The sequence below is a fragment of the Pseudomonas sp. NPDC090203 genome (genome assembly GCF_044746765.1).
Classification (GTDB): Bacteria; Pseudomonadota; Gammaproteobacteria; order Pseudomonadales; family Pseudomonadaceae; genus Aquipseudomonas; species Aquipseudomonas putida_AD.
Window position 1 is genome coordinate 71,099 of sequence record NZ_JBIVCV010000019.1, and the last position, 47,862, is coordinate 118,960.

General features: G+C 61.4%; 44 protein-coding genes, 2 tRNA genes and 1 pseudogene (1 of these 47 running past the window's edge). 30 read left to right on the plus strand and 17 right to left on the minus strand.

Annotated elements, in window-relative coordinates; translation table 11 throughout:
• From ispE to ychF, 6 genes are all read left to right on the plus strand, one after another.
• A protein-coding gene (gene ispE, locus ACIPO9_RS25660) for a 4-(cytidine 5'-diphospho)-2-C-methyl-D-erythritol kinase (RefSeq protein ID WP_274132726.1) crosses the window boundary here: on the plus strand, positions 1-195 show its end. 672 nt of this gene lie to the left of the window's left edge; 195 of the gene's 867 nt are visible here — the last part of the coding sequence; its start codon lies beyond the left edge, outside the window; it ends in the stop codon at positions 193-195.
• 36 nt (positions 196-231) lie between these two features.
• Positions 232-306 (plus strand) — tRNA-Gln (locus ACIPO9_RS25665).
• Positions 307-353: 47 nt separating this feature from the next.
• Positions 354-1,295, plus strand: coding sequence for a ribose-phosphate pyrophosphokinase (locus ACIPO9_RS25670; protein ID WP_037018241.1), 942 nt, complete (start codon positions 354-356; stop codon positions 1,293-1,295).
• 140 nt (positions 1,296-1,435) lie between these two features.
• Positions 1,436-2,035 carry a 50S ribosomal protein L25/general stress protein Ctc gene (locus tag ACIPO9_RS25675; protein WP_274132728.1) on the plus strand — a complete coding sequence of 200 codons (600 nt, stop codon included), beginning with the start codon at positions 1,436-1,438 and terminating at the stop codon, positions 2,033-2,035.
• Positions 2,036-2,110: 75 nt separating this feature from the next.
• Positions 2,111-2,695, plus strand: a complete 585-nt coding sequence (gene pth / locus ACIPO9_RS25680) for an aminoacyl-tRNA hydrolase (protein ID WP_274132729.1) — start codon at positions 2,111-2,113, stop codon at positions 2,693-2,695.
• 21 nt (positions 2,696-2,716) lie between these two features.
• A complete protein-coding gene (ychF, locus tag ACIPO9_RS25685) occupies positions 2,717-3,817 on the plus strand; it encodes a redox-regulated ATPase YchF (RefSeq protein ID WP_274132731.1) in 1,101 nt (366 codons plus the stop codon).
• Positions 3,818-4,184: 367 nt separating this feature from the next.
• Here ychF and ACIPO9_RS25690 read toward each other — a convergent pair whose 3' ends face one another.
• Both ACIPO9_RS25690 and ACIPO9_RS25695 read right to left on the minus strand, forming a co-directional pair.
• Complete coding sequence (locus tag ACIPO9_RS25690) at positions 4,185-4,760, minus strand: hypothetical protein (RefSeq protein ID WP_274132733.1); 576 nt, start codon at positions 4,758-4,760, stop codon at positions 4,185-4,187.
• 251 nt (positions 4,761-5,011) lie between these two features.
• A complete protein-coding gene (locus ACIPO9_RS25695; protein WP_274132735.1) occupies positions 5,012-5,887 on the minus strand; it encodes a glycine betaine ABC transporter substrate-binding protein in 876 nt (291 codons plus the stop codon).
• A 321-nt stretch (positions 5,888-6,208) separates the two neighbouring features.
• Between ACIPO9_RS25695 and ACIPO9_RS25700 the strand changes: the two genes are divergently transcribed.
• On the plus strand, positions 6,209-8,245 hold the full coding sequence (locus ACIPO9_RS25700; protein WP_400784178.1) for an FAD-dependent oxidoreductase: 2,037 nt from the start codon (positions 6,209-6,211) through the stop codon (positions 8,243-8,245).
• Positions 8,246-9,008: 763 nt separating this feature from the next.
• On the opposite strand, the gene ACIPO9_RS25705 is transcribed toward ACIPO9_RS25700, so the two are convergent.
• Together ACIPO9_RS25705 and ACIPO9_RS25710 are read right to left on the minus strand one after the other, a co-directional pair.
• Entirely contained in the window at positions 9,009-9,788 is a 780-nt protein-coding gene (locus ACIPO9_RS25705) for a pyrroline-5-carboxylate reductase family protein (protein ID WP_400784179.1), read from the minus strand.
• Positions 9,781-10,467, minus strand: a complete 687-nt coding sequence (locus ACIPO9_RS25710; RefSeq protein ID WP_400784181.1) for a TetR/AcrR family transcriptional regulator — start codon at positions 10,465-10,467, stop codon at positions 9,781-9,783. The genes ACIPO9_RS25705 and ACIPO9_RS25710 overlap by 8 nt, the downstream gene beginning before the upstream one ends.
• A 117-nt stretch (positions 10,468-10,584) precedes the next feature.
• Here ACIPO9_RS25710 and ACIPO9_RS25715 point away from each other — a divergent pair, with 117 nt between their 5' ends.
• From ACIPO9_RS25715 to ACIPO9_RS25725, 3 genes are all read left to right on the plus strand, one after another.
• The gene (locus ACIPO9_RS25715) at positions 10,585-11,520 is read left to right on the plus strand and encodes a LysR substrate-binding domain-containing protein (RefSeq protein ID WP_400784182.1); all 936 of its coding nucleotides are present in this window, start codon (positions 10,585-10,587) and stop codon (positions 11,518-11,520) included.
• 101 nt (positions 11,521-11,621) lie between these two features.
• Positions 11,622-12,878 (plus strand): SRPBCC family protein, encoded by a 1,257-nt coding sequence (locus tag ACIPO9_RS25720; protein ID WP_400784183.1) that lies wholly within the window; start codon positions 11,622-11,624, stop codon positions 12,876-12,878.
• Positions 12,879-12,888: 10 nt separating this feature from the next.
• Positions 12,889-14,007, plus strand: a complete 1,119-nt coding sequence (locus ACIPO9_RS25725; protein ID WP_400784185.1) for an FAD-binding oxidoreductase — start codon at positions 12,889-12,891, stop codon at positions 14,005-14,007.
• Positions 14,008-14,016: 9 nt separating this feature from the next.
• Here the strand turns inward: ACIPO9_RS25725 and ACIPO9_RS25730 are convergent, their stop codons facing one another.
• The gene (locus tag ACIPO9_RS25730) at positions 14,017-16,125 is read right to left on the minus strand and encodes a TonB-dependent siderophore receptor (RefSeq protein WP_400784187.1); all 2,109 of its coding nucleotides are present in this window, start codon (positions 16,123-16,125) and stop codon (positions 14,017-14,019) included.
• 276 nt (positions 16,126-16,401) lie between these two features.
• Between ACIPO9_RS25730 and ycaC the strand changes: the two genes are divergently transcribed.
• Positions 16,402-17,028, plus strand: coding sequence for an isochorismate family cysteine hydrolase YcaC (ycaC, locus tag ACIPO9_RS25735; RefSeq protein ID WP_274132746.1), 627 nt, complete (start codon positions 16,402-16,404; stop codon positions 17,026-17,028).
• Positions 17,029-17,760: 732 nt separating this feature from the next.
• The gene (locus ACIPO9_RS25740) at positions 17,761-18,030 is read left to right on the plus strand and encodes a hypothetical protein (RefSeq protein ID WP_400784188.1); all 270 of its coding nucleotides are present in this window, start codon (positions 17,761-17,763) and stop codon (positions 18,028-18,030) included.
• Positions 18,031-18,041: 11 nt separating this feature from the next.
• Here the strand turns inward: ACIPO9_RS25740 and ACIPO9_RS25745 are convergent, their stop codons facing one another.
• Positions 18,042-18,803 (minus strand): hypothetical protein, encoded by a 762-nt coding sequence (locus ACIPO9_RS25745; RefSeq protein ID WP_274132748.1) that lies wholly within the window; start codon positions 18,801-18,803, stop codon positions 18,042-18,044.
• A 104-nt stretch (positions 18,804-18,907) separates the two neighbouring features.
• Positions 18,908-19,609 carry a glutathione S-transferase family protein gene (locus ACIPO9_RS25750; RefSeq protein WP_274132750.1) on the minus strand — a complete coding sequence of 234 codons (702 nt, stop codon included), beginning with the start codon at positions 19,607-19,609 and terminating at the stop codon, positions 18,908-18,910.
• Between the two features lie 149 nt (positions 19,610-19,758).
• Here ACIPO9_RS25750 and ACIPO9_RS25755 point away from each other — a divergent pair, with 149 nt between their 5' ends.
• On the plus strand, positions 19,759-20,391 hold the full coding sequence (locus ACIPO9_RS25755) for a TetR/AcrR family transcriptional regulator (RefSeq protein WP_400784189.1): 633 nt from the start codon (positions 19,759-19,761) through the stop codon (positions 20,389-20,391).
• Positions 20,388-21,098 carry a glutathione binding-like protein gene (locus tag ACIPO9_RS25760; RefSeq protein WP_400784191.1) on the plus strand — a complete coding sequence of 237 codons (711 nt, stop codon included), beginning with the start codon at positions 20,388-20,390 and terminating at the stop codon, positions 21,096-21,098. Before ACIPO9_RS25755 ends, ACIPO9_RS25760 begins: the two co-directional genes overlap by 4 nt.
• A gap of 57 nt (positions 21,099-21,155) precedes the next feature.
• On the opposite strand, the gene ACIPO9_RS25765 is transcribed toward ACIPO9_RS25760, so the two are convergent.
• Both ACIPO9_RS25765 and ACIPO9_RS25770 read right to left on the minus strand, forming a co-directional pair.
• Complete coding sequence (locus tag ACIPO9_RS25765; RefSeq protein WP_400784192.1) at positions 21,156-21,812, minus strand: class I SAM-dependent methyltransferase; 657 nt, start codon at positions 21,810-21,812, stop codon at positions 21,156-21,158.
• 267 nt (positions 21,813-22,079) lie between these two features.
• Positions 22,080-24,137 (minus strand): methyl-accepting chemotaxis protein, encoded by a 2,058-nt coding sequence (locus tag ACIPO9_RS25770; protein ID WP_400784193.1) that lies wholly within the window; start codon positions 24,135-24,137, stop codon positions 22,080-22,082.
• Between the two features lie 400 nt (positions 24,138-24,537).
• On the opposite strand from ACIPO9_RS25770, the gene ACIPO9_RS25775 reads away from it, so the two are divergent.
• The 3 genes from ACIPO9_RS25775 to ACIPO9_RS25785 all read left to right on the plus strand — a co-directional run bounded on the left by ACIPO9_RS25775 (position 24,538) and on the right by ACIPO9_RS25785 (position 25,875).
• A tRNA-Met gene (locus ACIPO9_RS25775) sits at positions 24,538-24,614 on the plus strand.
• Between the two features lie 140 nt (positions 24,615-24,754).
• Positions 24,755-25,099, plus strand: a complete 345-nt coding sequence (locus ACIPO9_RS25780) for a bacteriocin (protein WP_274132758.1) — start codon at positions 24,755-24,757, stop codon at positions 25,097-25,099.
• A gap of 71 nt (positions 25,100-25,170) precedes the next feature.
• A complete protein-coding gene (locus ACIPO9_RS25785) occupies positions 25,171-25,875 on the plus strand; it encodes a hypothetical protein (protein ID WP_274132759.1) in 705 nt (234 codons plus the stop codon).
• 41 nt (positions 25,876-25,916) lie between these two features.
• Here ACIPO9_RS25785 and ACIPO9_RS25790 read toward each other — a convergent pair whose 3' ends face one another.
• Complete coding sequence (locus ACIPO9_RS25790) at positions 25,917-26,165, minus strand: type II toxin-antitoxin system Phd/YefM family antitoxin (protein ID WP_274132797.1); 249 nt, start codon at positions 26,163-26,165, stop codon at positions 25,917-25,919.
• Positions 26,166-26,349: 184 nt separating this feature from the next.
• Between ACIPO9_RS25790 and ACIPO9_RS25795 the strand changes: the two genes are divergently transcribed.
• A complete protein-coding gene (locus ACIPO9_RS25795; RefSeq protein ID WP_400784195.1) occupies positions 26,350-27,930 on the plus strand; it encodes an aldehyde dehydrogenase (NADP(+)) in 1,581 nt (526 codons plus the stop codon).
• A 135-nt stretch (positions 27,931-28,065) separates the two neighbouring features.
• Here the strand turns inward: ACIPO9_RS25795 and ACIPO9_RS25800 are convergent, their stop codons facing one another.
• Complete coding sequence (locus ACIPO9_RS25800) at positions 28,066-28,674, minus strand: flavin reductase family protein (protein WP_400784196.1); 609 nt, start codon at positions 28,672-28,674, stop codon at positions 28,066-28,068.
• A 320-nt stretch (positions 28,675-28,994) separates the two neighbouring features.
• On the opposite strand from ACIPO9_RS25800, the gene aztA reads away from it, so the two are divergent.
• The 3 genes from aztA to ACIPO9_RS25815 are packed head-to-tail and all read left to right on the plus strand — an operon-like array spanning position 28,995 to position 31,527.
• Positions 28,995-29,723, plus strand: coding sequence for a zinc ABC transporter ATP-binding protein AztA (gene aztA / locus ACIPO9_RS25805; protein ID WP_400784197.1), 729 nt, complete (start codon positions 28,995-28,997; stop codon positions 29,721-29,723).
• Positions 29,724-29,743: 20 nt separating this feature from the next.
• On the plus strand, positions 29,744-30,613 hold the full coding sequence (locus tag ACIPO9_RS25810) for a metal ABC transporter permease (protein ID WP_400784198.1): 870 nt from the start codon (positions 29,744-29,746) through the stop codon (positions 30,611-30,613).
• A 26-nt stretch (positions 30,614-30,639) separates the two neighbouring features.
• Positions 30,640-31,527: a metal ABC transporter substrate-binding protein gene (locus ACIPO9_RS25815; protein WP_400605107.1), complete on the plus strand. Its 888-nt coding sequence runs from the start codon at positions 30,640-30,642 to the stop codon at positions 31,525-31,527.
• 118 nt (positions 31,528-31,645) lie between these two features.
• On the opposite strand, the gene mdeB is transcribed toward ACIPO9_RS25815, so the two are convergent.
• Complete coding sequence (mdeB, locus tag ACIPO9_RS25820) at positions 31,646-34,339, minus strand: alpha-ketoglutarate dehydrogenase (RefSeq protein ID WP_400784199.1); 2,694 nt, start codon at positions 34,337-34,339, stop codon at positions 31,646-31,648.
• Positions 34,340-34,461: 122 nt separating this feature from the next.
• Here mdeB and ACIPO9_RS25825 point away from each other — a divergent pair, with 122 nt between their 5' ends.
• Positions 34,462-34,926 carry an Lrp/AsnC family transcriptional regulator gene (locus tag ACIPO9_RS25825; RefSeq protein ID WP_274132772.1) on the plus strand — a complete coding sequence of 155 codons (465 nt, stop codon included), beginning with the start codon at positions 34,462-34,464 and terminating at the stop codon, positions 34,924-34,926.
• An 86-nt stretch (positions 34,927-35,012) separates the two neighbouring features.
• The gene (locus ACIPO9_RS25830; RefSeq protein WP_400784201.1) at positions 35,013-35,663 is read left to right on the plus strand and encodes an HD domain-containing protein; all 651 of its coding nucleotides are present in this window, start codon (positions 35,013-35,015) and stop codon (positions 35,661-35,663) included.
• Between the two features lie 30 nt (positions 35,664-35,693).
• Here ACIPO9_RS25830 and ACIPO9_RS25835 read toward each other — a convergent pair whose 3' ends face one another.
• Together ACIPO9_RS25835 and ACIPO9_RS25840 are read right to left on the minus strand one after the other, a co-directional pair.
• Entirely contained in the window at positions 35,694-35,975 is a 282-nt protein-coding gene (locus tag ACIPO9_RS25835) for a BrnA antitoxin family protein (RefSeq protein ID WP_400784202.1), read from the minus strand.
• Positions 35,935-36,207 carry a BrnT family toxin gene (locus ACIPO9_RS25840; protein ID WP_400784203.1) on the minus strand — a complete coding sequence of 91 codons (273 nt, stop codon included), beginning with the start codon at positions 36,205-36,207 and terminating at the stop codon, positions 35,935-35,937. The genes ACIPO9_RS25835 and ACIPO9_RS25840 overlap by 41 nt, the downstream gene beginning before the upstream one ends.
• A gap of 240 nt (positions 36,208-36,447) precedes the next feature.
• On the opposite strand from ACIPO9_RS25840, the pseudogene ACIPO9_RS25845 reads away from it, so the two are divergent.
• The 3 genes and pseudogenes from ACIPO9_RS25845 to ACIPO9_RS25855 form a co-directional block, all read left to right on the plus strand.
• Positions 36,448-37,263: pseudogene (locus ACIPO9_RS25845) on the plus strand (MCP four helix bundle domain-containing protein); the annotation flags it as partial.
• 108 nt (positions 37,264-37,371) lie between these two features.
• The gene (locus ACIPO9_RS25850) at positions 37,372-38,121 is read left to right on the plus strand and encodes a methyl-accepting chemotaxis protein (RefSeq protein WP_400605220.1); all 750 of its coding nucleotides are present in this window, start codon (positions 37,372-37,374) and stop codon (positions 38,119-38,121) included.
• 195 nt (positions 38,122-38,316) lie between these two features.
• Entirely contained in the window at positions 38,317-39,486 is a 1,170-nt protein-coding gene (locus ACIPO9_RS25855; RefSeq protein WP_400784204.1) for a hypothetical protein, read from the plus strand.
• An 81-nt stretch (positions 39,487-39,567) separates the two neighbouring features.
• Here the strand turns inward: ACIPO9_RS25855 and can are convergent, their stop codons facing one another.
• Complete coding sequence (gene can / locus ACIPO9_RS25860; RefSeq protein ID WP_400784206.1) at positions 39,568-40,209, minus strand: carbonate dehydratase; 642 nt, start codon at positions 40,207-40,209, stop codon at positions 39,568-39,570.
• Between the two features lie 149 nt (positions 40,210-40,358).
• On the opposite strand from can, the gene ACIPO9_RS25865 reads away from it, so the two are divergent.
• Positions 40,359-40,772 carry a serine kinase/phosphatase gene (locus tag ACIPO9_RS25865; protein WP_400605122.1) on the plus strand — a complete coding sequence of 138 codons (414 nt, stop codon included), beginning with the start codon at positions 40,359-40,361 and terminating at the stop codon, positions 40,770-40,772.
• 176 nt (positions 40,773-40,948) lie between these two features.
• On the opposite strand, the gene rimI is transcribed toward ACIPO9_RS25865, so the two are convergent.
• Positions 40,949-41,401 carry a ribosomal protein S18-alanine N-acetyltransferase gene (gene rimI, locus ACIPO9_RS25870; protein ID WP_274132781.1) on the minus strand — a complete coding sequence of 151 codons (453 nt, stop codon included), beginning with the start codon at positions 41,399-41,401 and terminating at the stop codon, positions 40,949-40,951.
• Complete coding sequence (locus ACIPO9_RS25875; RefSeq protein ID WP_274132782.1) at positions 41,394-42,203, minus strand: energy transducer TonB; 810 nt, start codon at positions 42,201-42,203, stop codon at positions 41,394-41,396. The genes rimI and ACIPO9_RS25875 overlap by 8 nt, the downstream gene beginning before the upstream one ends.
• A 144-nt stretch (positions 42,204-42,347) precedes the next feature.
• Between ACIPO9_RS25875 and mksB the strand changes: the two genes are divergently transcribed.
• The 3 genes from mksB to mksF are packed head-to-tail and all read left to right on the plus strand — an operon-like array spanning position 42,348 to position 47,153.
• Positions 42,348-43,625 carry an Mks condensin complex protein MksB gene (mksB, locus tag ACIPO9_RS25880; protein ID WP_274132783.1) on the plus strand — a complete coding sequence of 426 codons (1,278 nt, stop codon included), beginning with the start codon at positions 42,348-42,350 and terminating at the stop codon, positions 43,623-43,625.
• Complete coding sequence (gene mksE / locus ACIPO9_RS25885; protein WP_400784208.1) at positions 43,615-44,322, plus strand: Mks condensin complex protein MksE; 708 nt, start codon at positions 43,615-43,617, stop codon at positions 44,320-44,322. The genes mksB and mksE overlap by 11 nt, the downstream gene beginning before the upstream one ends.
• On the plus strand, positions 44,319-47,153 hold the full coding sequence (mksF, locus tag ACIPO9_RS25890; RefSeq protein ID WP_400784209.1) for an Mks condensin complex protein MksF: 2,835 nt from the start codon (positions 44,319-44,321) through the stop codon (positions 47,151-47,153). The genes mksE and mksF overlap by 4 nt, the downstream gene beginning before the upstream one ends.
• Positions 47,154-47,862 lie beyond the last annotated feature (709 nt).

The following is a 47,862-nucleotide window of genomic DNA, read 5'->3' on the forward strand; positions in this document are numbered from 1 at the left end:
CGTAACGCTTTGAATTTGTTAGGTAAATTTACCGAAGCAAAATTAACCGGAACTGGAAGTTGTGTGTTTGGGGCCTTCCCAAACAAAGCTGAAGCTGATAAAGTCTCGGCCCTTCTTACAGAGACCCTTACAGGGTTTGTAGCAAAGGGAAGCAACGTTTCGATGTTGCATCGCAAGTTACAGACACTGCTCTAAGAGAACCGAATGCCAGGCATTCGTTGCAACAGATACAGGGGCGTCGCCAAGCGGTAAGGCAGCAGGTTTTGATCCTGCCATGCGTTGGTTCGAATCCAGCCGCCCCTGCCATTTTCCTATAGTCATCCAGGCATACCCTAAGCCTCCAGGTACTGCGCGTGTCCAAGATGATGGTCTTTACGGGGAACGCCAACCCCGATCTGGCTCGGCGTGTCGTACGTCAGCTGCATATCCCTCTCGGTGACATCTCTGTCGGAAAATTCTCCGACGGCGAGATTACCGCTGAGATCAATGAAAACGTTCGCGGTAAAGACGTCTTCATTATTCAGCCGACCTGCGCTCCGACCAACGATAACCTGATGGAACTCGTCGTGATGGCTGATGCCTTCCGTCGTTCCTCGGCTACTCGTATCACTGCTGTTATTCCTTACTTTGGTTATGCCCGCCAGGATCGCCGTCCGCGTTCCGCTCGCGTGGCTATCAGCGCTAAAGTGGTTGCGGACATGCTCACCGTCGTCGGTATCGACCGTGTGCTGACCGTTGACCTGCACGCTGACCAGATTCAAGGCTTCTTCGATATTCCGGTAGATAACATCTACGGCTCCCCGGTTCTGGTGGATGACATCGAAGACCAACGCTTCGAAAACCTGATGATCGTGTCCCCGGATATCGGCGGCGTCGTGCGTGCACGTGCTGTTGCCAAATCCCTGGGCGTGGATCTCGGGATCATCGACAAGCGCCGTGAGAAGGCCAATCACTCCGAAGTGATGCACATCATCGGTGACGTCGAAGGCCGTACCTGTATTCTCGTCGACGACATGGTCGACACCGCCGGCACCCTGTGCCACGCGGCCAAGGCCCTGAAAGAACACGGCGCAGCCAAGGTTTTTGCCTACTGCACCCACCCTGTTCTGTCGGGTCGCGCGATCGAGAACATCGAAAATTCCGTGCTGGACGAACTGGTGGTGACCAACACCATCCCGTTGTCCGCTGCAGCACAAGCCTGTGACCGTATCCGCCAGCTGGATATCGCACCGGTAGTCGCTGAAGCGATGCGTCGCATCAGCAACGAAGAATCGATCAGCGCGATGTTCCGCTAAGGGCCCTGCCCTTTCGAATCATCCGTTGACGAAAAGCGCCCCGCCCCGACACTCATTGTCGGGGCGGGGCTTTTTTGCCCATACCGAGTCTGGCGCTGGTCGCAAACGCCAACCGGTAATGGCTATTTTGGAGATACAAAATGACTGATTTCACTCTGAACGCCCAAGCGCGTACTGACCTGGGGAAAGGTGCGAGCCGCCGCCTGCGTCACGCCGCCAGCATCCCTGCCGTAGTTTACGGTGGTGACAAAGCCGCTGAATCCCTGACCATCGTGGCCAAGGAAATCGCCAAACTGTTCGAAAACGAAGCGGCCTACAGCCACGTTATCGAACTGAACGTTGACGGCAAAAAGCAAAACGTCATCGTCAAGGCCATGCAGCGCCACCCAGCCAAGCAGTTCATCATGCACGCTGACTTCATCCGTGTTGTCGCTGGCCAGAAACTGACTGCCAAGGTTCCGGTTCACTTCATCAACGAAGAAGCCCCGGTCAAGAAAGGCGGCGAAATCTCGCACGTAGAAAACGACATCGAAGTTTCCTGCGAAGCCAAAGACCTGCCTGAGTTCATCGAAGTCGACCTGGCCAACGCTGAAATCGGCACCATCATCCACCTGTCGGACCTCAAAGCTCCGAAAGGCGTTGAATTCGTGGCCCTGGCGCACGGTGACGACAAGGCAGTTGCCAACGTTCACGCTCCACGCGTTGCTCCTGAAGAAGCTGAAGAAGGCGCTGCCGAGTAATCTTTACTCGCACGCCGGTTGACCGGGTGACGGTATTCGCTATCGTCACTCGCAACCCAAGGAAGAGCCCCTGACGTGACCGCCATCAAACTGATCGTCGGCCTGGGAAACCCCGGCCCCGAATACGAACAGACCCGGCATAACGCAGGGGCTCTTTTCGTTGAACGCATTGCCAGCGCACAGCGTGTCAATCTGACCGTTGATCGCAAGTATTTCGGTCTTGTGGCTAAATTCAGCCATCAGGGCCAGGACGTTCGTCTGCTGATTCCCACCACCTACATGAACCGCAGCGGCCAGGCCGTGGCGGCACTTGCCGGTTTCTTCCGCATCAAGCCTGAAGAAATCCTGGTGGCACACGACGAACTCGACCTGCCTCCGGGCGTTGCCAAGCTCAAGCTGGGCGGCGGCCATGGCGGGCACAACGGGTTGCGCGACATCATTGCGCAACTGGGTAATCAGAACAATTTCCACCGCCTGCGGCTTGGCATCGGCCACCCGGGCGTCGCCAGCATGGTTTCTAATTTCGTCCTGGGTCGTGCGCCACGCGCCGAACAGGAAAAACTCGATGCCAGCATCGACTTTGCCCTCGGCGTGCTGCCGGATGTATTCGCCGGCGACTTCGCCAAGGCGATGCGCGTCCTGCACAGCCAGAAGGCCTGACATCACTCGAGGGGAAACATCATGGGATTCAACTGCGGCATCGTCGGCCTGCCCAACGTCGGCAAGTCCACCCTGTTCAACGCCCTGACCAAATCCGGTATCGCGGCAGAGAACTTTCCCTTCTGCACCATCGAGCCGAACAGCGGCATCGTGGCCATGCCCGACTCCCGCCTTCAGGCGCTGGCGGACATCGTCAACCCCAAGCGCATCCTGCCGACCACGATGGAGTTCGTCGACATCGCAGGCCTGGTAGCCGGTGCGTCCAAAGGTGAAGGCCTGGGCAACAAGTTCCTGGCCAACATCCGCGAAACCGATGCCATCGCCCACGTGGTTCGCTGCTTCGAAGACGAGAACGTGATTCACGTCTCCAACAGCGTCGACCCGAAACGCGACATCGAGATCATCGATCTGGAACTGATCTTCGCCGACCTCGACAGCTGCGAAAAACAGCTGCAGAAAGTTGCCCGTAACGCCAAGGGCGGCGACAAGGACGCAGTGGTCCAGAAAGGCCTGCTGGAAAAACTCATCGCCCACTTCACCGAAGGCAAGCCTGCGCGCAGCCTGATGAAGAACATGGGTGTCGATGAGAAAGCCGTCATCAAGGGCTTCCACCTGCTGACCACCAAGCCGGTCATGTACATCGCCAACGTCGCCGAAGACGGCTTCGAGAACAACCCGCACCTGGACGTGGTCCGCGCCATCGCCGAAGAAGAAGGCGCAATGCTGGTGCCGGTCTGCAACAAGATCGAAGCAGAAATCGCCGAACTCGAAGACGGTGAAGAGAAAGACATGTTCCTCGAAGCCCTGGGCCTCGAAGAGCCAGGCCTGAACCGCGTGATCCGTGCCGGTTACGAGATGCTGCACCTGCAGACCTACTTCACCGCAGGCGTCGAAGAAGTCCGCGCCTGGACCGTCCGCGTCGGCGCCACCGCGCCACAGGCCGCTGGCGTGATCCACACCGACTTCGAAAAAGGCTTCATCCGCGCCGAATGCGTCGCCTACAACGACTTCATCCAGTACAAGGGCGAAGCCGGTGCCAAGGAAGCAGGCAAATGGCGCCTGGAAGGCAAGGACTACATCGTCAAGGACGGTGACGTGCTGCACTTCCGTTTCAACGTCTGACGTACTTCGTGGGATTCCACGGTGCGTGAAAGATCTCCCCCGTTATCGCCAAGCGATACGGGGGTTTTGCGTTTTAGAGCCTCTGATATCGGGTGACAGAAAGTCAGCATAAAGATGCTGTTACGACCAATGGGATCGGCAGCTTTGAGAGATGAACATAAAAAAACCTTGATCCCATTCCACTGATAGTGGAAGATATTTTTGCGCATATGCGTAAACCAAAGGGTGGTTACAGGGATCTTCGGATCGCACCCCGTTACTGGGACACCAGTTCGCCGAGCGCGACGTGAGAACGACCTGCCCCGTTGATGCATGCATCAACGGCTGAGAATCCCTCCTTGAGAGGGATTCGCCGTTTCTGGGCCAGTCATTTCCTCTTGGGATAGCGATTCCGAACCTCTTTGGGGAATTGGCCGTTCGGTTTCTTAAGAGCGTCGACTGCGATCTTGAAGATGCTGAAACCTTTTCTTCTGATCGGTACCCCAGGCGAACCTTCACCTGACCTCGCAAAAAATGCGCTGGTGACATGGATCCGCAAAACCCGGTTTTCTCGAAAAACAGCCATGCAGATCTTGAATGGTTCTACCTCACCGCTCGCGTTATTCATGACATCCATGGTGAAAAAGCTTTCGCCCTGGGTCAGGTAGACAGTCGCGCCGGCCAATTTTTCGAGCGCGCTGCGCAGTTGTCGGGAGGTTTCATAGCGCTCAATGCAAACCAGGCGGCTCTCACGCCCATCAGCGTATTTCAGTGGAATGTTCTGTTCCGTGTCATCTTTGGTGAAGCAATGCAGCCCGTAAGTGACGACGAAGCGGATCGGATCCTTCCCCGCTTCTTTGCGTAGCAGGACTTCGTGACAGTCCAAGTGACCAAGATCATACGACGTTCCAGCATGTTCAAACGACTCCCAATGCTGGATAGCGTCAACGTGAAATTTCGCCAAGCTCAGTCCTCGAGCGCATTGTAATCATCTGATTTTACAAGGCTCTGGTGGGTCGTCGGCTGACGCAAATGTAACTGGGCGGTTGGTGCATGATCTTCTCACCGCAGACCTGAAGATGACGCAGATATTGCCTGACAGGCTGTTGGCCAAGTCCCCAAAGGTATTGATAAGGCGAGAAACAAGATTCCGGCGCTGCAAAAAAGCCCCGATATCGCGAGATGTCGGGGCTTCTTCGTTACCGCAGATAATCGTTATTGCGCGCTGGCAAACATCGCCTGGTAACGCGCCTTGTTGGCGGCGTAGTAATCGGCCACGACCTTGTCTGCGCTGCTTTCACGCGCGGCCAGCATCAGCTTTTCCAGATCTTCCTTTGGAATCTTGAAGTTGGCGAAGAAGTGAGCGACGTCGGCGTGTTCGGCGGAGAAGCCTTTGCGGGCGATGGCGTGGATCTGCTCGGTGCCGCCCAGTGCGCCTTTAGGGTCAGCCAGGTAACGCAGCGGATATTTGGAGAACATCCAGTGCGGGCTCCAGGCGTTGACCAGCGACCACTTGCCGCGTTTGAGGTTGCGGTCCAGTTCGCTGAGCATGCCCGCTTCGCTTGAGGCGACCATCTTGTAGCCATTGAGCTTGTAGTCGTCGATCGCCTTGAGGGTGACCTTGTACTGGCCGTTGCCCACCTCGGAAGTGAGGATCTGTCCGCTGAACTTCTCGCGGATGCCGGGCTTGTTCAGGTCCTCGATACTGGCGACTTCGCTTTCCGGCACGATGTCCGGCACCGCCATGCCGATGCGGCCTTCATACAACACGCCCAGATCTTCCAGACGATCCTTGTATTTGTCGTAGAACGGCTTGTGGGTGTAGGGCAGCCAGACCATCGGAATCAGGTCGATGCTGCCGTTGGCCAGTGCCTGAAACTGGATACCGATGTCGGCTTGCACCAGTTTGACGGGCTGCTGCAGATGATCCTGCAGAGCGGCCGAGGCCAGTTTCACTGCGATTTCGGTGTCCGACCAGTTGACCCAGCCAATCTTCACAGGCTCGGCCGCCTGGGAAAACATCGACACTGTCGCCAGGGCCATGCCGGCAAGCCAGCGGCTTGTCTTGGTCTTGAACGCGCAATTATTCATCTAGGGCTTCTCCTTTGGTTCTTCTATGTGTGGTGGAGCTGGCAGTGAAAAAGGCAGGCATTCGGCCTATCAAAGCAAAATGCCACACCGCGTTCAAACGACTAAAACGCTGCGTCGAATGAATCCAGGTAATGAGTGAGCTACGTATCGGTCTCCTCGTCTTCAGGACGCTGTATCGCCTGTTCTGAACGGATCTTAGCCATGGTTTTCGGGCCGGGCAAGCAAAATGTACACCTGTGTTTTAGAGATTGACACCTGTGAACATTCGATCCTAATGTTATGCCAGACCGAGCCTGATGTTCCTCCAAGAGAGCACCGATAATGTCCACCGATCCGCTTCTGCAGCCCTACCAGATCAAGCACCTGACCCTGCGCAATCGCATCATCACCACCTCCCACGAACCGGCGTATCCGGTGGACGGCATGCCCAAGGACCTTTATCGCGCCTACCACGTGGAGCGCGCCAAGGCCGGTGTGGCGCTGACCATGACCGCAGGTTCGGCCGCGGTGTCGCGGGACAGTCCGCCGGTGTTCAACAACGTGCTGGCGTACAAGGATGAGGTGGTGAAGTGGATGAAGGACCTGACCGACGAGTGCCACGAACACGGCGCGGCGGTGATGATCCAGTTGACCCACCTGGGCCGTCGCACGCGCTGGGACAAGGCCGACTGGTTGCCGGTCGTTTCGCCTTCGCACCGTCGCGAAGCCTCGCACCGCTCGTTCCCGAAGAAGCTGGAAGACTGGGACATCGACCGCATCATCAAGGACTATGTCGATGCCGCGGAACGCATGAAGGCCGCAGGCCTGGATGGCCTGGAGCTGCAGGCGTACGGGCATCTGATGGATCAGTTCTGGTCGCCGTTGACCAACGATCTGGACGGCCCGTACGGCGGCTCGCTGGAAAACCGCATGCGCTTCACCTTCGATATCCTGAGCGGCATTCGCAAGCGTTGCGGTGAGGACTTTTTGCTGGGCGTCCGCTACACCGGCGATGAGGACCTGGCGGGCGGCTTCAACGCTGAAGAAGGCATAAAGATTTCCCACATGCTCAAGGACAGCGGCCTGGTCGATTTCCTCAACGTGGTGCGCGGGCACATCGACACCGACGCAGGCCTGACCGACGTGATTCCGATTCAGGGCATGCGTAACGCGGCGCACCTGGATTTCGCCGGCGAAATTCGTGCATCCACCGGCTTCCCCACTTTCCATGCAGCGAAGATTCCGGACGTGGCCACCGCGCGCCACGCCATCGCCTCGGGCAAGGTCGACATGATCGGCATGACCCGCGCGCACATGACCGATCCGCACATCGTGCGCAAGATCATCGAGAAACGCGAAGAAGACATCCGCCCCTGTGTCGGCGCCAACTACTGCCTGGACCGCATCTATCAGGGCGGCGCGGCGTATTGCATCCACAACCCGTCCACCGGGCGTGAAACCACCATGCCCCATGAGATCCCCAAGGCGGCGAAACCGCGCAAGGTGGTGGTGATCGGCACAGGGCCCGCCGGGCTTGAGGCGGCGCGGGTCGCGGGTGAACGCGGGCATCAGGTGACGGTATTCGAAGCGGCGGATCAGCCGGGCGGGCAGATTCGCCTGACGGCGCTGTCGGAACGTCGTCGGGAGATGATCAGCATCATCGACTGGCGCATGACCCAGTGCGAACGCCTGGGGGTCAAATTCAATTTCAATACATGGGCCGAGGCCGACACCGTGCTGGCCGAAGAGCCGGACGTGGTGATCGTCGCCACCGGCGGCCTGCCTGACACAGAAGTGCTGAGCAGCGGCAACGAGCTGGTGGTGTCGGCCTGGGACGTGATTTCCGGCGACGTGAAGCCCGGCAAGAACGTGCTGATTTTCGATGATGCGGGCGACCATGCCGCGCTTCAGGCTGCGGAATTGATCGCCAAAAGCGGCGCGACGCTTGAAGTCATCACCCCGGACCGTTCGTTCTCGCCGGAAGTGATGGCGATGAACCTCGTGCCGTACATGCGGGCGCTGCAGGACCTGGACGTGACCTTCACCGTGACCTACCGGGTTGATCGGGTTGAGCGCCAGGACGGCAAACTGGTTGCGCATCTGGGCAGTGATTATGGGCCGGTGAACAAACATCGGGTCGTTGATCAGGTGATCGTCAACCACGGCACCCTTCCGCTGGACGATCTGTATTTCGACCTGCGCCCTCACTCGCTCAACGATGGGGCCGTGGAGCAGCACGACCTGATCGCCGGCAACGCGCAAAACATCGTGACCAACCCCGATGGGCGCTTCCAGCTCTTCCGGCTCGGCGACGCCGTCGCGGCACGCAACACCCACGCCGCGATCTACGACGCACTGCGGTTGGTGAAGGATCTCTGAAAACGTCACCCGCCCTGCCGACGCTGCCCCGTAGCAGCACGGCTTGCCGGCGTTGCACCCGTAGCAGTCCGGCTTGCCGGCGTTCTGGTGCGCAGCGCCAGTAAAATCAACGCTGCGGTGGTGGCAGGCAAACCGCGTGCTCAGGGTTTACTGCCGCCTCGCGCCAGCCCGCCGGCAAGCCGCGCTGCTACGCCCTTCGGGCAGAAGCGTGACCGTGTGCTCCCACAGAGATTGCCCATACAACCGCACCCCGTAGCAGTCCGGCTTGCCAGTCTTGCACCCGTAGCAGCACGGCTTGCCGGCTTGCCGGCGTTCTGGTGCGCAGCGCCAGTAAAATCAGGCGCCGCGGTGGTGTCAGGCAAACCGCGTGCTCAGGGTTTACTGCCGCTTCGCGCCAGCCCGCCGGCAAGCCGTGCTGCTACGCCCTTCGGGCAGAAGCGTGACCGTGTACACCCCAGAACCCTGTGGGAGCGGGCTCGCCCGCGAAGGCGTCGGGCCTGATGCCTCGGTGGTGGCTGCCCCACCGCATTCGCGGGCAAGCACGCTCCCACAAAGGATTGCCCATACAACCGTGCCCCGTAGCAGCACGGCTTGCCGGCGGGCTGGTGCGCAGCGCCAGTAAAATCAGGCACCGCAGTGGTGTCAGGCAAACCGCGTACTCAGGGTTTACTGCCGCTTCGCGCCAGCCCGCCGGCAAGCCGTGCTGCTACGCCCTTCGGGCAGAAGCATGACCGTGTACACCCCAGAACTCTGTGGGAAGGGGCTACATTCCTTTTCGGGCGACCGTGGCGCCGGCCTGGATCGCGCTGCCTATCAGGCCATCGAAGCCGCCATCGGTGAGCGCCTGCAACCCGGCTGCGGTAACCCCGCGATACGCCATCAGGGCTTCGATCAACTGCTCAGCGGAACGCTCGGCCAGCAACGGTGCGCTGCCGACCACCACACCCAAGGCTGCGCGGCGGGCGATTGATTCGGGTATGCCTTGAGCCATTGCACCCTGGGTCAACGCCTGCGCCAGCAAGGCCGGGTACGCAGGCCCAGTGCCCGACAGCGCGCTCAGGTAATCGATATGATCTTCCAACGGCACTTCGGCCGCATCGCCCACGCTTTCGAACAACCGCTGCACGAACATCTTGTCGGCCACCGACAGCTCACCGTCCTCGAACCAAGGCGTGAAAGACCGTCGAATCTCCACCGCCGCATTGGGCATCGCGCGCACCACAACGCTGGCACCGGTTGCCGCCTTGATGCGCGGCGCAGGGACGCCAGCCATCAGCGAAATCACGCACTTGCCAGCCGCGTCCAGCTTCAAACCGTCAAACTGCTCGGGCCGGACCGAGAGCATGATCATCGAGCTCATCTGAACCAGCTCGCAATTGTCGGTGGTGATGCGCACCCCACGCCCGGCCAGCTCACCCTCGCCGGACCGGTTAGACAGCACCAGGTGATCCGCCGATAACAACCCGCTCGCCAGCGCAGCCTTGGCAATCCCGTCGCCCAGCCAGCCGGTGCCGCCGATGATGCCCAGCACAGCGTCACTCACTCACAGCCTCCTCAAAGGTATCGGCCAGCGGAACAAACACACCGGGATCGGTCTGCGCATAGCCGAACTTGCCGTAGAAACGGTCAAGCTCGCGGCGCTTGGGCGCCTTGCCGGTAAAGATGGTCACGTAGTGCGGAATGCGCTGGAAACGCTCTACCGCCTCTTCACGGGTGTTCATGGTGATGTAGCCGATCTGCGTCAGGTACAGCGTCCGCGCCCGGGCATCTGCCACCTCGGGTTCGGCACCGAACCTGCGAAACATCGCGGCCAATCCGGCCAGGCGCGCCTGGTCGGCAGCGGCCACTTCCTGGCTGACTTCCGGCGACTGCAACGCCCAACTGCGCACCGCAAACTCGAATTGCGAGTCGAACATCTCGGGGTTGAGCCAGCACTCAAAGACGTTCAGCGCAGCCTCGCTGATGCTTTCGGCATAGCTCTCGCTCTGGCGCAGCAGGCTGCCGGTGTTCTTGTCCCGCCAGCGCGCGATCAGCGCAGCGAGCAACTGCTCGCGGTCTTCGAAGAACCAGTAGAAACTGGTACGCGACAGGTTCAGGCGCTTGGCCAGCGGCATCACCCTAACGGCATCGATGCCCGCCTCTTTCAGCGCTTCATAAGCCGCTTGAAGCCAGCCCTCCGCCGAGCCGCGCCAGCCCGCGTCCTGTGCCTTGATTCTCGCCATGACCGCTTTCCCACACATCAATATAAAAGCACTGTACTGGATCGATCATTTAATGTACACCTGCGTACATTGAGTGGACGCTATTCCGAAAGACTATAAAAACAGCCGAGGCCGACCATGAGCATCCCCAGCTTGCAACCACCCGGACCGCGACGCATCAAGGGCTACCGGCGCCTGATTCCCTCCATGACCGCGCTGCTGGAATTCGAAGCCGTGGCGCGCCTGAGCAGCTTCACCCTCGCGGCGCAGGAACTGGGCGTCACCCAGGCGGCGGTGAGCAAGCAGGTGAAGCTCTTGGAAGACACCCTCAATGCGCGGCTTTTTCATCGCCTGCACCGCTCGATCAAGCTCACCACCGAGGGCTACGCGCTGTATGCCGTGGTCGCCGAGTCCATGCAGCGCATCGCCGGGACGTTCGACAAGATCGCCGAAGGCACCACCGAGCAGGAACTGGTGCTCGCCAGCACCTCGGCATTTTCGCAACTGCGCATCCTCCCCCGGCTCACGGCGCTGCGCCAGGCGCAACCGGACCTGCACCTGCGGCTGGTGTCCACGCAGCACCATGACGTCGACCTCGCAGTGCGCTTCGGCACAGGCCGCTGGGACGATGGCACCTCGACGCTGCTGTTCGATGAAGAGGTCTTCCCGGTGTGCTCCCCGGCCTGGCTCGCCAGCCATCCTGCGCCGCACACCGAGCAGGATCTGCACCACGCGCCGCTGATCGATTCCGACGCCACCCTCGAAGGCTGGATCACCTGGAACAGCTGGTTCCGTGCGCTGGGAGACGCGCCGCCGCGCCTGACCTATCAGCTGCGTTGCAGCCATTACAGCGACGCGGTTCAGGCCGCAATGCAGGGTCACGGCATCGCGCTGGGCTGGGGCCGGCTGGTGCATCACCTGCTGGAATCGGGGGAGCTGGTGCGGGTCACCCCGCTGGTGGTCAAGCCCAAGGACGCCTATTACGTGGTGGTTCCCACAGGTCGAAGCAGCTCAGGGTTCGTGCAGATCCTGACTCAATGGCTGCGTCAGGATGGCACGCGGGAATTCGCATAACCTGCGCTCATACGAGGGTGAGAATAAAGCGCGTTGACCGTTCTTCGGGGCATTTCGATACTGGATCGAAGCAAAACAAGCCTGATGACCCGAGGTGCAACATGATCGTATCCCCCGTGAAGAGCCATCGCCAACTGCTCGTCGAACGCATGCCCGGCCACGGCATGCCCGGCGAATTGTTCGGTCGCGACGACGTCTTCACCACCGACGTTGACGTGTTCTTCAACAAGCACTGGATTCTGGTCGGCGTCACCGCCGACATTCCAGAACCGGGTGATGTCTACACGGTGGACTTGGGCAAGGCGTCGATCCTCCTCGTGCGCGACGATGACGAAAACGTCCAGGCCTTTCGCAACGTCTGCCGCCATCGCGGCGCGCGCCTGAAGGAGGCCGGCAAGTCCACGGTGGGGATGCTGGTCTGCCCTTACCACCAGTGGACCTACGACCTGGACGGCAGCCTCAAGCACGCCGCGCACATGGGCAAGGACTTCGACCGCACCTGCAAGAGCCTGCACCCGGTGCACACCAGGGTGGTGGGTGCCCACGTGTTCGTCTGCCTGTCCAGCGAGCCGCCAGAAGACATCGGTTACCTCGAAGACACCATGACCCCGCGCTTCGCACCGTTCGATTTGAGCAGGGCCAAGATCGCCCACGAATCCGAGATCATCGAGAACGGCAACTGGAAGCTGGTCATCGAGAACAACCGCGAGTGCTACCACTGTGCGGGCACCCACCCGGAACTGACCGCCTCGTTCCTGCCGGAAGACTTCGGCTTCTGCACCGACGGTCTGAGCGAAGAATCCCTCGTCGCGCTGGACGATTACTACGCCCGCAACGCCGCCGCCAAGGCGAGCTGGGAAGCAGACGGCTTCATCTGTGACGCCGTCGAGTACCTGGACGAAGCCTCGATCACGCAGTTTCGCACACAACGCCTGGTGATCGCCGGCAACGGCGAGTCGCAAACCCTCAATACTCAGGTGGCCTGCACCCGCCTGCTGGGCGAGGTGACGCGCCGCGATCTGGGCGACATGCACCTGTGGACGCACAACTCCTGGACCCACGTCATGAGCGACCACGCGGTGATCTCCTGGATCATCCCGCTGTCCGCCGACAAGACTCTGGTGCGCAGCCGCTGGCTGGTGCATCAGGAGGCGGTCGAGGGTGTCGATTATGACCGCCAGACCCTCACCGAAGTGTGGAACGCCACCAACCAGCAGGACGCCAATCTGGTCGCCATCACCCACAGTGGCACGCAGGACCCGGCCTATGCACCGGGGCCGTTCTCGGCGTTCACCGAGTCCTATGTCGACCAGTTCTCGCGCTGGTACGCCGCGCGCCTGGCCGCCCACGGCGTGTGAGGGATTGACCATGACTACTTTGCAGAATATCCCGGACGTGCGCTTCGCCGACGAAACCACCTGGGCCACCCATGGCGCCGAATGGCCCAGTGGGGAAACCCGGCGCATCGAATGCTGCGCCGTGCGCAACGAAACCCACGACGTCAAAACCTTCGTCTTTCGCTGTGCCGACTTCACCGCGCTGGCCTTCGAACCGGGGCAGTTCATCACGATCTCGCCGCAGATCGACGGCAAGATCGTTTCGCGCTGCTACACGCTGTCGTCCTCGCCGACCCGGCCTTTCAACTTCTGCATCACGGTCAAGCGGGTGCCGGGCGGCGAGGTCTCCAACTGGCTGCACGACAACCTGCATCCGGGCAGCACACTGGCCGCGTCAGGACCGGCAGGCAGATTCACGCCAGTCGGGCTGCCCACCGGCAAGCTGCTGTATCTCTCGGCAGGTTCGGGCATTACCCCGCTGATGGCCATGGCACGGGCAGCGTACGATCTGGCCGCCAATCTGGACATCGTGTTTGTCCACAGCGCCCGCTCGCCCGCCGACATCATTTTCCGTGATGAACTGGCGCAGATGCAGGCCCAGCAATCCCGCTTCCGGGTGCTGGCAGTCTGTGAGGCGAAAGGTGACGAAGCCGACTGGCAGGGTCCGACTGGCCGCCTGGATCTGGCGCTGCTCCGCGCACAGGTGCCCGACTTTCTGGAGCGGGAAGTCTTCACCTGCGGCCCCCAGGGCTACATGAGCGCAACCCGTGGCGTGCTGGAGAAAGCGGGCTTCAACCTGGCGCACTACCACCAGGAAAGTTTCGACATCAACGCGCTGGCTGCGGAAACGGCTCCACCGGTGGCGCCAACCAGCGCACCGAGCGAAACGAGCTTCACCGTGACCCTCGCCAAATCCGGCAAGACCTTCAGCGTCAGCCCCAGCCAGACCCTGCTGGCCGCGGCGAAAAAAGCCGGGGCCGTAGTCCCCTCCTCCTGCAGCCAGGGCGTATGCGGCACCTGCAAGACCGCCGTGCTGCAGGGCGAAGTCGATATGCAGCACAACGGAGGGATTCGCCAGCGCGAGATCGACAAAGGCTTGCGTCTGCTCTGTTGCAGCCGCCCGACATCCGATCTGGTGCTGGACCTTTGATGACGCTTTTTAGAACGTGTAGGTGAAGCCAGTCTGAACCGTGCGCGGCGCGCCCGGATAGGCGTACAGGTTGAACGCACCTTCTTCGTAGTCTTCGTTGAAGACGTTCTTCAGGTCCAGGTTCACCCGCAGCTTCGGCGTGATCTGGTAGAAGCTGAGCACGTCGGCCACGGTGTAGCTCGCCATGTTGTAGGTCGAGTTGGCGGTCTGGCCCGCACGGTCTGCCACATGGCGCACACCCAAGCCCAGCCCCAGGCCGTTGAGTGTGCCTTCGTGGAACTCATACACGTTCAGCAGGTTGTAACTGCTGCGCGGGATGTTCGCCAGGCGAGTGCCGGTTTGCAGCGAGTTGTCCTTGGCCACTTCGGCATCGACGTAGGAATAGCCGCCCAGCACGCGCCACTGCGGGGTGATGTTGCCCGCCACGTTCAGGTCGAAACCTCGGCTGCGCACGCGCCCGGCCGCCACGCTGTAGTTGGAATCGACCGGATCGAGGGTCAGCACGTTGTCCTTGATGGTGTGGAAGATGGCCGCATCGACGGTGAGTTGATCTTCCAGCGTCTTCCACTTCACGCCCAGTTCGTAAGATTTACCCTCTTCTGCATCGAAACCGCCACCTTCACGCGATGCGCCGGTGTTGGGCTTGAATGACTCCGAGTAGCTGCCATAAAGCGCAACATCCGGCGTCAGGTCGTAGACCAGGCCGTAACGTGGCGTGACCGCGCTCTCGCTCTTGTTCCAGTCCACGGAGTTGGGCAGCTTGTTGTCGTAGTCGTGCTCGTCACGCTCGATCCGGGCGCCAACCAGCAACTTCAACCGCTCGGTCAGGCGCATCTGATCCTGCACGAAGGCTGCCGTACTCTTGAGCTTTTCGTGGTCATGGGTGGTTGTGCGGGTCAGCGCCGGACGCGCCTGGCCCAGTACCGGATTGAAGATGTCGATCGGATACGCCGTCAACGCTCCGCTGGAACGCATGATGATCGACTTGTAGTCGTATTCCTCATACTCAAGGCCGGTCAGCAGGGTGTGTTCGATGCTGCCGGTGTTGAAGGTGCCGGACAGGTTCAGCTGGAAATCCTGGTCATTCCATTCCAGTTTGCGCCAGTTGAAATTGCGCCCCAGGGTGCGGCCGTCCGCCTGGATACCGTTGGCCTCCACCGCGTTGCCCTTGAGCTGGCCATCGAGCCACTGCACGCCGCCGCTCAACTTCCAGTTGTCGTTGAGCAGGTGCTCGAAACGCAACTGGCTGACGTTGTTGTCGTTGTGCAGCAGGTTGTCCGAGCCTTTTTCCCACACGTAGGTGTCGCGGTTGCCGACGCCGATCTGGCTGCCGTAATGGGTATTGCCACGGTCGAGCGGATGGTTGTTGCGCATGTAGTCACCCTCGAAGGTGATGCGCGTGTCGTCGGTGGCCTGCCACTCGATCACAGGCGCCAGGTCGTAACGCTCGGTTTCGACGTGATCGCGAAACGAATCGCCGCCCTCGCCCAACAAATTCAGACGGTAGGTCAGGGTCTTGGAATCATTGAGCGCGCCGGTGGTGTCCAGGGTGCCACGGTACATGCCCTGGTCGTCCATCTGCCCGCCGATGGAGGTTTTCTGCTCGGCCTCGGGCTGCTGGGTGACCACGTTGAAGGTGCCGCCCGGATCGCTGCGGCCGTACATGGTGGCCGCCGGGCCACGCAGGATGTCGACGTGATCGATGGTGTTGGCGTCCGGCGCGTTGGGATAGCCACGGTTGACCGGGAAGCCGTTGCGATAGAACTCGCCGGTGGTGAAGCCGCGCACGGTGTAGGTGGTCAGCCCCTGGCCGCCGAAGTTGTTGGCCCGGCCGATGCCGCCGCCGTAATCCAGCGCATCCTGCAGGCGAGTGACGTTGCTGTCCTCCAGCACCTTGTTGGTGATGACGGAAACCGACTGCGGCACTTCGTGGATGTCGGTATCGGTGCGCGTGGCGCTGGACGTGTGCGTGGCACGGTACGCCTCGCGTTCACTCGCTGCGCCCTGGCTGCTGGCCTGGATGTCGATTGCGGGCAGTGCCAGTTCATTCGAACCTTCTGCCCATACGGCCGGGGAAAATACGTTAAGCAGGCACAGCGAGGTCAACGCGTAGCGCATCTAGGAACTCTCAGACGATGGTATACCAAGAAAAGTGTCGCGCATGATACATAGAAAGATTCTCATTACCATCGTTCATGTTCGGGAATTTGCGGAGATTGAGGCACTGTCTGTCTTACTGTCCCTGATTTTGAATCAGTGAGTCTCTTTTTTGCCGGATTGTTAGCGAATCGAATCACCCCTAAAGTTCATCCCATGCCGCAGCGACTGAACACACAGACACGCCGCGGCGCCACTTTCGGTTCACAACTCTCTCGACTCAAAAGGAATGCACACATGACTACTTACAAGCGCCTGGACAAGAACGACGCCGTACTGCTGCTGGTTGACCATCAGACTGGCCTGATCTCCCTGGTTCAGGATTTCTCGCCCAACGAATTCAAGAACAACGTGCTGGCCCTGGCCGACTGCGGCAAGTTCTTCGACCTGCCGACCATCCTCACCACCAGCTTCGAACAGGGTCCGAACGGTCCGCTGGTGCCGGAGCTGAAAGAGATGTTCCCCGACGCGCCGTACATCGCCCGCCCTGGCCAGATCAACGCCTGGGACAACGAAGATTTCGTCAAGGCGATCAAGGCCACTGGCCGCAAGCAGCTGATCATTGCCGGCGTGGTGACCGACGTCTGCGTGACCTTCCCAACCCTGAGCGCCCTGGCCGAAGGTTTTGATGTGTTCGTCGTGACCGACGCTTCCGGCACCTTCAACGAAGGCGTGCAGCAGGCGGCATGGAATCGCATGTCGGCGGCCGGTGCGCAGTTGATGAACTGGTTCGCCGTGGCCTGCGAGCTGCACCGCGACTGGCGCAACGACATCGAAGGCCTGGGCAACCTGCTGTCCCAGCGTATTCCCAACTATCGCAACCTGATGAACAGCTACTCGGCGCTGACGGCTGCCAAGAAGTAACTCCCTCAATGACAAGGGCGGGCATGATGCTCGCCCTTTTTGCGTAGTTTCCAGAGACCTCTGAGCCGCCACTGTAGGAGCGCGCTCGCCCGCGACGACGTCGTTACATCCAACACATCTCCATCGCCTGAAACGACCAGTCGCGGGCAAGCGCGCTCCTACAGGCATTCCACAAACATCACCTGCGCCCACCGCGCCATTGTAGGAGCGCGCTTGCCCGCGACAACGTTGGTTCGTCCTACACATCTCCGTCGCCTGACAGATCCAGTCGCGGGCAAGCGCGCTCCTACAGGTTGGAATCTGACGTAGAAGCACGACCTCGCAACCCCGGCGCAAACGTGTAAGAAAAGGCTTACACGCACTTCATCAAACTGGCCGTTTACACAACGAGGGCAAAGTCATAAATTGGATCCATCAACCGGGGAGCAGGAAGCACCTCGGAGATCACGGATGATCTGCCACTGCCAGGAACGCTACCGACAGGACGTTGGATGGCCTTGATAGAAAAGAACCCGCTTCGGCGGGTTTTTTATTGCCTGCGTATCGCAGAAGAGGCTGCTGGTAACCAGATGTAAACTTTTTCACTACAGCAATTCAACATTTCAGCGGTATAGTCGCGCCGCCTGAAATCGCCACGCGAGGCTCTAGGACGGTATTCCTGACTTCCTGGTAAGCCGCCGCAAAGCGTGTGGGCACAGGTTTCGGATCGAACATCACATAGGGAGATACATGATGGGATCAGCGCTCGACGTGCTTCGTAACCAGATTCAGGATGCCGAACCGGTCCTGAAACGGCTCGATCTGGAGATGGAACGGATAGAGTTCGACCCGCGAATCCCCGCCAGCGTCGAGGCGGCCAAGGTGACGGTCGATGCGGTAATCGATCGCCTGATGGGCGCTTTCAAGAAGAACCCCATCCTCGGCCCATTGACCGATGACCTGAAATCCCAGTACCTGGAAGGCATCGCGACCCAGGTGGCCGAAGCAGAAGAGCGGGTCTGAGCGACGCTCTATCAATCCTTCAGCAGCCCCGCCAGACCGGCAGTCACCACGACCGCCAACGCAACCGCGACAGCTACCGTGACGAAGATGCCCCATTGCATCACCAGGCCCTGAAGCGCGAGATAAAACCCGATCACGCCAACACCGCCGATGGCATTCCCGCGCACGATGGCCGCCAGTTCATAGCGTCCGCCATGAACGTGAGCGAAGACCGCAAGCGGCCAGGCGATCACCGGGATCGGCGCCAGAAAGCCACTGACCACCGGCCCGAACCACTGGGCGCCAGCGGTAATGGCCAGCAGCAGAAGGGTCGCGGTCAGCATGCGCATCGGGATGATCCAGCGCGGCAGCGAGACATAACGCCCAGGCGCAGGCTCGCTGCCTTTAGCGGTGGCCCGGACGATTGCCGCAACCAGACACAGCGCGACCACAATCGACACCGCCTGCCATCCGATGCAGCTCATCAGAAATGCGACAGCGGCATAGAAAACCAATGCCGCCACGCACCCGGGCAGCACTGAAAGCCTGCGCGTCACCAGGAAGTAAAACAGGTAAGTCGCCTGAATCGCCGCCACTCCCGCCAGCGCCCCAGGCACCGCCTTCTCGGCGAAGCCCGGGCCTTGTTCAAGGCTCAGAAACAACATCACCGACGCCGACGTCACCGGCAGCCCGGAAAGCAACCCGCCAATCCGGGTGCCCCAGCGCTTGGCGGCCAGTGAAATCGAGAGCATCAGCAGTGGTGTGATGAGGAGCTTGAGGTAAAAGGCAGTCATGAACGCATCGGGTCGGTTGGCAGGAGCTACGTTTTACACGCTTGGGACTTGCTCTGCATGGCTTCATGCCTTGCTTATGCGCGTCCGGCTCCTGCGCGTATGCGTTAGCCCTTCGGATAATTCGACGGAAACAACGCCCGCTTCGCCTGTTCATCCATGTCCTTCTTGAACGCCACCTCGCTCCCGACCTTGTTCGCCCTGGCCACAGCCGGGCGGGCGTTGATGGCGTGGAACCAGCGGGCAAGATTCGGGAAGTCTGCCAGCGCATCCTCGGCGCCTTTCATTACGCGCGGGGCGCGGATCAGCCAGCCCCATGCGCTGATGTCGGCGAGGGTGTACTGGTTGCCGACGATGTAGTCGCGGCCTGCCAGATGCTTGTCCAGCACCTCGTAATGGCGCTCGATTTCACGGCGATAGCGGTTCACGGCGTAGTCGTTGCCTTCGGGGGCTGCGTACTGGAAATGCACCGCTTGACCCGAGAACGGCCCAAGACCCGAGGCGATGAAGAACAGCCATGAGAGCAGCTCGGGTTTGTCTTCAGCAGCGCCCATGAACTGGCCGGTTTTTTCGCCCAGGTACAGGAGGATCGCCGTGGAGTCGAACACCCGCACGTCCTTGCCGCCGGGGCCGTCGGTGTCGACGATGGCCGGCACCTTGCCGTTGGGGTTGATGGCGCGAAACTCGGGCAGGTGCTGTTCGCCTTTGCTGGTATCCACCGGCACCAGTTCGTAGGCCAGGCCCGACTCTTCAAGAAAGAGCGCGACCTTGGCGGGATTGGGTGTGGGGTGGAAGTAAAAACGGATCATGGCGGTCATCTCGTACGGTAGGAAATGGGCAAAATCGCGAATCGCGGCGCTGCTCGAAAAAGCACTTTGCGTTTTAGAACAGTTGATCTAGATTAGGCGCAATGTGAAGCATGGCGCAACGTTTGTGTCAGACAGGCAAGGAAATCGACGTGGCAAGACCCCGAGAATTCGACGAAGCCAGCGTGCTCAATGCTGCGATCCAGTGCTTCTGGGTCAAGGGTTTCGAGGCGACGTCGATGCGCGACCTGATCGACTGCATGGGCATCACCGGCGCCAGTCTGTACAACGCGTTTGGCGACAAGCGCGCGCTGTATCGCAAGGCGCTGGAGCACTACCTGCAGAACGGTCTGGGTGAACGTGTCGCCCGCCTTGAGGGCAGCCTGGCCCCGCGTGAGGCCATCGAGGCGTTTTTCGTCGAGATCATCGAGCGCTCCATCACTGACCCGCAGCAACGCGGTTGCCTGATGGTGAACTCGGCGCTTGAAGCCGCGCCGCACAATCCCGACGCCCAGACGGTGGTGGATGAGTTTCTGGCTCAAGCGCAGGCGTTCTTCCTGCGCTGCCTCAAAGCGGGTCAGGACAACGGCACGATTTCCCGCTTTCAAACCTGCGAAGACCTGGCCAGCCTGATGCTCAACACTTTGCTGGGTCTGCGCGTACTGGCGCGCGCCAAACCGCAGCGGGCCCTGCTGGAAAGCGTGGTCCGCCCGGTGCTGGCGCTGCTCGATGTACAGCTTGCGCCTGCTTCGCTTTCCTCACTTGTCATGGAGTCGCAGCGATGATCGAGCTCTACTACTGGCCAACACCCAATGGCCACAAAATCACCCTGTTTCTGGAAGAGGCTGGCCTGGATTACCGGATTCACCCAATCGATATCAGCGCGGGCGATCAGTTCAAACCCGAGTTCCTGGCGTTCTCACCGAACAACCGGATGCCGGCGATCATCGACACCGCGCCTGCCGACGGCGGCGAGCCGATCAGCGTTTTCGAGTCGGGGGCGATCCTGCTGTACCTGGCGCAGAAGAACGGCCGGTTCATGCCGAGCGATGTTCGCGGCCAGAAGACCGTGACCGAATGGCTGATGTGGCAGGTCGGCGGACTGGGTCCGATGGCAGGCCAGAATCATCATTTTGGCGTCTATGCGCCGGAAAAACTCCCCTACGCCATCGCCCGCTACGTGAACGAGACGAACCGCCTGTACGGCGTGCTGGATCGTCGCCTGCAAGGCCGTGACTTCATCACCGGGCAGGATTATTCGGTGGCGGACATGGCGTGCTATCCGTGGGTGGTGCCGTGGCAGCGCCAGCAGCAGAATCTGGATGACTTCCCGAACCTCAAGCGCTGGCTCAACGCGATCGCTGCCCGTCCGGCGACGATCCGCGCCTATGCCAAGGGTGAGACGGTTTCACAGAACCGCACCACCGTTACCGAGGAAGGCAAAAAGATCCTGTTCGGGCAAACCGCTGCCAGCGTGCAGAAAAAAGCCTGATCGCTGGACCGGTCAGCGTCGCTTTCCACTGAATGACGCTGACCGCAGCGGGCCGATTCAGATAATCGGCTGGGCCGCCCGAAACAGCAGCACGCAGCCTTCGCGCTTGATGGTGACGTCGCGAAAGTGCTCGCGCAGATGCCCTTCGAAACCGACCTGGGTGTCCTGGCGATTGCCGAAAATCCCCTTCTTGTTATACACGGCCATCAGCTTGCGGCCGAAGGCGTTGTGCCCGGCCTCGTCCCCCAGAATCGTCGCACCGAACAGCACCCCGCCCGGCTGCAGGTTGTGCTTGAGGTTGGCGAAGATCTTCGCCTTGGCGTCCAGCGGACCCGGCAGGCAATGCAGCAGGTAGAACAGGGAAATCGAATCGAAGCGCGGCTCGCCCGGGAGCGGCTGCATCACATCGTGCTGGATTGTGCGGGTGGTTGGGCGGTTGATCCGGCGCCTGGCGGCTTCCAGGCTGCTGGGGTTGAGGTCGAGCAGGGTGACTTGCGTCTGGGAAGACAGCTGCGCCTTCGCCGGGTAGTAGCCGGTCCCTACCCCGATATCCAGATGACGCGGCCGCACGTTGGCGCGAAAAAACGGCAACAGCGTCGAACCGGTCGGGCAGCGCCAGGCGTAGCGATTGGAAATACCCAGCACCCACGCGTCGTACAGGGCCAGGGTCAGTGGAGAGTAAACCGCCGCACCGGCGGCGCTGCTGTCGGTCATGGGAAGCACCTTGCGAGTGATCGAATCAGTCGGCAATAAGACCGATGACCCGGATGCCTCGTCAAGGTTTTTTGTGTTCTTGTGAACCCGATCCCGTAGCAGCACGGCTTGCCGGCGGGCTGGTGCGAAGCGCCAGTAAACCCTGAGCACGCGATCTGCCTGATGCACCGGCGGCGTCTGGTTCTACTGGCGCTGCGCACCAGCCCGCCGGCAAGCCGTGCAGCTACAGGTTTGCGCCCCTGTCAGCCGTGCTGCTACGGGACTGGTTTATCCCAAATTGAAACGCGAGGTGTTGTCGCTCAGCGCGCGGCTGCCTTTGCTCAGGGTATCGGCTGCGTGGTTCACCGCCCGCGCGCCATCGAGCAGGCGCCCGGCGGCCTGATCCACCTGCTGGATGTTGCCGCTGACCTCATCGGCGGTCGCTGCCTGTTCTTCCACGGCGGTTGCGATCTGCGCCAAGGTATCGGTCACCACTTGCACCGCGCTGGCAATCTCCCCAAGTCGCTCACCCAAACCTGTGACCGACTGCGCATCGGTGACGGCCTGGCCGCACGCCGCCTCCATCAGGTTCACCGCCTGGCTCACGGTCGCGCGCAAACTGTCGACGGTTCCGGCGATCTGCGCGGTCGACGCCTGGGTGCGCTGCGAGAGGCTGCGCACTTCGTCGGCCACCACGGCAAAACCACGCCCCTGCTCCCCCGCCCGGGCCGCTTCGATAGCGGCGTTGAGCGCCAGCAGGTTGGTCTGTTCGGCGATGCCACGAATGCTGTCCACCACCGACTGAATCTGCTGGCCCTGCTCGCTGACCTTGCCCAGTGCGTCGGCGGTCTCGGTGAGTTTCTGATTGAGCTGCTGGATACTTGCCGTGGTGCGCTGGCTGTCGCGGCTGCTGTCCTGAGCGATGAGGCGGGTGCGCTGTGCGCTGCCGGACGCCTCTTCGCAACTCTTGGCGACGCCCATGGAAGTTGCCGCCAACTGGGTCGCCGCCGCCGCGATCTGGCTGATCTGTTGCTGCTGATCTTCCACTTCGTTGAGCGTGCTGCCCGATTGCGAGTTGAGGGTCTGCACCGCCGCGCCCAGCTGCTGAGTCTCGTGGTTGACGCCCAGCAGGCTGCTGCGCAACTGCACCACGGCAACGTTGAGGGCGGTGCTGATGGCTGCCAGCTCATCGCGGCCTTCTACCGCGACTTCCACGCACAGGTTGCCGTCACGCAGCGACTCGGCCAGGGTAGTGATGCCACTGGCGCTGCGCCGAATCGAGGTTTGCAGACACATGAACAGGTAGAGCGCAGCCAGCGCCAGAATGCCAAAGACCGCAGCGACGGGGATGAAGTGCCGGATCGCCTGATCGTGGTAGTGATCCAGACGGCTGTCCAGCGACATCAGCGAGCGGTTGCGCAGGGCAGCGAGCGCTTCGAGGGTGCCGTCGACGCTGCGTTCGAATGTGGCAGTGTCCAGCTTGATCGTGCCGCCAAAGACGCCGTCGTCCAGCACCTTCAGTTCACTGTCCAGGCGCTGCAGGCTGTCGTTGTATTGCCGGCTCCAGTCTTCCATGCCCGGATAGGCCTTGGCCTGCAACGATGCCCCGGCCTTGACCAGTTGATCGCGCGCATCGCCGATGCGGCTGCGCAGGTCGCGCATCTGCAGGCGGCTCTGCAGCGAGAACTGCCCCGACGCCACCGATGACTGGCCGATACTGGCAGTGCGCGCCACGCGTTCGATCAGGTCCGGCGCCTGTTGGGTCGCCACTTGCATCAACTGATAGGTTTCAAGCCAGGGGTCCAGGATCAGTCCGGTGTCCATGGCGATCTGTTCGCGCAGGCTTTGCAGTGCGGTCAGTGCTGCGGTGAAGCGGTCATAGCCGTCCGGCCACCAGCCCACGGTGCGCAGCGCGTCGGAATCCATGCCTTTGACCGCCGCCTGCAACGCTTGGTAGCGCGCCAGGGTGTCGGCACCGGCGTTGTGCCGCCGCAGTTGCTCGCCAAGATCTGACAGTGTCTGGTTCAAAACAGGGCTGGCGGCATCCAGCGCTGCCATGGCGGCTTTGGCAGCCGGGGTCGGGTCGTGAAGGATGTCGGCGGCTTTCCAGCGAGAGGCGAGATTGCGTTGGGCGGTCAACTGGTCGTCCAGCGCGTTGAGCGCCAGCAGTTGCCGGGCGCCGGATTGCTCGCCGGAAATCACCGCAAGCTTGCTTCGATAATCCTGGCCGATCATCCACAGGCTTCCCGCCAGTGGCAGCATGAACAGCAGGAACAGCACCTGAAACTTGCGCGCAAACCCCAAACGTCCGAGCAGACGGATACCTGGCGACAGAAGACTTTGCATGTCCGACTACTCCTCACGGACAACCCGCCACCGCAGCTTGTGACCACGACAGATGTTGCCTCACATTGTTACCGGCAAAATGCCATGTCTTTGTTTCGAAAACGATCACCGCCCGTCTACTGTGGCGCAGACAAACGAAGTGGCAGGCACGAAGCAAGAAACGGACCGATAGCAACAAGCCATCTAAATGGGCACGTGCGCGAATGCAGTGCAGCCGATACGCATCAAAGTGGGGCAAAACCACACAGAATGCACCGCAGGGCTGTCACCGCCATGGGGACACAATGGGACGCCGAAGGCAGGAATCGGAACGAAAACCCTAACCGATTGATCGCACGCACAAATTTTTTGAACAGACGCTTGACACATCCCCGATCTCAGAGAATAATGCGCGCCACTTGGCTACATAGCTCAGTTGGTTAGAGCATAGCATTCATAATGCTGGGGTCCGGGGTTCAAGTCCCTGTGTAGCCACCAAGTACCTCAACAAAGCCCGCCTCGTGCGGGCTTTGTTGTTTCTGGCTGTCTGATCCGTCCATCGTCCCGGCAGCCAGGCTGGCCCAGAGCCTTTAAGATATCCCTTCAAGATGCATTCCTTATCTACTGAGGTCGAGCTCATGCGTTTCACGATTCCTGCACTGGTTCTAGGTCTTCTGATTTCCCAAGGCGCAATGGCCGGCAGCACCAACACCGCCATTGGTGGTGGCCTGGGTGGCGCGCTGGGCAACGTGGTCGGTCAGCAAATGGGCGGTAGCACCGGTGCTGCGGTTGGCGCAGGCCTGGCAGGCGCTGCCGGCAGTGCGGTGGGCGCGAAGAAGGGCCACAAGACCCGCGCAGCCGTCGGCGGCGGTCTTGGCGGCGCTGCCGGTTCGGTCATCGGCAACAAGCTGGGTGGCAAGACGGGCGGCACCATCGGTGCAGGCCTGGGCGGCGCTGCGGGTGGTGCTCTGGGCGGTAAATAATTTACCCTCCCTTGCGAGACGCGCACCCTGGTTCGCGTCTCAAACCCCGTTAATGAAGCAATGGATGTTCAATGTCTGATTTTCGTAATGATGCAGCCCAGCCTGCCCAGTCTTCCAAGCAGGCCTACGAAGACGCCATCAATCTTTCACAGCACGTGCCCCAGGCCAAGACCATCAGCGAGATGGTGCTCGACGCCTTCCAGAGCGCCAAGGAAAGCGATCAGATTCGTGAGCTTCGCGCAGCCATCCGTCAGGCCCACGATCGTTTCGACGACGACCAGGCCTACGAACTGATGGGCCAGCTCAAACAGCTCAAGGACGCCGAAGCCGCCGACATGGCCGCGCTGGAAGACCTGAGCACGAAATTCCCGATCAGCCGGATCCTGTCCAGCTACAAGGAAGACCCAAGCTTCCAGGAACTGGTCTACAGCCTGGCATTGAAGGTACTGAACCAGACCCATCAGGCCGTCAGCAACCCGAGCGGCGGCAAGAGCAAGGCCACACGGGCGAAGAAAGAAGCCGAAGTGTTCGTCATCAGCAAGGACGGCATCAGCGTCACCCTGCCCCTGCGCACCCCGCGCTCCAAAGCCAGCCTGGACCGCGAAGCCTTCGAATTCCTGGGCTTCTCGTTCATCGGCGAAGGCGATGAGGCAGAACTGCAAAGCGAAGTCTTCACGGACAACGAAGGCAACGAACAGCCTGCCACCCGCAAGAACATCGTGACAGCGATTGCCCAGCAGACGGCGTTTGCAGGGTATAGCGCGGTTCAGCAGTAAGGATTCACGTCCTGGGTGTTGCAGGTTCTGATCTGCAACACTCAGCGCTTCTTCGCGACACTCACCGGCACCGGCACCTCGTGCGCGCGAGACTTGATCAACTCTGCCAGATCCAGATCGTCCAGCCGCTCCATCATGGCTTCAAAGACCTCGGTCGGCACCATGTAACCCATGACTCGGTTGTGGTTGAGCACCGCAATGGGCTGACCGTTTCCCCCCTTTAGTACCGCCGAAGGGTTTTTCTTTAGTTCGGACACGCTTACGGCGACATCAGCAAGAACACTTTGCATATTTAAGCCCTCAAAACAGGTCGTTATTTTGGACCTTTTATCCCTGCCCCACAATCCCCGCCCCTGTTGCTTCCAGTTTTCGCGCTCGCGTGCCCAGCGCCTGATGTAACCTCGACACCTGTCCACGGCATTGCAATACAACAGGCCGATAGTGGTCGTCATGGAAACAACGGGAGGTGTAGCGATGCAGATTCTTGGTGAAACGATCATCGGCCAACGTACCGCGCGCGGCCAGGGTGGCGAGGTGTTTGCCCTTGCGGCCGCCACCGGCGAGCAGTTGACCCCGGCCTTCGGCGCCAGCACGGTGGATGATGTGCAGGCGGCCTGTGAACTGGCAGAAGCCGCCTTCGACCCTTACCGACACTTGAGCGACGAGCAGCGGGCGAGTTTTCTCGATGCCATCGCACAAGGCCTGCTGGATCTTGGCGACACCCTGACCGAGCGTGTTCACCTGGAAAGCGGCCTGCCCAAGCCGCGCCTGGAGGGCGAGCGCATGCGCACCGTCAACCAGCTCAAGCTGTTCGCCAGCCTGTTGCGCGACGGTCGCTGGCACGGCGCGGTGCTTGACGGCGCCCTGCCGGATCGTCAGCCGCTGCCTCGCGCTGACCTGCGTCAGCGCCGCATCGGCGTCGGCCCGGTTGCAGTGTTCGGCGCCAGCAACTTTCCGCTGGCCTTTTCGGTGGCGGGTGGCGACACGGCCTCGGCGCTGGCGGCCGGTTGCCCGGTCATCGTCAAGGCTCACCCGGCGCACCTGGGCACCAGCGAGCTGGTTGGCAGAGTGATCCAGAAAGCCGCCGCCGACACTCGGATGCCGGACGGCGTGTTCTCGCTACTGATCGACAAGGACATCAGCGTCGGCCAGGCGCTAGTGAGCCACCCACGCATTCAGGCGGTAGGTTTTACCGGTTCGCGTCGCGGTGGCCTGGCGCTGGTCGCCGCAGCCCAAGCCCGCCCGGTGCCGATTCCGGTGTACGCCGAGATGAGCAGCATCAACCCGGTGTTCCTGTTGCCCGCTGCGCTGACGAGCCGCGCAGACAGCATCGCCCAGGGCTTTGTCGAGTCTCTGGTGCTGGGCGCCGGGCAGTTCTGCACCAACCCCGGCCTGTTGCTGGCGCTGGAAAGCGATGCGCTTGAGCGCTTCGTTTCGGCCGCCGCCAAGGCGCTGGCTGAAAAAACGCCGACCACCATGCTCACGCCGAACATTCACGGCGCCTACTGCAACGGCCTGAACAACCTGCATAAAGCCGCTGGCGTAACGCTGGTGGCCGAAGGTCGCGAAGCTGAAGGCTCGTTCCAGGCACGGGCCGCGTTCTTTCGCACCGACTCGGCGACCTTCCTCGCCAACCCGGCGCTGGAAGACGAGAACTTCGGCCCGAGCGCGCTGTTGATCGTGTGCAAGGATGTGGCGGACCTGCAGAAAGTCGCGGCCAGGTTCGACGGCCAGTTGACCGTCACCCTGCACTATGAGGAAGGCGACAAGACGATTGCCCAAGCGTTGATGCCGATTCTGGAGCGCAAGGCCGGGCGGATTCTGTTCAATGACTTCCCCACCGGTGTCGAGGTGAGTTACTCGATGGTCCACGGCGGGCCGTTCCCGGCGACATCGGACAGCCGCAGTACCTCGGTGGGTGCCACGGCCATCGACCGTTTCCTGCGTCCGGTGTGCTACCAGAACGTGCCGGATTCCCTGCTGCCGCCCGCGCTGCAACAAGGCAATCCGCTGCACACCTGGCGTCTGGTGGATGGTCAGCCGGTCAAGGATTGACCGCTCTCCTGTAGGAGCGCGCTTGCCCGCGACGGCGGCCTTGAAATCGCCCCCGCCGGCAAGCCGTGCTGCTACGGGTGGGGCGTCGCGCTTGCCGGCGTCAGCGAGCTTGAAACTGGCCCATAATCTGCGCTCTCAAGTCGCCGAGCGCTCCAGCACCCTGCCATCGACACTCTCCCCGATCACCAGAAAATGCCCGCCGGCCACGTGGTGCAAGGTGCGCAACTCATCAAACCCATCAAAATGCCAGCGCCCGTCCGAAAACACGCGCTCGTCCGCCCAGGCGGCGACCACCTCGCCGATGAACAGATCATACTGATTCTGGTTATGCGGCTCGGGCAGCAAGCGACACTCCAGCCAGGCCACACAGCCCTCCAGCAGCGGCGCCTCGACCACCTCACCGTCAAAGGTCGACAGGTTGTACGCCTTGAACTTGTCGAAGCCCTGCTCTCCGGAAATCTCCAGCCCCGAAGTCGAACCCACCGTCTCGACGATATCCACCTGGCTGACCGTCGGCACGTTGATCACGAAGGTCCCCGAGCCGTCCAGCAAGGTGCGCGTCCACACCGACTTGTCCAGCACCACCGTCACCTTGGGCGGCAGGAAGTCCAGTGGCATCGCCCACGCCGCCGCCATGATATTGCGCTGCCCTTCATGGGCGGCACTGACCAGCACCGTCGGCCCGTGATTGAGCAGGCGATAGCATTTGGCGAGGGGAACAGCGCGGCGATGGGAAGCGGACATGACGGATGATCCTGAGAAAAGAAAAACACATGCTCAGGAAACTACAGGGTTTGTCGCCCCGAGAAAACGCCGGGGCCACACCCACCAGCATTCTGTCGGCTTGCTGAACCAGCCCAAAATACCCCTTCCCTCACGCCGGAAAATAGTGATGTAATACTATAACAAAACATTTCAGGCACATTTACAGTGAAACCCGCTCCCCGACTTTCCCCCAACATCGCTGTCTCCGCGCTCGCTCAATCGGCGGGCAGGCGGGTGCTGGTTTCACTGGCCCTGATCGCGCTCCTGTGGGCGGGCATCGCGTGGGCGGTGGCAATCCCATGAGTGCCGCGATTGATCTACACGACCTGACCGTGACCTACGAGCGCCGGCCTGCGGTGCATCACGTCAGCGGGCGTTTCGCGGCGGGCAGCCTGACGGCGATTGTCGGGCCGAACGGCGCAGGCAAGTCGACGCTGATAAAGGCCATCGCCGGGACACTGAAACCTGCGGTGGGCCGTATCGACCGTGGCAGCCTGAAAACCCGGCACATCGGCTATCTCCCTCAAGCGGCGGAGATCGATCGCAGCTTTCCGCTGAGCGTGGCCGACACCGTGATGATGGGCGCCTGGCGCAGCATCGGCGCGTTTCGCGGCGCCACCCGTCAGCATGCCGAACAGGCGCGCCAGGCGTTATTGGCGGTAGGCCTTGAGGGCTTTGAACAACGCAGCATCAGTTCGCTGTCGTCGGGGCAGTTTCAGCGAGTGCTGTTCGCGCGGCTGCTGTTACAGGACGCTTCGGTGATCCTGCTCGATGAGCCGTTCAACGCCATTGACGCCCGCACCACGCGAGACCTGCTCAAGCTCATCAACACCTGGCACGGCCAGGGCCGCACCGTGATTGCCGTGCTGCACGACATCGAGCAGGTTCGCCAGCACTTCCCCAGCACCCTGCTGCTGGCGCGGGAAACCATCGCCTGGGGCAACACCGCCGACATCCTTCACGCAGATAACCTGCGCCGCGCCAAGAACATGGCCGAGCACTGGAGCCCGGATGCTGCGGCCTGCTAAATCGACGAGGAAACCACGCTGTGACGCTCTATAGCCTGATGATTCAACCCTTCGTCGATTTCGGCTTCATGCGCCGCGCGCTGGTGGCCTGCCTGGCGCTGGGCATAGGTTCCGGCCCGGTCGGCGTGTTGCTGATGCTGCGCCGCATGAGCCTGGTGGGTGACGCCATGAGCCACGCGGTGCTGCCCGGCGCCGCCGTAGGCTTTCTGTTCGCCGGATTGTCGCTGCCGGCGATGGGCTTCGGCGGACTGATCGCCGGCCTTGCCGTAGCGTTGCTGTCGGGTCTGGTGAGCCGTTTCACCACCCTGCGCGAAGACGCAAGCTTCGCCAGTTTCTACCTGACCTCGCTCGCCGCCGGCGTGCTGATCGTGTCGCTGCACGGCTCCAACGTCGATCTGCTGCACGTGCTTTTCGGCACCATTCTGGCCATCGACGACCAGGCGATCTTCATGGTCGGCGCCATCGCCTCCTTCACCCTGGTGCTGTTGGCGCTGATTTACCGGCCACTGATTCTGGAATGCTTCGACCCTGGCTTCCTGCGTGCCGTCGGTGGCCGCGGATCGCTGTATCACGTGCTGTTTCTGTTGCTGGTGGTGCTCAATCTGGTCGCAGGCTTCCAGGCATTGGGCACGCTGATGGCCGTGGGCATGATGATGCTGCCCGCCACCGTGGCGCGTTTCTGGGCGACGTCCCTGACCGGCATGATCGTGATTTCCACAGTGGTGGCGACGCTGTCCGGCTTTATCGGACTGATCGTGTCCTACCACGCCAGCGTCGCCTCGGGCCCGGCCATCGTCCTGACTGCCAGCGCCTTTTACCTGTTCTCCCTGTTCTTTGGACGCAGCGGTTTTCTGCACCGGCTGTTCCCGAGGGCTCACCTGTCCGGCTGATCGTTCTCCCACCTCAAGGAAATCACATGAAACGTTTGACGCTTCTGACCGCCGCACTAGCGCTGTCGGGCCTGGCCAACTTCGCCCAGGCGAAACCCGTGGAAACCGTTGCCTCCTTCACCGTTATCGCCGACATGGTGCAGAACGTCGGCGGCGATCACGTCCACGTGACCTCGCTGATCGGCCCCAACGGCGACCCCCACGTATATGAGCCGACGCCCAACGACGCCCAGGCCCTGAAAAAGGCCGACGTGGTGTTCGTCAGCGGGCTGCATCTGGAAGGCTGGCTTGACCGGCTCATCACGGCATCCGGCTACAAGGGTGAGCCAGTGGTGCTGTCCAACGGCATCATGACCCGCAGCATGGAAGAAGACGGCGAGAAGATCACCGATCCGCACGCCTGGAACAGCGCGGTAAACGGCATCGTCTACGTCAGAAATATCATCAAGGCCCTGCAGAAAGCCGACCCGGAGCACGCTGCCGACTATAAGGCCAACGGTGAGAAATACATCGTCCAGTTGCAGGACATGGACGCCTACGCCCGCGCCCAGATCAACGCCATCCCTGCCCCACAACGCAAGGTGCTGACATCCCACGATGCGTTCGGCTATTTCGGCGACGCCTATGGCGTGACCTTTCTCTCGCCCCTAGGCTTTTCCACCGAAACCGAGGCTTCGGCTGCCGATGTCGGCAAGCTGATTACCCAGATCAAACAGGAGCACGTCAGCGCCTACTTCTTCGAAAACTCCAGCGACCCGCGCCTGGTGCAGCAGATCGCCAATGCCAGCGGCGCGCACCCGGGTGGCGAGTTGTATGTGGAATCGCTGTCGCCGGCCAACGGACCGGCGGCTACCTACGTGAAGATGTTTCGCTACAACGTGGACAAGATGACGGCGGCGATGAAGGGGCAGTGAATACATTTTTTGAACAACCAGGAACCGTAGCAGCACGGCTTGCCGGCGGGAGCGGTGTGTCTGTGACGAATGCGCCGTCTGGCACACCGCCCCGCCGGCAAGCCGTGCTGCTACGGACCTACTGCGTCCAGGGCGCCTCGTCGGCGACTTCAATGCCGTATCGCTCGATCACCTGGGCCGCCATTTGCGCAGGCACCTTGCCCACGCGGATTTGCGCCGTCACCGCCGCCAGCACGATGTGATAGCGATCCACCTCGAAGAAACCGCGCAACCTGGCGCGGGTGTCGCTGCGGCCAAAACCATCGGTGCCCAGCACCGTGTAATCACTGCTCACATATGCGGCGATCAACTGCGGCAGCGCCCGCACGTAATCAGACACCGCAATCACCGGCGCGCCTGTTGGCAGGCATTGTTCAAGATGGCTGACCCGCTTGGCATCCTCCGGGTGCAGCCGGTTCCAGCGTTCCACCTCACGGGCCTCGCGTTCAAGTTCGGTGAAGCTGGTGACACTGAACACCTCGCTTTCAATCTGCCAGTCCTGCGCCAGCAGCTCGGCGGCGGCAATCGCCTCACGCAGAAGGGTGCCGGCCCCCAGCAAACGCACCCGGCCCCGGGCCTCGTCCAGCCGATGCTCGGCGAACCGGTACAGGCCACGAATCACCGACGCCTCCACACCTTCGGGCAATGAAGGCTGTGGATAATTTTCGTTCATCACCGTGACGTAGTAGAACTCATCGACATCCCGCTCCAGCATCTCCCGCATGCCGTGGTCGAGGATCACCGCAAGCTCACCGGCAAACGCCGGATCGTAGGCCCGGCAATTGGGCACGGTCGATGCGATCAGATGACTTGCACCGTCCTGATGCTGCAACCCCTCGCCACCCAAAGTGGTGCGGCCAGCCGTTGCGCCCAGCAGAAACCCGCGGGCACGCTGGTCGGCCGCAGCCCAGATCAGATCGCCGACACGCTGGAAACCAAACATCGAGTAGTAAATGTAGAACGGCAACATGCGCAGGCCATGGGCCGAGTAACTGGTTGCCGCCGCCACCCATGAACTGATTGCCCCCGCTTCGCTGATGCCCTCTTCCAGAATTTGGCCGTTGGTGGCTTCGCGATAGCTGAGGATCGAACCGATGTCTTCGGGCTCATAGCGCTGGCCGACACTGGAGTAGATGCCGATCTGCTTGAACAGGTTGGCCATGCCGAAGGTGCGCGCCTCATCCGCGACGATGGGCACCACCCGCGGGCCGAGTTGCTTGTCCTTGAGCAGGTTGCCGAGCAGCCGCACGAAGGCCATGGTGGTCGACATTTCCTTGCCGTCCGCCTGGGTGGCGAAGCTTGCGTAGCCCTCGCGAGGCGGCACGGCGACAGGTTCTGCCACACTGCAACGACTCGGCACGGAGCCGCCCAGCGCCTGGCGCCGCTGCTGCAGGTAGCGCATTTCCGCGCTGTTCGCTTGGGGCTTGAGGAAGCTCAGGTTTTCTGTCTGCTCATCTGTCAGTGGCAGATGAAAACGGTTACGAAAGTTGATGAGCGCCTCGCGGTCCAGCTTCTTCTGCTGGTGGGTGGTCATCTTGCCCTGCCCCGCCTCGCCCATGCCGAAACCCTTTTTGGTCTGGGCCAGAATCACCGTTGGCCGGCCTTTGTGCTCACTCGCCGCCTTGTACGCCGCGAAGATTTTCACCAGGTCGTGGCCGCCGCGCTTGAGGCGGTCGATCTGCTCGTCGGTCAGGCCTTCGGCGAGTTTCTTCAAGGCATCGTTCTGCCCGAAAAAGTGCTCGCGATTGTAGCTGCCGTCTTTTGCCGCGAAGGTCTGGAACTGGCCGTCGACGGTCTGCGACAGCGCCCGGACCAGCGAGCCGTCCGCATCCCGGGCGAACAACGGGTCCCAGTCAGAACCCCAGACCAGCTTGATCACGTTCCAGCCGGCGCCACTGAACAGCGCTTCCAGCTCATCGATGATCCGGCCATTGCCACGCACCGGCCCGTCGAGCCGCTGAAGGTTGCAGTTGACGACCCAGGTCAGGTTGTCGAGCCCTTCCCGCGCGGCCAGGGTCAGCGCCGACATGCTCTCCGGCTCATCCATCTCGCCATCGCCGAACACACCCCACACATGGCGGGTGGCGGTGCTCTGCAGCCCGCGATGCTGCAGGTAACGCATGAACCGCGCCTGATAAATCGAGCTGATCGGGCCGATGCCCATGGAGCCTGTGGGAAACTGCCAGAAATCCTGCATGAGCCAAGGATGTGGATAACTCGACAGCCCACGGGCTCCTACGCGCGGACCTCCGATTTCCTGACGATAGTGCGCCAGATCCTCTTCGCTCAAACGCCCTTCGAGAAACGCCCGCGCATAAATGCCCGGCGCCGAATGGGGCTGATAGAACACCAGGTCACCACCCTGATCCGAATTGCGGGCGCGGAAAAAATGATTGAAGCCCACCTCGAACAGGTCAGCGGCGCTGGCGTAGCTGGCGATATGCCCGCCCAGTTCGCCATAAGCCTGGTTGGCGCGCACCACCATCGCCAGCGCGTTCCAGCGCATCAGCGAGGCCAGGCGCTCTTCGATGGCCAGGTCTCCGGGAAACATCGGCTGCTGGTCGACACCGATGGTGTTGATGTAGGGCGTGCCATGGGACGGTTGCCAGCCGATGCCGGGTTCGCGGGCCAGGCTGGCCAGCATGTCGAGGATTTCACGCGCGCGCTCGGCACCGGCATTGTCCAGCACTGACATCAGGGCATCTCGCCACTCGTTCATCTCCAATTGATCGTCATGGCTGCGCACACTGGCCGCCGAATCGAAATGGCTCATAGACACCTCCCGTTGAATAAGGAAAAGTCTATGCTCGTGCCTGCAGATTTAATGACCGATCTGCAGGGCCACGAGCATGATCGTCAGCATAAAAAACTTAATAAATGGCAGATTGAAGCACGATGAACTTCGACAGCATTGACCTGAAAATCCTTCGAGAACTGCAACGCGACAGCAGCCTGTCCAACGTCGAACTGGCCAGACGCGTGCACCTTTCGCCCTCGCCATGCCTGGCGCGGGTCAAGGCACTGGAAGCCAGCGGCTGCATCCGCGAATACGTCGCCCTGCTCGCACCGGAACACCTGGGCCTGCGCCTGAACGTGTTCATTTCCATCAGCCTCAAGGAACAGAGCCGCGAAGCGCTGCAGAATTTCGAGCGCCGCGTGTGTGAATGTGAAGAGGTGATGGAGTGCTACCTGATGACGGGCGATGCGGATTACCTGCTGCGCGTGGTGATGGCCGACATGCAGGCGCTGGAACACTTCATCATCGAACGCCTGTCGCCGATGCCGGAAGTGGAAAAAATCCGCTCCAGCCTTTCGCTCAAGCAGGTGCGCTACAAGACTGCGCTGCCGCTCAGGCCGTAAGGACCTTCGGGCGCGGTTGCGGGTCAATCCTGTAAGCTGCCGCGACTCGTGCATTGTCTGCGCCCCCTGTCCTGAAAGGAGCCTCGATGACTGCCCTTTGCTTCGCGCCGTTTCAAGACCTGGCCAACCGGCTTATCCCGCACACTGTGGCCGAACGCGCCGATGGCTCCCACGACGTTTCGCACCTGCATCGGGTGTGGAGCAATGTCTGCGCTATCCGCGACAAGGAAGGCGGCGACCACCAGATCCTGCTGGCCGCCACGCTGCTGCACGACTGCGTCGCCGTGGAAAAGAACTCCCCATTCCGAGCCAGCGCCTCGCGCCTGGCCGCCGCCAAGGCCAGCGAATTACTGGCCGAAATGGGTTGGGACGAAGAACGCACCCAGGCCGTGGCCCACGCCATCGAAGCCCACAGCTACTCCGCAAACATCACGCCCACCACCCTTGAAGCGAAAATCCTCCAGGACGCCGACCGCCTCGACGCCATCGGCATGGTCGGCGTCGCCCGGCTGTTCTACGTCTCAGGCCGCATGGGCAGCCACCTCTACGACCCCGCCGACCCACAATCCCTGCGCCGCGAACTGGACGACAAACGCTTTGCCGTCGATCACTTCACCACCAAGATCTTCACCCTGGCCCAAGGCTTTCAGACCCGAACCGGCCGCGAAATGGCACAGGTCAGGCATGAGCGGGCGAAGCGGTTCTTGCGCGAGTTCATGGAGGAGATTGGAGGCTGAAGAAGAGCCCCCCCGTGCTCGCGTGTCCTGTTAAACCGATATTTCAGATGGGGTGTGAGTCTTGAGCCAGTCGACAAGCGCAGCATTCATTCGCGTCTGCCAACCGGGACCCGAAGCCTTGAATTGCTGAACGACTTCAGGCTCCAGCCGAATCGTGATCCGCTCACGAACGATCTGAGCTTTGGGGCGACCACGCCTGACCAACCGCTCACCGACGAACTCATCGGCCCGTTCAAAAAAGTCTTCCGTCAGTTCAGGAGCATCATCCGGATCAACCCAGGCGGTGTCCGTAGAGTTTTTGTTCGCGCTCATTGGCCTTCCTCATGGAAATGATGCGGCGAGCCGCGCCGCGCGGTGTCCAGACGAGGACGATCATTCGCCCTGACAACAGTCCTATCGTGATAAACCGACACTCTCCGTACTCTTGCCGATCATCTTCGGCGGATAGGTGCGGACCTGCGAATACAAGACTCGCATCAGCGAAATCGAGACCTCGCTCATTCAAGGTTTTGTCGCGCTTGGCAATGTCGAAGATTATCTGCATCAAATTATTGTATGTACAGAAAATAATCCATCAAGACGTTAAACGCAGCTTCAGACTTATCTGACGACCTCCGCTGAAAAGACTGAACCAGAGGCTCAAACGGGGTGATGAAGTACCGTTCATCGCCCTGCCGTCAAATTACAACAAATCTGCAACATTTCTCGCCCGATGTCACAAAGACATCATGGAACCTCTCTATAACGGGGTCTCCGATGTATTCCTCACTGGGGATTGGTGGCTGTGAAAAGGTTATTGCGTGGATTGTTCCGTCCTTCGTCAAAGCCCGCGTTTCTGCGGCGCTTCCGGATTGCCCAGCGTCTGGTGCTGTGTTTCGGGGTGACGGCACTTCTGTTGGTCGCCCTTGGGGTGTTCAGCCTGCTGCAGATGCAGAGCATTCGTGCCCAGGGTGAAGCGGTCGAGAGCGGGGCGATGCCCAGTATCGCCATGGCCGACGCCATCGCCATTGACCTGATCAAGCTGCGTGGCGAAAGCGCCCGCCTGATCGCCAACGCCGATGACCCCAGCGCCGTGGTTACCAGCAAGATCAACGTCGAGCAGCTGAAAAACGAAGTCGAAAAAGGCTTCAGCGACTACCTCGCCCACTCCACCGACAGCACCGAGCGCGACTCGATCAAGGCCCTGCAGGACGCCTACAAAGCGTTCATGCCGGGGCTGCACGACGAAATCGCTTTGATCGAGCAAAACAAACTTAACGATGCACGCATGTTGCTCAACACCACGCTGAGTCTGCAGGGCGACCTTATGGACATGCAGGTGCAGTTGCTGCGCGAACTCAACAAACAAAGCGCCGCCGCCGCCGTGGACGGGGCCGGCAGCCGGTTCCAGCAGACGCGCATCATCGCGGTCAGCGCCATCGTCGTAGCCCTGGTGCTGACCTTGCTGCTGGCCTGGCGCTTGAGTGTGAGCATTATTCGTCCGTTGCGTCAGTCGCTGCAGATCGCCAGCACCATTGCCGAAGGCGACCTGAGCCCGCAGCCGATTCCCGAAGGCCGCGATGAAACCGCGCAGCTGTTGAAGATGCTGGGCCAGATGCGCGGCAACCTGCACGGCACCATCGATCAGATCTATGCCGCTGCCAGCCAGTTGAGCCAGTCGGTCCAGGAAATGGGTGCGATTGCCGAGGCCAGCGCGAAAAACCTGCAGATGCAGAACGATGAAATCGAGCAAGCAGCGGTGGCCGTGAATCAGATGAGCCAGGCGGCGGTGGAAGTGGCGGACAACGCCAGCAACACGTCCACCGAATCGAAGGCGTCGAACGAGGCCGCCGCCGAGGGTCGTCTGCGCCTGACCGGCACCATCGACTCGATCAAGGAACTGACCGACAACGTGCTGGATTCCTCGCACCAGGCCGATGGGCTGGCCGAGCGGACGTTGAGCATCAGCAAGATTCTGGAAGTGATTCGCGCCATTGCCAACCAGACCAACCTGCTGGCCCTCAACGCGGCCATCGAGGCGGCGCGGGCTGGCGAGGCGGGTCGCGGATTCGCCGTGGTGGCCGATGAGGTGCGCTCGCTGGCACAGCGTACCAGCGCATCGACCACCGAGATCGAAAGCCTGATCAACGATGTGCAGAAGAGCACCCAGGAGACCGCTGAAACGCTGCGGGTCACCGCCTCCCAGGCGAGCATGACCCTGGAGCAGGCAGCCGCCACCAGCCAGGCGCTGACGGTCATCATCAGCTCGACCTCGACCATCAGCGACCGCAACATGCTGATCGCCAGTGCCGCCGAGCAACAAGCTCAGGTCGCCAACGAGGTGGACCGCAACCTGAGCAGCATTCGCGACCTGTCGACCCAGTCGGCCTCCGGTGCGCAGCAGACCACCGTGGCCAGTAACGCCCTGGCGATGCTGGCCACGGATCTGAACTCGATGGTGCAGAGGTTTGTGCTCTAACCCCCTGTAGGAGCGCGCTTGCCCGCGATTGCAGTGTGCCTGTACCAACTGAAGTAGCTGACACACCGCCTTCGCGGGCAAGCGCGCTCCTACAGAAATGCGGTTTTATGTTGCCGGGCCATTTTCGGTCATGTCCCTTGTGTTTCATTATTGAGACGCACCCGATCGGGTGCCGACAACAACAAGGACATGAGCATGAAGAAAACCGCTGCACTGAGCGTCGCCCTGACTGCGCTCACCCTGACCCTCACCGCCCACGCTGACGTCGACGTCAAGCTGGGCAGCAAGGAACGCGTCACCCGCCTCTTCGCCTACCCCAACAACTGCAACGTGATCTGCTTTCGCGACTGGACGCTGGAGCAGACCGTCGAGCACTACCTCAAGCAAAGCGTCCAGCGCGACGGTTACAGCAGCGCCCAGGTGCGCGTGGTCAATGACAACGACCAGCTTCACGCGACGATCACTGGCGTTCCCGACGGCTACGACAAGCCGCTGACCAGCCTGCTGGACGCGGGGGACCTCGCGTACTCCGGTGCGCGGAAGCTCAATGCCGATGGCAAGTTCGCCTACAACTGGTACCTGTTCCTGCCGCTGGGCATGGCACTGGAAAATCGCAAGAGCGTCGAACTGCTGCATTTCCCGCCGGATTACTCACTGACTCAGGCCCAGGATTACCTGCGCTCGGCCACCAGCGACCGGTGGGCGGCGCTGTTGACCGACAACGGCATTCCCGCCGACCAGACGCCCGCGTTCCAGACCATCATCGACATCGCCCCGATTGCCGCACCTTCCAACGCCGGCAAGGATCTGGAAGGCGTGTACGGCTACTTCAACGATTACCAGACCACGATGGTCAAGCAGGTCAGCCAGAGTTCGACAGGCACCTCGCTGCCCATGGTGGCCTTTGGTGCGCCGGTGCGTAGCTGGATCAAGGAACAGTACAAGGTCGAGGTGCCCGTTTTGGGCCTGGCGACCATCAGCCCGGCGGCTGGGCAGAAGGTATCGGTGATCGGCTCCAACCACCCGAGCTATATCTGGTATGCGGCGGACAAGAGCAACTACGGGGGCGATCAGACCAAGGCGGATGAGGCTGGCTTGAAGGTGATGGGGCAGGATTTGAGCGCCGCGTGCTGGCAGGCTGGCATGGGGCAGAAGCCTGAAAGCGACGGGGCCGCATTGCTCAAAAAGTGCACAACCCAATGGCAAGTCACGGACAAGGTCCAGACCTGCAAGCTGTTCTACACTTCGGTGAGGAAGCTCACCCCAGACCAGGCGGCGGCAAAATGCCGGACCGGGTCGGTGGGTCGGCAGCTGGATCAACTGCGCAAGCCGTTGCCGCAGATGACCCGCCAGCCGGCTGCGTAACGGCGCCTGTCGCAACACGGCTTGCCGGCGCGGGCGATCTTGAGATCGCCGTCGCGGGCAAGCGCGCTCCTACAGGGGCGGTTATTCGCCCAGCGGGCGCAGGCGGTATTGTGGGGGCAACTGCTCGAAACCGCTGATGGTGGTGTCGAGACTCTTCCAGCGGCCGTCCTTGATGCCGTAGATGCACCCGTGCACCGACAGCTTCTGCCCGCGATGCCAGGCGTTCTGAACGATGCTGGTATGGGCGACGTTGGCCACCTGCTGAATCACGTTCAGCTCGCACATGCGGTCGACGCGTTCTTCTTCGGTCGGCAGCGTGGCCAGCGCCTGGCGATTCTCGTAATACAGGTCGCGAATGGTACGCAGCCAGCCGTCGATCAGGCCGAACTGGCGATCCTGCATCGAGGCACGTACGCCGCCGCAGCCATAGTGGCCGGTGACCAGGATGTGTTTGACCTTGAGTACATCGACCGCGTACTGGATCACCGACAGACAGTTAAGGTCAGTGTGCAGCACCACATTGGCGACGTTGCGATGGACGAACAGGTCGCCCGGCAGCATGCCGACGATTTCATTGGCCGGGACACGGGCGTCCGAACAACCGATCCAGAGGTATTCCGGGGTCTGCTGACGAGCCAGTTTGGCGAAGAACCCAGGGTCCTCTTCCTTGATAGCGGCAGCCCAACGTTCATTATTATCGATCAGATCTTGTAATTCGTTCATGCGTTGATGCCTCGAAGATGATGCTCAGCTATGACTTGTGCCCGTTATCGCCGGTCACGTCCATTTGCCACGACCGGTGGGCAAACAGAGGGAATCTTCATTACAGCACCCGGTCCACCCATTGAGACCGCTCACTTTGAGGATTTGTCATGAACGATTCACGCCGCCCTTTCGGTGCCACCCAGCCCGAACCCATCGATGATAACGAAGACCGCATGGGCTCGATGGAAGAACTCAACTTCAATGACAACAACGAGCCCAGTGGTCGCATCGGTGACACGATTCCTGCCGACGAGCTGGAAAACTACATTCCCGAAGAACGCGTGCGTGAAGCAGGGATGACCGGGGCGTCTACGGACGATCACAATCCCACCGACGACGACATGAGCCCTGAAAACCTGATCCCCGAAGACGGCGCGCGCTCGGCCCGTGAAGCCGGAGAAGGCGGCCCGGCAGACTTTGATCTGAGTATCGTCGATGAAGATGACATCGGCGGCGGCGACGGCCTGGATGAAGAAGAGATGGCCATCCTCGACCCGCTGGACGGCAAGCCCGGCGTCTAGCTCTCGTAGCAGCCGGGCTTGCCCGCGAGGCGTCCTCAAGATCGCCCCCGCCGGCAAGCCGTGCTGCTACAGGAGCGTCGCAACCCGCCCTTGTAGGAGCCGGGCTTGCCCGCGGGGGCGTCCTCAAATTCGCCCCCGCCGACAAGCGGAGCGCCGCCCGGCCGGGCTGCTACGGGTTATTCAACCAGCGTGCAGGCCATGACCAGCGCGTCCTCACGCCCGCCGACTGCCGGGTAGTAATCGCGGCGGCGGCCCACTTCGTTGAAGCCATAGCGCTCGTACAAACGATACGCCGACTGGTTGCTCGCGCGCAGCTCCAGGAAGCACTCGCGGCCGTTGATCTCGTAGGCGCGCTTCATCAGTTTATCCAGCAGCAACAGGCCCAACCCACGGCCCTGGCTCTCTGGCTTGACCGTGATGTTGAGCAAATGCGCCTCGTCGATGATGACGTTGATCACGCCATGCCCGACCTGCTGATTGCCCTCGAACATCAACCAGATTTCGTAGGATTTCAGGCCATCCAGAAAAATACCGCGGGTCCAGGGATGGCTGAACGCTGCGTATTCAATCTTAAGCACCGCATCCAGGTCTGCTTCGGTCATGCGGCGAAACGTTACGGCATCACTCATTCACGGTCTTCCAACGTGCCATCAGTTGACGCATGGCACGCCAAACGTCGGCCTTGCGCTGAGGCTCGTCCATCAACAGTTCAAGACCCGGCAGCGCCCAGGCCGAACCCAGGCCTTCGACCTGGAATTCTAGATTGTAGGACTCGGCGTCAGCCTCACCAGCAAAACGCACGGCCGGCAGTCCGATCAGCCACAGGCAGGTGCAGGGCTCTTCTTCAATGCGAGCGTAGAGAAAACCCTGAACGAAATCCCTAGCCGCTTCCGGCCCCTGATCCATCTGTCCACGCACCAGCAGCGGCCAACGCACGGGCTCACCAATGATCTGTGGACTGTCAGGCAGACCGGCGGCGCGCAGCATGTCCTTGAGCAACAGATAGGAGGGATCGCGACTCTGGAAAGGCTCACCCGTGGCCAGCTCGACCAGCAACAGGCAACTCCCAGCACGCAGCAATTGCAGGGAAAAACGCGGCGGCGGAACGACTGGCGCCTTGGCCACCACTGCCGCCTCTTCCGGCTCGGCCGTCTTGACCGCAGGCTTGGCAGCGGACGAAGGGCGTGGCACCTCGATCTTCGGGCGTTCGATCGTCCGCGCAGCAGGCGCAGGATTCGCAGCCACGGCATCGCCAGGCTGCTGGCGTTCGACAGCGGCAGGCGCAGGCTGCGTTACCTCGTCCTCGAACACCGGCAATGGCGCGAGAAGCTCCGGACGCGAAGGCGCGGCAAAGGGAAGTTCGGTGCGTGGCAGCCAGCTGACCACCTGCATGGCGGTCAGAAAGGCGCGACGTCTAGGCTCGTTGAGCACGGGACAGCCACCTGTGGATAAAGTCAGGACCGGGATTCTACAGACCTTCGGCCGATCACGCCGCAGTTGATCGACTGAGGGTGAAAACCAACCCCTGCGATGCAGTACAATTGCCGCTTTTATTTGCCAACCAGCGGCCATCCGATGATCGAACCTAAGCGCGTCCTGCGCGCCCTTGCCGAACACTGGGCGCTCCTTGAGCCACTGTGCGAGCATTTCGACCAGGGCACACTGAGCCTGAGCGAGCTGCGCGTGCAGCTGGCCGCCCAGCAACTGGAAAGCACGCCGCAGGACATCACCAACCTGCTGGACGTGTGGATTCGCCTCGATATTCTGGTGCCCGTGGCGAAGAGCCCGAACCGTTTCGAGCTGAACGCGCAGATCCACGACTTCCTGTCCTATCTGCGTCGCGAGCACCGCCTGGGCCTGTGCCTGGAGATCGAAGCCTACCTGCGCCATCTGGAGCGGCTGGCCGGTTACATCCAGGAAGCCTTCGAAGCCCGCGACGCCAACGACCTCGCCCGTCAGCTGCGCCTGCTCGACATGCGCGTGCGTGACGTGCTGAAAAAACTCGCCAACGACGAACAGGCACTGGTGTCTGTGGCCGAACGCGCCAAGACCAGCGACCGGCAGATCCCGCTGCGCCAGCGCTACGCCGAAGTCCTGGCGACCTGGGATGAATACGTCGAGCCGATGATCCAGTTGGTGAATGCCGACGGTGCGTTCGAACAGGGCGTGCGCAAGGTCGAGAACGTGCTGCTGCGCATGCTCAGCGATCAGCAGCGCCTGGGCCATCTGGTTGACGATGACATGCTGCTGCGCACCCACGCGCGCATCCTCGAAATGCAGACCAGCGCACAGCTGACCCTGCGCCACGCCCGCGAGCTGCTGTTGCCGCTGCGCGAAGAAGCCCGCCGCCACAACGCCGTGACCCGTGGCGCCGCGCTGGCCCTGTCGGCCATTCGCCGCAAGGGCATCGACGCCGTGCCGCAGGCCGCCATGCCGATGTTCACCCGTCCGCAAAGCACCTTCCTGGGCAGCGCGAACCAGGTTGAAGCCTACGTCTATGCCCTGGCCCGTTTCGAGCCGAAACCGGCGCGCTTCCCCAAGGCCAGCCTGACCCGCAAGGGCGAGCCGCCAAGGGCGCCGCGCACGGTCAAGGAAATGGTCGAGCGTTGCGAAGAAGCCCTGCCGATGCCGGACCTGATGGTCTGGCTGCTGGAACAGGAGCCGACCGGCGCCACCGACGAATTGCTGTATTGGTTCTCGCGCCTGTCGCGGGAAAAACGCTTCAAGCGCGAGCGTCTGGAACGCCGCGAGTACCTGACCCAGGAGCACCGCGTCAGCCTGCGCTCCTTCGCCCTGCTCTCGAGCAAAGACGCCACCCCAGAGAATTCCGAGGGCACCGCCCATGCATCTTGATCTATCTGAAATGTCCCAGCTGGCGCCGATCTTTCGCGAGCTGTTCAAGGGCTACCACATCAGCCGCCGCGACCCGGAGCTGTACGCCCAACTGTCGAACGCGCAGGACCAGTACCGCACGCTGTTCAAGGCGCTGGGCTTCGAGCTGGTCTGCGACACCCGCGGCTTCTACTACTTCGTGCCGGACCTTGCCGCCGCGCAGGTCAACAAGACCGCCCAGCGCCTGGCCCTCTTCACCTTCATCCTCGTTGAACACCTGGCTGACCAGGGCCGTGACCCGGTGGCCGTGCTCGATGGCGGCAGCCTTGGCCGTGACGAGCTGCCTTCGCTGCTGGAAAAGTACCGCGACCTGTTCCTGCAGGCCGAAGTGCAAACCCAGGACGAGCTGGAAGAGAAGATCATGCGGCGCATGACCCAGCTGGGTTTCGCCGCAGAAGAAGTAGGGATCTATCGCTTCCTGCCGCCGATGCACCGTTTCCTCGACGTCTGCCTCTCGGTCCAGCAGGACCGCGACCTGGCGGCCAGCCTGCACAGCGACCTGCCGCTGCCGACGCCTGTATTGATCGATGACGACAGCGACGAAAAGCTCCTGCAGACCGACGACCCGCTGGATCTGGCAGAGTTTGACGAATCAGAAGAAACCGAAGAGCAGGCCCTGGCCCGCGCGATCGCCGAAGAACAGGAGCTTGACGCATGAGCCAGGAACGCTACGGCATCCGCCGCTTCGCCCTGCTGAACACAGCCGGTTACAGCCTCGGGCTGTTTCCGCTGGAACACCCGTTGTCGGTGTACGGCGCGAACAACCTGGGCAAGAGTGCGTCGATCAACGCGCTGCAATTCCCGATTCTGGCGCGCATGTCGGACATGTCCTTCGGCAAGTACAGCCTGGATCAGTCGCGCCGCTTCTACTTCGCGTCGGACACCAGCTACATCCTGGTCGAAGTGTCCCTGCCCCACGGCCCGCACGTCATCGGCGTGGTCGGTCGCGGCCCGGGCGGCGGCTTCGGTCACCAGTTCTTTGCCTACGCGGGCAAGCTGGACCTGGCGCATTACCAGAAGAACGACACCTGCCTGCGGCAGAAAGAGCTGTTCACCAATCTGGAAAGCCAGGGCCTGAAAGCCTATGAGCTCAAGCCCGATGAACTGCGTCGCTTGCTGGTGGGCGGTCACACGTCGATCCCGCTGGACCTGACGCTGATCCCGCTGCGCTCAACCAGTGAACAGAGCCTGAAAACCTTCCGCGCCTTGTTCATCAACCTGCTGCACATGCGTGAAATCACTGCAGCCAAGCTCAAGCAACTGTTCCTCGACGCGTTCGAGCACAGCCTGCGCTCCGGTAGCGTCGATTACATCGCCGCGTGCGAAGAAGCCTTCCGCGATGTGCGACGCATGGAGCAGGACTACAACGCTCTGGTGCTGGCCGGCCCGCTGGTCGAGGCCTTGGCCAACGGCGTGAAACAGCGCGACGTGTTGCGCGGCAAGCTGCATCGCCTGTCGCCCTTGCTCGATTCGCTGCTGGGCACCTGGCAGGACTACTCCAACGCGCGCAAGGAAGAGCTGGTCATTCAGGCCGAGCACTACCGTGGCGAGCAGGACGCGCTGCAGAACGATCAGCGCGGCGGCACTCAGGAACTGATGCGCCTTGAGCGCGAGATCAGCAACATCCAGCGCTGGATTGGCGAACTGGCAGTGCTGAAAAACCGCTTCGCGCTTGTGGATAACGTCAAGACTCTCGAACAGCAACTGCTCGCGGCCAAGGATGCCCACGACGAACTGGCTGGCGCGCTGGCTCAGTCCCGGCAGTTCAGCGCCGAAGATCTGGACGAGCGCTTGCGCGATCTGGAAAAACGCCTGAAGTCGGTGAAGCAGCAGCTCGATCACGCAGACAACAACAGCTATGCCCGTCTGCGTGAAGAGTTCTCGCAACCGGACGTCGAGCGCCTGATGCGCCTGTTCAACAGCGCGCTGTTCAGCCTGCCGCTGGGCGAGCAAGGCATTGCGCTGGATGACGGCGAGGCGTGGGTCAAATCCCTGGAAGCGATTCTCGATGGCTTCAAGGGCGAGCGCTTCGAAGTGCCGGGCCTGTCGATCAACCTGTCGCACATCGAGCCACCTGCATTGCAGGCCCTGGCCGACCGTGCGGCGTTGCGCGACCAGAAAGAGCGTCTCGAGAAAGAACTCAAGCAACTGAAAACCCAGCAGGCCGTTGCCGCAGACCGCGCAGCCAGCAAGACCCAGACCGAAGCCCTGTACCAGCAGGTGCTGGATGCGCAGAAGGCACTGGAAGACTTCCGCCGTACTCAGACCCTGAGTGCAGAGGAAGGCGAAAAGCTGGAGCAACTGGCGCAGATGGAGGCGGCGCAGGACGAACTCAAACGTTCCAGCGATGCCTTCACCGAACGCGTCCAGCAACTCTCGGCCAAGCTGCAACTGGTGGGCCGCCAGATCGGAGATCTGGAATCCAAGCAGCGCACACTGGATGACGCATTGCGTCGCCGTCAGTTGCTGCCTGCGGATCTGCCATTTGGCACCCCGTTCATGGAGCCGGTGGACGACTCGCTGGATAACCTGCTGCCATTGCTCAATGACTATCAGGACAGCTGGCAGGGCCTGCTGCGCTGCGATGGCCAGATCGAGGCGCTGTATGCGCAGGTGCGCCTCAAGGGTGTTGCCAAGTTCGACAGCGAAGACGACATGGAGCGCCGCCTGCAGCTGTTGATCAACGCGTACGCTCACCGCACCGATGAAGCGCTGACACTGGGCAAGGCCCGTCGTGCGGCCGTGACCGATATCGCGCGTACCCTGCGCAACATCCGCAGCGACTACGACAGCCTTGAACACCAACTGGCGTTGTTCAACCGGGAGATCAACCGTCGTCAGGTTTCCAACCTGGAAAGCTTCCGTATCGTGCTGGCTCCAAACAAGGAAGCGCTCAAGCACATCGATCAGATTATCCACAGCGCCGGCCAGTACGAAGAAGGCGAAACGCTGTCGGTGTTCGATCTGAGCCAGAGCGCAGAGCAGGACAACAAGAACGAAGAGGCCAAGGAATACCTGGCGCGCCTGGTGGCGGCGAACCACAACCAGCTGGGTCTCAAGGACCTGTTCGAGTTGGCGTTCGAGATCACCAAGGTCAACAGCCAGCCGGTTATCCATACTGACATCGATGGCGCGGCGTCCAACGGCACCACGATGACCATCAAGGCGCTGACCAACATGTACTTGTTGCTGCACCTGATGGACCGCGAACAGGCCGGTCGTGTGCGCCTGCCTTATTACCTGGACGAAGCGGCCGACATCGACGAACGCAACCAGGCTGCCTTGCTGGAGACCAGCTTGCAGTTGGGCTTCGTGCCTATCCTGGCGAGCGTCAAGCCTCAGGTATCAGCGCATGTGGCGATCGACCTTGAGGGCGGCAGCGGGCCTGCGGGTATTTACATTGATGAGGCTGACTGGAAGTACATCCAGCGTCGCGATGAAGTGCCTAAGGTGAAGGTGGTTGAAGTGGCAGAGGAAGCTGCTGAGTAAGCCTTTATCCAGGCAGTAGCAAAAAGCCCCGCAGCGATGCGGGGCTTTTTTGTGGGCGTTGTACACGCTATCTGAGGCAACACCTCTCCGTAGCAGCACGGCTTGCCGGCGGGGGCGGCGTATCAGGCGATACATGTGTGACTGACACACCGCTCCCGCCGGCAAGCCATGCTGCTACGGGGATGGTGGTGGGTCAGGCGGTGCGGTGGTGTTTGTCCTGGCGCAGTCGCGGGCAAGCGCGCTCCTACAGGGGTCAGGGGCCGCATTCGGACGAGGGCGGACCTGAGATCGCCTCGCCGGCAAGCCGTGCTGCTACGGGATGCGCCACCCTGTAGGAGCGCGCTTGCCCGCGATGGCGGTGAGTCAGGCGGCGCAGCAGTGTCGGTTATGACGCTTTCGCGGGCGAGCCCGCTCCCACAGGGGGCAGGGGTCGGATTCGGACGATGGCGGACCTGAGATCGCCTCGCCGGCAAGCCGGACTGCTACGGGATACGCGCCGCGATCGCCTGTAGGAGTGAGCTTGCTCGCGATGGCGGTGGGTCAGGCGGCGCAGTGGTGTTTGTCCTGGCGCAGTCGCGGGCAAGCGCGCTCCTACAGGGCGGCGTCAGGGCTGTAAACTTTTCCAGGCGCAAAAACAAAACCCCAACCGCGTTAGCGATTGGGGTTCTGGAATTTAATCTTGACGATGACCTACTCTCACATGGGGAAA

Bases quoted from the DNA above. Each gene is read 5' to 3' on its own strand.
- ACIPO9_RS25750 (WP_274132750.1), bottom strand. From the start codon at position 19,609: ATGATCCGTTTTTACTTCCACCCCACACCCAATCCCGCCAAGGTCGCG.
- aztA (WP_400784197.1), top strand. From the start codon at position 28,995: ATGAGTGCCGCGATTGATCTACACGACCTGACCGTGACCTACGAGCGC.
- mdeB (WP_400784199.1), bottom strand. From the start codon at position 34,339: ATGAGCCATTTCGATTCGGCGGCCAGTGTGCGCAGCCATGACGATCAA.
- ACIPO9_RS25675 (WP_274132728.1), top strand. From the start codon at position 1,436: ATGACTGATTTCACTCTGAACGCCCAAGCGCGTACTGACCTGGGGAAA.
- ycaC (WP_274132746.1), top strand. From the start codon at position 16,402: ATGACTACTTACAAGCGCCTGGACAAGAACGACGCCGTACTGCTGCTG.
- ACIPO9_RS25825 (WP_274132772.1), top strand. From the start codon at position 34,462: ATGAACTTCGACAGCATTGACCTGAAAATCCTTCGAGAACTGCAACGC.
- ACIPO9_RS25785 (WP_274132759.1), top strand. From the start codon at position 25,171: ATGTCTGATTTTCGTAATGATGCAGCCCAGCCTGCCCAGTCTTCCAAG.
- rimI (WP_274132781.1), bottom strand. From the start codon at position 41,401: ATGAGTGATGCCGTAACGTTTCGCCGCATGACCGAAGCAGACCTGGAT.
- ACIPO9_RS25715 (WP_400784182.1), top strand. From the start codon at position 10,585: ATGAGCATCCCCAGCTTGCAACCACCCGGACCGCGACGCATCAAGGGC.
- ACIPO9_RS25700 (WP_400784178.1), top strand. From the start codon at position 6,209: ATGTCCACCGATCCGCTTCTGCAGCCCTACCAGATCAAGCACCTGACC.
- mksE (WP_400784208.1), top strand. From the start codon at position 43,615: ATGCATCTTGATCTATCTGAAATGTCCCAGCTGGCGCCGATCTTTCGC.
- ACIPO9_RS25865 (WP_400605122.1), top strand. From the start codon at position 40,359: ATGAACGATTCACGCCGCCCTTTCGGTGCCACCCAGCCCGAACCCATC.
- ACIPO9_RS25815 (WP_400605107.1), top strand. From the start codon at position 30,640: ATGAAACGTTTGACGCTTCTGACCGCCGCACTAGCGCTGTCGGGCCTG.
- ACIPO9_RS25745 (WP_274132748.1), bottom strand. From the start codon at position 18,803: ATGACTGCCTTTTACCTCAAGCTCCTCATCACACCACTGCTGATGCTC.
- ACIPO9_RS25720 (WP_400784183.1), top strand. From the start codon at position 11,622: ATGATCGTATCCCCCGTGAAGAGCCATCGCCAACTGCTCGTCGAACGC.
- ychF (WP_274132731.1), top strand. From the start codon at position 2,717: ATGGGATTCAACTGCGGCATCGTCGGCCTGCCCAACGTCGGCAAGTCC.
- ACIPO9_RS25780 (WP_274132758.1), top strand. From the start codon at position 24,755: ATGCGTTTCACGATTCCTGCACTGGTTCTAGGTCTTCTGATTTCCCAA.
- ACIPO9_RS25790 (WP_274132797.1), bottom strand. From the start codon at position 26,165: ATGCAAAGTGTTCTTGCTGATGTCGCCGTAAGCGTGTCCGAACTAAAG.
- ACIPO9_RS25740 (WP_400784188.1), top strand. From the start codon at position 17,761: ATGGGATCAGCGCTCGACGTGCTTCGTAACCAGATTCAGGATGCCGAA.
- ACIPO9_RS25760 (WP_400784191.1), top strand. From the start codon at position 20,388: ATGATCGAGCTCTACTACTGGCCAACACCCAATGGCCACAAAATCACC.
- ACIPO9_RS25725 (WP_400784185.1), top strand. From the start codon at position 12,889: ATGACTACTTTGCAGAATATCCCGGACGTGCGCTTCGCCGACGAAACC.
- ACIPO9_RS25850 (WP_400605220.1), top strand. From the start codon at position 37,372: ATGCAGAACGATGAAATCGAGCAAGCAGCGGTGGCCGTGAATCAGATG.
- ACIPO9_RS25695 (WP_274132735.1), bottom strand. From the start codon at position 5,887: ATGAATAATTGCGCGTTCAAGACCAAGACAAGCCGCTGGCTTGCCGGC.
- ACIPO9_RS25835 (WP_400784202.1), bottom strand. From the start codon at position 35,975: ATGAGCGCGAACAAAAACTCTACGGACACCGCCTGGGTTGATCCGGAT.
- ACIPO9_RS25710 (WP_400784181.1), bottom strand. From the start codon at position 10,467: ATGGCGAGAATCAAGGCACAGGACGCGGGCTGGCGCGGCTCGGCGGAG.
- ACIPO9_RS25830 (WP_400784201.1), top strand. From the start codon at position 35,013: ATGACTGCCCTTTGCTTCGCGCCGTTTCAAGACCTGGCCAACCGGCTT.
- ACIPO9_RS25800 (WP_400784196.1), bottom strand. From the start codon at position 28,674: ATGTCCGCTTCCCATCGCCGCGCTGTTCCCCTCGCCAAATGCTATCGC.
- ACIPO9_RS25795 (WP_400784195.1), top strand. From the start codon at position 26,350: ATGCAGATTCTTGGTGAAACGATCATCGGCCAACGTACCGCGCGCGGC.
- mksB (WP_274132783.1), top strand. From the start codon at position 42,348: ATGATCGAACCTAAGCGCGTCCTGCGCGCCCTTGCCGAACACTGGGCG.
- ACIPO9_RS25730 (WP_400784187.1), bottom strand. From the start codon at position 16,125: ATGCGCTACGCGTTGACCTCGCTGTGCCTGCTTAACGTATTTTCCCCG.
- ACIPO9_RS25855 (WP_400784204.1), top strand. From the start codon at position 38,317: ATGAAGAAAACCGCTGCACTGAGCGTCGCCCTGACTGCGCTCACCCTG.
- can (WP_400784206.1), bottom strand. From the start codon at position 40,209: ATGAACGAATTACAAGATCTGATCGATAATAATGAACGTTGGGCTGCC.
- ACIPO9_RS25770 (WP_400784193.1), bottom strand. From the start codon at position 24,137: ATGCAAAGTCTTCTGTCGCCAGGTATCCGTCTGCTCGGACGTTTGGGG.
- ACIPO9_RS25765 (WP_400784192.1), bottom strand. From the start codon at position 21,812: ATGACCGACAGCAGCGCCGCCGGTGCGGCGGTTTACTCTCCACTGACC.
- mksF (WP_400784209.1), top strand. From the start codon at position 44,319: ATGAGCCAGGAACGCTACGGCATCCGCCGCTTCGCCCTGCTGAACACA.
- ACIPO9_RS25840 (WP_400784203.1), bottom strand. From the start codon at position 36,207: ATGCAGATAATCTTCGACATTGCCAAGCGCGACAAAACCTTGAATGAG.